Raw genomic sequence first — 48,726 nt, 5'->3', positions numbered from 1 at the left:
AGATTTATCGAGAAAATGCGGCGGAAAATATCGCGATATTGAGGCGAATTGCCTTGAATATGCTGAAAACAGAAGGCAGCAAATTAAGTATAAGAAAGAAACGAATGCGAGCCTGGATGAAAACGCAATTTCTGGAACAAGTCGTACAAGCAGGATTTTCTAATCTGAATAATATTTAAGCATTCATGCGGTTGCCCTGATGAGATATGGCCCTTTTAACCCTGGCGGCAATAATATTGAGCAAATACGTAATCACACTGAAACAGTAATGAGTCCTGGCAGCGACCCTCGTTACGCATATACATCAAACACAGGGGGAGGACAAGGACATAATCACCCGGCAACAGCATCATCCCCGGCACATAATCATAGTATTGATATCATTCCACCTTACTATTTATTAGCCCTTATTATGAAACTTTAATTTCATTGCACTAAAAATATTTAAATTATCTATCACTTCCTAATCACAAAGGATATATAACAATGAATATATCTAGTTACTTCTTCCTGAATGAAAAAAACATTAAGTTCAACAATCAATGTTTAAATGCATACATGGGTTATCCCCAACCCATCAATAAAGATTGGCCCAACCTGCCTTCTGGGTTTCAAAGATATATTGACGATACTATTAATTTAAATGGTTTTCTATATTTTTTTAAAGGTTCACTGTATCTTAAATTCGATATCGTGAAAGCACAAGTCTTTGATGGACCAAACTTCATTATAGATGGCTGGCCTGGATTAAAAGGAACAGAACTGGAAAATGGAATAGATGCTGCCATAGAATTGACTACCAACACCGTTTGTTTCTTTAAAGGCAGGCATTGTATAGATTACACCATTGATTCACACACAATTGAGATGAATACTATTTCAGACCGATGGGGAATGACCGGGAAATATGCAGCATTTAGTAGCAATCTGGGTGCTGTTATTTCATGGCCAGATATCGATGGAAATTTTATTTATTTTTTCAAAGGTGATTCTTTTATTCGGTTCGACCCAAATTTGAATGCACTTGATGCCGGGCCAATCGTCATCTCCAGCGATAATGAGGGTTGGAGAGGGTTAACCTTCAAAAATATTCAATCGGCAGTATCAGTCGATACTGATTTATTAGGCAGTCACCGAGACAATAGTGGAGGCAATAGTAAAGTCTGTAATGGAACATGTGGTACTAATGATACGGGTAAATATTGTTTCCAGTTACCTCACAGTATTCGATTCGGCTTGATAGCCTACGTTAATACAAATATTTCGCAAACTGTAAAAGTATATATTGACGATCTTCTGGTAGATACAGTAACCGGTAAAGGGCAAAATAATCTAATGGCGACTAAAGCTTACACATCAGGTACAGGCAAAATCTGTATTGAGATTGAGGGGGATGGCAAACCATGCAAGCTGCGTTATTTCGATAATATATTTGATGGCAAACCGGGAACAGCTATTATCGGTGCTGAAAACGGTACCAATAATAATTACAATGATAGTGTGGTATTTTTAAATTGGCCTTTGACATAAACTAAAAATACTTGGTTTCGAATAATTATTGCGCCATTCTTGGCGCTTTTTCTTTATTAAAGCATTTATCTATCTAACTCTCTTGCCTGCAAACTCCCACCACTTACCTGCTCTAATGATTTAAGTAAATGTTTAGCATTAGCTGATGAGCGTAACTAATAAACGGTTTCGTCAAGACTTGCATATTCCGAACTTGAAGTAATAACGCAATCGTCACCATGCTGTCGGGTAATCAATGTTGGTGTACAGCCTTGAACCGCTTGATCATAATATACCCGTCATCTTTCAAATTGCCTCTTTATTGGTTGCACTCGCTCCCCCCGGTCACAGAGTTACCTATGCTCCCGGGGATTCGCTCCTTTGCCGCTCCGATGCATCTTGAAATCCATAGGGTATAACTACAATATTATATTACTGACTCACAACTTGATCTTTAGGGTTAAATGTAAATACAGCATCTGTTGCCTGTTTTACATTTGTACCTTTAGGTAATTCGATTTTAACAATAGGTAAAAATTTACCTGTTGCATCTTTATAATCACGTTGATCTTTTTGTGCATTAATTAAACCTGCACCGTTTGAATAAAAAATGGCTTCAATAGGTAATGTTTGTGGCTTATTCTCATCCCAAGGTTGAACGACTATCTCATTATAATTTAAACCATTACCATGATAAGGCATTGCAAGTAATGTTTGATAAAAAGCATCTGCTGGATCTTTAGCCGTCGGTCTAACATCAAATGCACAGACTCCCCATGCAGATTTTCTTACAATAGCCTTATTTAATTGATGAGCGGTGAAAACACCAAAATCTTGGCATGATTTTCCATCTGAGGGTTTAGGCGGTGCGCCACAATAATTTCCCTGACGCCCCCAAGTATTCGCATCAATAACATAGGAGCATAATACAGGAACTTTAATCTTATCCTCAGGGGCCATCTGTTCAGGAAAAAGAATAAAACCATTTACGCTAGCAAATGTATTGCCAAATTTAGCATCTTTTCTTAAATATGAAAAAGAAACTCCATTATTTTTTATAGAAGATGGATTTAACTTCCAAAATTTAAATCCAGGCCGAGTCCCTCTCATCAAAACTCCAGAGCAAAGAAAAGCGGGTGATTGAGCATCACCACAATCTTTGACGGTATTATTATATTGTTGAGTTAATATATTAGCAATATCACTTTGTACATCGGTTTCATTTCCCGTTTGCGTGAAGGCAAAAGTATTTGCTGAAAAAAAGACAATACTAAGGAGCAAACCTATGGCAGGCTTTTTCATAAAATCCTCACTTAATTTAAAGTGCGTTAATTGAAATTAAATTGTTCTCCGTTCACTTCCTAATGAAGTTTTTCACTGTTTTTCTTATATCACAACTATCAAAATTGATAGCAAAACAAGGCTTCATAATTCTATTTGACCATTTTCAATGGCTTTTATTATGGCTGCACCTCTAGAGTTAACATTAAATTTTTCTCTAATTTTTTTAAAATGAAAATTAATATTTGCTTCTGAGCAATTAAGTATGCGTGATATCTCCCATGTTGTTTTTCCAATTAAATACCAAGAGCAAACTTCTTTTTCTCTTTTACTTAATTTAATGTTGTTTTTTTTGTTTTTTAAAATAATTAAATAGTGTAGTATTATGTCTCTTAATGCTATTAATTGATTGAAATTTTTATTTATTGTCCTTATATAATCATCTTCTTTGCAATAAAAAGATAAAGTTAAAATTCCAAACTCATGATTAATACCATGCATAGGAAAAGATATGCCATGATTTATTCCATAATCTTTAATTTCATGGGAAAAAAGTGATTTTTTTTCTAGTTTATTGCAATCCCATATGAAAGGGATAGTGTTTTTTATGCAATATTCAAAAATTGGATTGTTATTGATATATTTATCTTTTTGATAGTTTAAGGCTAATTGATCATTATTGGTGATGAAATTTGATTCTTTAATATTACTTTTAGTTGAAGAGTAAAAGAGAGAATACCATTCTATATCAGTAATAGATTGAATGGTTTTAATAACAAAATGGAGATCATTAAACTCCTCAACAACACAATCCGAATAAAATTCATATAAGTCAATCATAATTTAACCTGGGTATTGTTAAATATTTCAAAACGTTAATACTAAGATTAGTCCAATAATTGACTAGAACAACTATCAAATCTGATAGTTGTGATATAAGCAAAACAGTGAAAAACTCTACTAGGAAGTAAATGGGGAACAATTTAATTTCAATTAACGCACTTTAAATTAAGTGAGGATTTTATGAAAAAGCCTGCCATAGGTTTGCTCCTTAGTATTGTCTTTTTTTCAGAAAATACTTTTGCTTTCACGCAAACAGAAAATAAAATCGATGTACAAAATGATATTGCTAATATATTGACCCAACAATATAATAATACCGTTAAAGATTGTGGTGATGCTCAATCACCTGCTTTTCTTTGCTCTGGAGTTATATTGCGTGGCACTAAACATTCAAATGATTATAGATTTTGGCAACCTAGCCCATCATCTATAAAAAGTGGTGGTGTTTCTTTTTCATATTTAAGGAAAGACGCTAAGTTTAAACGTTTAGCTTATGGATATAGAAATGGATTTATTATTTTCCCTGAACATATAGCGCCTAAAGATAGAGTCGATTTTTCTGTATTGTGTGCATTTCCTATTGATGGCTATACAAATGAGAGAGCGAATCAAGGTTGTGGTGAAAATATCACTAAGGCGAAAGGTAAAGGTAAATCTTGCCAAGAACAAAATGTGATGAATTCCGATGATTGGATAAAAAATTATAGGAAAGTAAACTCTCAAGATATTTTTCAATGTGGATTTAATGTTACTCAAGATGTGAATAATCCAGCTATAGCTTTCTATCAAATGTTAGAAAGTATCAAAAAAACTTCCACGTACTCCTAATACTCCACCAAAACAGAATGAAATCAGAATTTCAATCTGGGAAGAAAATGAGCCTAATAAATTACCTATTGAAGCCCTTTTTTATTCAGAAAATTCAGGTTTAGCTGATGCACAAAAAGATCAGCGTGATTATAAAAACGCAACAGGTAAGTTTTTGCCTATTGTTAAAATGCTACTACCAAGAACTTTAAACGAGGATGCATTATTCAAATTTAATATTGAAGATCAAGTTATTAAGCCATAAACGATTATTGGATTACTGTAAGTTCTATTTTTCATACTGAGATTACTGTAGTGGAGATAATCATCATCGGCTTTATTCTCTGTTCTCGGTATTTTGTTTAGCGACAATTATCAGACCATAAATAAAGCCTTTTTTCTATCTAAAATAACAGGTTGCAGCTAAAGATCTTGTTTATGATTCTTTGGTGACTGTCTTTCTTGTAAATTTCCATTACTCACCTGCTCTAATGATTTGAGCAAATGTTTAGCGTTAGCCGGTGAACGTAGCAGATAGGCAGTCTCTTCAAGGCTTGCATATTCCGCACTCGAAATAATGACACAATCTCCACCATTTTGTCTGGTAATCAATGTTGGTGTGCAATCCTTAACAGCTTGATCCATAATCGAAGCAAGATTTCCCTTTGCAACACTATATGTGGTCTTCCGCATAATATGACCTTTTCAATATAGTATAAATCACACCCAAACATTGGGTACAACATCAAGCCAAATAACTATTTGCGCCATCCGTGGCGCACTCTCTTTATTTTTATGACTATTGCAAGTCATCCATTTAATTAAGCAGTAGCATCTGAAATTAATTGAGTTGCCGGGACATCCTGTCCAAATCCTCGCAGCCCAACCACATGCACATGTTCGTGGTTTTTAAACACTTTACGCACCAGTTTATAAGTGGTCCCTTTTTCAGGGCTGATATTTTCCGGGGCGGCGATAATCAACTGCATTTGCAGGCGCTCACATAATTCAAACAAAGTAGCGATAGATTTAGCATCCAGACGCGCCGCCTCATCAAGGAATAACAACCGGCAAGGGGAAATATCTTTACCACGCAAACGGCGGGACTCTTCTTCCCAACTCTGCACCACCATCACCAGAATAGACATGCCGGTACCGATCGCTTCACCGGTAGACAGCGCCCCACTCTCTGCTTTCAGCCAGCCATCCGATCCACGGTTAACTTCAACATCCAGTTCCAGATAGTTGCGATAATCCAACAACTCTTCACCTATGGTTTGCGGCAAGCGCTGCCCCATATCCACTTGCGGATTCAAGCGCTGATAAAGTTTTGCCATTGCCTCCGAGAAGGTCAATCGCTGGCTGTTAAATAGATCCTGATGTTGTTCCTGCTGTTCAGACAACACATCCAGCAATATCGCGTGGCTTTCACGCACGTTTACATTCAACCGCACACCACGGACTTGTCCGAAGGAGACCGCTTGTAATCCCTGATTTAGCATGCGGATGCGGTTCTGCTCACGTTGAATGGTTTTGCGGATAATATTCGCCACACTCTTCGAGCTAATCGCTAATTTCTGCTCACGGGCAGTCAGCTCTTCCGTCAAACGAGCCAGCTCGATTTCCATCTGTTCAATGGCATCAACCGGATCGTCAGTGCGAATAATATCTTGGCGAATACGTTCACGCAGGTGCTGATAAACGGCAATAAAGAACTGAATTTTACGTTCAGGGCGTTTCGGATCTTCGGATAAACGCAGCGCATCACGTAGATGTTCGTTATCCGCCACCGCTAAGCGCAACGCCCCCAATGCCTTATCCGACATGGAACGTAACGCGCCGCCCTCCATATACGCCAGTTCACGACGATGCAAGCGACGCTCAACGCCGTTATCTTTCACCATGCGCATTACCGCACACCAACCCGCTTTAGCCGAAACCACCTGTTCACGAATTTGATGGTAATCGCGTTCCAGTTTCCGCAGTTTTTTCTGCAAGCTTTCCATCTCCGCTTCACAAAAAGCGATCTGCTTCTCAAGCTGGTTAACTCTGGAACGGTTAGTACTGAGCGCTTCATGGAGTCGATCACGGCGCTCGCGAGCACGCATTTCAGCATTCGCATCCGCCTGAACACCGATCTCTTTCATCTCCTGATGCAGCTCTTTCAGCATATCCTGTTTGGTTTCGTAAGAGCTTTTTAGCGATGCCAGCACCTGATTAAACTGGGAATATTGCGCTTGCTGTTGACGTAGTTGTTCGCGAGCACGGCGGCGGTCCGATTCTGCATGTTCCAGACGCTGACGCAGTTTGTCATTCAGATCCGCATTTTCGTTGAGCATACCGGCAGAATCACTGTAGCTAAAATGCGCACGGCGCTGCACCACTTCCACCAGCGCGAAAGCCCGTTGTTTAGCCTGATGCTGGCTCTGTTTAGCGGTTTCATAGTCCTGTTGCAACTGCTCATGCTGCTGTGGATCGCTTTGCAGAACCGCAACCATCGGTTCTAACTTCACCAGTGCCGAACCGTGTTGTTGCAGGAACCGAGCCGCTTCCTGCGCTTCGTCCAGCTCTTCGCGCATTTCTTCTACGCGATCGATCAAGGTTTCATCCAGCAATAACGTGACTTGAGGAATCAGGCGATTTAATGCCGTCAGGCTCTCCTTCGCCTGAGTATATTGCTGGCGCTGCTGTTGAGTCTGCTCTTCAAATCGGGATAATTCACGCTCCAGTTCCGTGTGACTCTGCCTCAATTCGCGGATTTCCGCTTCCGGATCGGCATCAAACGCCACAGAGAGGTGTTTTCCCACAAACTGACTGAATGACTGATGCGCACGCTGGATTTTCTGCACATCAAAAGAGAGCGTGGCGTAACGTTCCGCCAAAGTGTCGCGCTCCAGATTCAAGGCTTCTAAACGATTTTCTCTAGCGGCGCGACCAAACAACGGCAATTCAGGATAACGAGAATAACGCCATTGACGGTCAGAAGATTTGACCAGTACCGCATTAGTCTGCTCTTCGGCATTAAATACGCTGTCATCAAAGGATTGCGGATCACCTTCAATTAAATAGAGATCTTCCGGGCAATCTTCCAGCGTTTCAAGATGTGGACGCACCAAGGAAAGATCGGGCACCACAATGCCGTGGCGTGCGGGTCCATACAGGGCGGAGAAGTACGGCGCATCATCAATGGTGATATCGTCATAAATCTCTGACAGCAAAACCCCGCCGAAACGTTCCGCCAGCGCAATCATCCGGCTATCTTCCGCACCGCTTGGTTGGCTGAGACGTTCAATCTGCTGTTCCAGATCACGTTTTTGCGCCGCAACTTCATCACGTTCCACCGTCGCTTCACGCTCGCGTTCAAGCAACCGCTGCATATACTCCGTCACGTCATTGCTGCTTGCCAGTGCTTCACCGCTCTGTTCACATAGCTGATGCAGGGTATCCTGCGCAGCCAGCCAGACCGGAGCGCGGGCAGTCAGTGACTGAATTTTCTGTTTCAGTTGTTCAAGCGCCTGACGCATCTCCATACGGCGCTCACCACTTTCATTAACGCTTAGGCTCAGTGCTTCCTGACGGGCTTCAAGTTCATCCTGTAACCCTTCCAGATCTTCGGCCTGATATTGCCGCCCCTGACGTTTGCAAAATTCGTTTAGTAAACGCTCTGCATTTTGTTGGTTGTTTAGGCGCTGTTCCAGTTCAGACAATCGCATTCGCAGTGGCTGCACCTGATCCGCCAGATGTTGCTGTGACGGCCAATCACGCAGTAATTCACGAGCACTCTGCCACGCTTCATTGCGGCTGATTTCGCCAACCATACTTTTGACTAATTGATACGCCTGTTCGAACTGATTATGAGCCGCATCTGCAACACTTAATTTCTGTTCCAACACCAACAGGGCTTCTGTCGCCTGCTGCTCTTTAGCCTGAAAAGTTTCCAGCCATTTTTCTGCATTATCGGCGGAAAGATCCGGTAACCGGCAAAGTTCACGAGCACGTTCCAGCGCTTGTAGCGCTTGTTGATACTGAATTGCGCGGGTTTGCTGAACATCCAGCGCCTGCTGGTAATCCGCCAACTGGCTTTTCAGCTCATCGACTTCTTGTTCTGCCGCTTCTGCTCTGGCTTCATATTCAGCCTGTAGCTCTCCCGCTTCTTCAACAACCTCTGTCTGTTCTTCCAAACGGTAGGAAAGTTCTTCCAGATCCCCCTGATAACGATCAATTTTTTCCTGCTGACGCATGGCGGTTTGCACCAGATTCAGGTGGTCACTAGCGGCCTGATAATCCGTTTCTAAATCGTCAGAAGCGCCATTCTGCTCAGTCAGCTCTCGCGCTATCTCTACATGACGATACTGCTCGGTTGCCAGTTGCCTATAGCTGCCAAACAGTTCTCCACGCAATGCCAATGCTTGATCCAGATAGGTACGCCGCTCATTGGCATGGCGCATATAATCAGCGGAAACGTAAGAAGTTGCTTCGGTGATCAAGTGCTTGAACAGATCGCGATCAGATTGAGTTACCCGGATAGCTTCCAGTGTTATACGGTTTTCACGCAGCGCCGCTTCCATATCCTGAAATGCCTTGCGAACACCGCTATTTTCCGGCAGCAAATAATCGCGCAGGGAACGGGTAATGGCGCTGGAGATACCTCCGTACAGAGAAGCTTCGATCAGACGATAGAATTTACTGCGATCACTCGCTGAACGCAGGCGTTTAGGTATCACACCCAAATCAAACATCAGCGCATGATAATCGGTAATGGAGTTAAATTGTTTGAACTGCACGCCTTCCATCTCATCAAGACGATCTTTCAGTTCATTGAGCGGCAATACACGCGCTTGTCTTTCACCGACATTTTCAGTCAGTAATTGAGTCGGCTGGATCGCGGTTGGCAAGCCTTGGATCATAAAAGGTTTGATATCAACTTTACGGTCACGCCCCGCAACCTGTTGCAACCTCACCCCAACGATGACTCGCTGATGCCGAGAGTTAATCACATCCAGTGTTGAGTAACAGACCCCCGCACGCAACTTGCCGTGCAAACCTTTATCGCGAGAACCGGAAGTGGCGCCGGCTTCGGTGGTGTTACGGAAATGCAACAAGGTTAAATCAGGGATCAGCGCGGTGACAAAAGCCGCCATCGTGGTGGATTTACCCGCCCCATTCCCCCCTGACAAGGTGGTTACTAATTCATCAAGATCAAATGTTCTGGCAAAAAAACCATTCCAGTTAACCAGCGTCAGTGAACGAAATTTACCGCGTTCAATCATGGTTGTTCATCTCCCGCATCTTCTGCTGAGTTATCCGGTGTTTCATCATTTTCACTATCATCAAGCGACAAGCCGCCTTCAACCGGCATTGCTTCACCGTCACGGATCATCCTCAGTTGGACTTCACGAGGATCGTCGCCACTGCGTACATCCGCACCAAAACGGAATACCGTCTCAGTGATGGTAAATTTATTACTGTCATTTGGTAGGATATAGACCATACCCAGACGACGCAGACGGTTTAGTGTCGTGCGCACTTTTTCCTGCAATTTCTGTTTATCTAAATCGGAACCGGAAGAACGCTGGTTGACAAACTTCATCAACTTGCCCTCATCGGCCAATGAGATCAGCTCTTCGTACAACTCTTGAACCGTAAAAATCCCCTGATTAGCCAAGCGTTCCGGGCTGAGATAGAGATAACAGAGAATTTTTCCCACCATCATATCCAGCTCTGATAATACCGAGCGCGGGATCAAGGTCGTTGAACGGGGACGCAGATAGAAGAAGCCTTCCGGCGCACGGATCAACTCCACATTATAGCGGGCGTAAAATTCCTCCAATTGCTCCTGAAAGTCCATCAGATAAGCATGGTTATCAAGATCATCTATCCCGATATGACGACCTGCACGAAGTTGGCTATCCAGTTCCGGGAAAAGTGAATTGGCTAACGCCTGTGCCAGTTTAACTGGCATAAATTGTTCAATATGTGTCGATGACATGTGCCTGTACCTTGGCTCCGTAATCATTAATCGCTAACCATTCCGCTGGCAACCCAGAGAAATCCGCTTCTGCCACACCCAATCGTACAGCCTGATCCACCAAAATACGCGCCACATCAAAGTGACGAGAGAGCGGATGCTGAGCAAGGTAATCCCTTAACACTGCACCTAAATCCAGTGGGCGCTGTTCCTGTCGATATATCAACAGCGCTTTTTCAATCATTTCTGCCAGCTGTTCGTTTATTTCACTGAATTCTTCATATTCCAGTTCTAATGGCAGTTCACCCGTCACCTCTTCATTGCGTAACGTCAATTCTTCGTCCCGCATATCGAACAAACGTTCGGCGTTAGCAATGGTGAGGGTCCACGGATTATCAAAATAGTGTTGAACTGATTGACGTAAGCGCTGAGAGAAAATCCGGTTTTTATCCATATCAATCGCAGTACGGATAAATTTGTGAACGTGACGATCATAGCCAATCCATAAATCAATCGCCTGCTGACCCCAACTGATAATACGGTCCAATTTGCTTTGCAGATCAAATACCAGTTTATCAACCAGTTCTGATCCGCCGCTGTCCATGTTGGCTTCCTGAATACGCAGCAAATTAGCCTGTAATTTATCTCCGGCCGCTTCTAGTGTGTCCTGGAGTTCCCGCAACGTTCCTGATGTTTCGGATAACAGTTGCTCACAGTTGGCAATCGCTGCCTGCCAATCTTGATTCAGCAACGCCGCAATATCTTCTTTAACCGAGCTTTGCTGCTCGTCCATTACGCGCTGAGACATGTCGATGCTGTCGAAGATTTCTGCAACAGAATATTTCAGCGGCGCAAAAACATTACGGTGCCAGTGAAATTCATCTCCCCCTTCTTCTGCCGCTTCCGCAGCCCGGTGCAACTCACTCGCCACCACCGAAAGTTGCATCGAAAGACGTAAGGTAGAAAATTCCCGCTGACGAATATAGTAGTCACTGATACCCATCCCAAGCGGGGTTAAGCGATAAATTGCATTGCTCTCGGCCAATTCACTGGTAAAACGGTTAAGAATTTTCTGACGCACCATATCATTGATGGCATTGTTGGCCCGCACAGCGACAGATTCTGTGGTTTGCTCAAATCCTTTGCAAACTTCACGAAAGGCATCAACCAGCTCCCCTTCGCTCATCTCGCCATCCAGACGCTCACTGTTCAACACCGCGATGGCCATCAGAAAAGCCAACCTTTCTGCGGGCAGGGAGATGGAAAAATCGTTTTTCCTAGCCCAAGACACCAGTTCCGGGACAGTCTGGGAATATTCACTCATAATTTGTCCTCTAAACTGTTAAAGCTGGCTTGCGTGCCATGACATGAATGTAGCGCCCCAGGCTGATATAAGGCTCCTGTCGGCAATAACGCTGTTCCAATTCCAGCAACGCCGGAAAGTTTTCGCTCTGTAATTGGCGATTTTGCAAATAATCGTGAAAAACACGCACACCGGTTTTACCGGTAATCGTCATATTTAATTCATCAAGCCATTGATATACCTGTTCAGGCGCCAATGGATTCTGAGGCGATAATGAACGTTTTCTGCGACGTTGTATATTGGGCGTCGCCAAATGAAAATTACCTAAAATAGCATTACGCATCACCAAACCATTGGCATTGTAAAACATTAAAGATAGAGCGCCACCCGGATTAATGATATTCATTAGCACTTCTATTACATATTTCTGATCGGTAATCCATTCCAGCACTGCATGAAATAATACCAAATCTACTGGCTGCTCTATATATTGGCTAATTTCCTGTACCGGGCTTTGTATAAATTGCATATTTTGGCTGACCCCTTTCTCTTCCGCGGCCAGCCTTGCCCGCTGGATCATCTCTTCTGATAAATCACACAATATCACTTGATGACCCAATGCAGCTAATTGACATGCCATATTTCCCTCACCACCACCCGCATCTAAAATACGCAGTGAACGCTGAGGTAATTGAACCAGTAATTCGCTGATATCCTGCCAGACAACGGCTTGCCTGATTTTACCTTTGGTTGTGCCGTAAATATTACGAGAGAATTTGTCTGCAATATCATCGAAATTGCGATCCCGCATGAAAAACTGCCTCACTAATGGAATAGATTTGATTTATCTGTTGAGATTTCATTACGCTAACTGCTATTTTCGCACAGCATTCGTTGATATAACCACTTTTGACGACAAACTGTGAACCACATGGCTATAATTCAACCAAATTAAGGCAAATAAATGCAATTTCTATTTAAAAAGTACTTGGGTGCAATGGTAATGCCTCTGCCATTAATATTGCTAATTTCACTTGCTGCTTTATTACTGCTGTGGTTTACCCGTTGGCAAAAAACAGGAAAAACAGTTCTGACATTCAGTTGGCTCACGCTACTTCTTCTAAGTTTACAACCTGTTGCCGATAAGCTGCTGTTACCACTGGAATCGGTTTATGCTAAAAGTGCCACATCTGATCCCAGTCATATCAGTCCACCGGTTGATTATATCGTCGTTCTTGGTGGCGGCTTCACTTATAACCCAAATTGGGCGCCCAGTTCAAACTTACTTAACAACAGCTTGCCGCGAGTAACAGAAGGCATTCGCTTATATCGCCTGAACCCCGGCTCTAAAATGGTCTTTACCGGTGGTAAAGGAACGACTACTAAAAGCAGCGCGGAAGTCGCCGCTATCGTAGCACAATCGCTCGGCGTGCCCGCAGAAGATACGATCGCACTGACAAAACCAATGGATACTGAGCAAGAAGCCAATGAGGTTGAGAAACTGATTGGTAAACAACCCTTTATTTTAGTGACTTCCGCCAATCATATGCAGCGAGCGATAACTTTCTTTCAACAGCATGGGTTAAACCCCATTCCCGGCCCGGCTAACCAATTAGCGATCACTTCACCATTACGCCCTTGGGAAAAATATCTGCCCTCGGCTTACTTTCTATCCCATTCAGAGCGGGTATGGTATGAAACTTTAGGCACCCTCTGGCAACGCATTAAACCTTCGAAAGATTTGGAACAGCCACAAAAATCAAAACATTCTCAACCGGAATAATCCTAGAGCTACTTCTTGAAGTCAAAATGATGGAGAAACGAAAGCGCAATAGAAACAATATAGAAATAAACAACATAGAAATAAACAGCAATAAAATGACGCGCTTTCGTTAATCCAAAAATAAATTCAAACTACTAATCAGTCTCAATAAACATTTTTCTGACTGCGATCAGATCTTCCGGGGTATCAACACCCACTGCCGGCGCTTTTGATGCAATTCCCACGTGAATTTTCTCGCCGTACCAAAGTACCCGCAGTTGTTCCAGCATTTCAATTTGCTCCAACGGGCTTGGCTCCCATTGTACATAGCGACGGATAAAACCCGCGCGATAGGCATAAATACCAATATGACGCAGGAAATTATCTCCAATCGTTTCCCGTGATTGCATAAAGCGGTCACGCTCCCAAGGAATAGTTGCCCTAGAGAAATAGAGCGCATAACCCTGCTTATCCATAACGACTTTCACTGCATTAGGGTTAAAAGCTTCCTCTGCATCATGAATCTGCACGGCCAACGTTGCCATTCCCGCTTTACAGCCCGCCAAATTTTCTGCAACCTGTTTAATAATCTCTTCGGGAATCAGTGGTTCATCACCCTGAACATTAACGATAATTTCATCATCGGCAAATTGATATTTATCGATAACCTCAGCTAACCGTTCAGTACCAGAATGGTGATTTTCGTTGGTCAAGCAAACCTCACCACCGGCAGCCACAACTGCATCAACAACATCATGATTATCTGTTGCTACAATGACGCGTTTAGCACCTGAACGCTTTGCCCGCTCCATGACGCGAATAATCATCGGCTTACCATGAATATCCGCTAAAGGTTTACCGGGTAAACGGGTTGAAGCAAAGCGGGCTGGAATAATAACGGTGAACATGCCTTATTTTTCCTCATCCAGAGGTAATTCACGAGCTTCGTGATCTAACAGGACGGGAATACCATCACGTACAGGAAACGCAAGTCGATCCAACTTACAGATGAGTTCACAATTCTCTTTATCGTAGCTGAGTTTTCCGTTACATACAGGACAGGCAATAATTTCAAGTAAACGGTGATCCATACATCCTCCAATTATGGAGCTTTAATTTAGTGCAACTTAGTGCGACCCAGAATAACATAAGCTTGGTATCATCGTTAGCTCTTGTTATTTAATCTTTCGATCCCTTTCCCAACATTATCTACTGAAAAATTAAGCAAGCTGATGAAAGCCCAAAACCATCTTGGTAGCCGTTATTGGCACAATCCCTAATTGCTAATAAATCATCAATATAGACAACAAATAAAAAACCGGAGAGTAAGCGTCGTCGTCAAAAATGACTCACTTCGTTACTCTCCGGGTTTTACCAAAGGTCCGTTTAAATAAACGATTACCTTTGTTTGCATATGGTTCAATGCTTCCTCTTTACCACTTAAAGAATGGCAATAAAATAGCTTGATTTTGATAGGGTTTCAGAATGCTATCACATCTGCTGCGGTTAAATCATAACCTTTACGAATAATTGAAAATTCTACATCCTGCCCTTCTGTGAGTGACTTGTTTTTTGTATTCGCAATCGCTTTTCTATTGACGAATATGTCTTGTCCCCCATCCTGTGGAGAAATAAAACCATATCCTTTATGCTCATCAAACCATTTCACTCTACCCATCTTTAATTGTAATGTCATAATAACTCCCCCATTTGTCCATCTCACAATAATTTAATATATTGTTTTTGATGTCTTTTTACCCTTTATTCAATTTTCGAATAGAACCTCATCTCAGTTTCAATACCTTGACCTTGAAATACATTTTATTCGAGTAGTGCATCGTTTAAGTAACAGATACGAGCGGATATCCTACCAGAATCGTACATGTCTGAACCAAGAATACACAATAGTCGTTTATCCTTAATGGATAGTTTTAATATCAGTTAACAATGGCGAAAAATCAAATAAATCTGAAAAATTACTGATTGTACGAATTGTTGGCAAGGTGGGAACCGTTTTGGTAGGGAGCGGAAGGGCAATCTCCCTGTTGATTATCATCGGTTTACTACCGGCTCACAAAGGCCGCTTTGATTAAAACATAAAATTTACTTAATATTTTTATTCATCTCCAATAACGAACAGATCTTGTTCAACATTGTCTCTCCCTTTTCCTGAGGGAACCGAGCATCTACCGGTAAATACCACCAATTTGGTTGAGCAAAACTAAAACACTTAACCGCATCTTTTTCTGTCATCAGTAAATTCTGGTTGGTATCAGCCAGATGACACAATTGATCTTGTGTGTACTGTTGATGGTCGGCAAATGCATACTCTTTTTGCAGGTCAGCGCCTAACTGTTGCAAGGTCGCGAAAAACCGTGGTGGATGCCCGATTCCAGCCATAGCAACAGCGTGAGGTATCAAATTCACTGCGCGTTTTTCACCGCTAACCATATTCACAGCTAATTCGCCAGCTAATGTCATCGATAATTCGCCTGGCTGAGGCGTACCACCGTTGGTAATAATGGCATTGACCCGATTCAATCGCCCAGATAATTCACGCATTGGACCAGCAGGAAGCCACCAACCATTACCAAAACGGCGCACACCATCAATAACCGCAATTTCAAAATCTCGCTGCAAAGCATAGTGCTGTAAACCATCATCAGTGACGATTATATCCAATGGCGTATCTGCCAGTAATGCTTTCACTGCTTCAACCCGTCTTGGGGCAACTGCCACAGGTGCGCCAGTACGACGATGAATTAATACCGGCTCATCACCGGCCTGAGCCGTGGTGATATTTTCAGTCACCAACAGAGGATAATTTTCTGTTTTCCCCCCATAACCACGGGAAACAACACCAACCCGGCAACCTTTTTGCTGCAACTGCTCCACCAGCCAGATAACCACCGGCGTTTTACCATTACCACCGGCAGTTAGATTACCCACGACCACAACAGGTACAGGCGCTTTCCAGGATTGCCTCAACCCTGCTTTATAACTCAACCACCGTAAGCCACTTATCAACCCATAAAGGGCTGAAAAAGGTAATAACAGTAAATAAAGCCATGAGCGGCCTGACCATATGCGCTCAATCATTGCCCAAATTGCATCCGATGTAGTTGTGAGTAAACACCATTTTGTTGCTCCAGCAAAGAGAGGTGATTACCTCGTTCAACAATATGCCCATCTTCAATCACCAGAATTTCATCCGCTTTTTCAATGGTTGAAAGACGATGTGCAATAACCAGCGAGGTTCTGTTTTTCTGCAATTCATCCAATGCCGCCTGAATTGCCCGTTCAGATTCCGTATCCAACGCCGAAGTTGCCTCATCAAGAATCAGCACCGGAGAATCACGCAATAAGGCACGCGCGATAGCAATACGCTGACGCTGACCACCGGAAAGCAATACGCCATTTTCACCGATCATGGTATCCAGGCCATTATCCAGCTTCCTGATAAAATCCATTGCGTAAGCCATCTCAGCCGCCCTCTCAATCTCTTCACGGCTATATTGGTTTTCACTGGCATAAGCAATATTATTCGCTACCGTGTCATTAAATAAATGCACATTCTGCGATACCAGAGCAACCTGTCCACGCAAAGAAGAGAGCGTATATTCCCGTAAATCATGGTCATCAAGCAGAATACTACCTTCATTGACATCATAAAAACGGGTCAGCAAATTCGCTATTGTAGATTTACCCGAGCCAGAACGCCCAACTAAAGCGACAATTTTCCCCGCCGGGATATGCATAGAAATGTTTTGTAGCGCCGGCAGTTCCTTGGTCGGGTAGCAAAAAGTCACATTACGGAACTCAATATCGCCTTTCGCTTTTTTAAGCTCCAATTTGCCATCATCTTTTTCCTGTTCCATATCCAGAATAGCAAACAGAGTCTGACAGGCCGCCATGCCCCGCTGGAATTGCGCATTAACATTCGTCAAAGATTTTAACGGACGCATCAGCGCAATCATTGATGAGAATACCACGGTAATTTTACCCGCAGTCAGTGTGTCCATAATCTCCGGAAAACTTGCCGCATAGAGAACAAAAGCCAAAGCAAATGAAGCAATAAGCTGAATAATTGGATCAGAAATTGAGGAAGCAGAAACCATCTTCATGCCTTGTTGACGCATATGGTTACTGACTTTATTAAAGCGCTCAGTCTCTACTTTCTGCCCGCCGAAAATGAGCACTTCTTTATGCCCTTTCAACATCTGCTCAGCACTGGCAGTGACTTGCCCCATGCTGTTCTGCATATTTTTACTAATATCACGAAATCGTTTCGATACCACGCGAATCACTAATGACACGATCGGCGCAATCACAATCAGGATCAGAGATAATTGCCAGCTATAGTAAAACATCAAAACAAACAGGCCGATAATGGATGCCCCTTCCCTGACCACGGTAATCAGTGCACTGGAAGAGGAGGAGGCCACCTGTTCAGAATCATAAGTGATACGGGAAAGCAGAGTCCCTGTAGATTGCTGATCAAAAAATGATACCGGCATCCCCATCATATGGCTGAACAGATGGCGACGCATCTGCATCACTACTTTACCGGAGACCCAAGAGATACAATAACTTGATACAAACCCGGATAGCCCTCGCATAATCATTAAAGCAATCACAATCAGCGGCATCCATTTCAGTACATCACTGCTTGCTTTGCCGAAACCTTCATCAAGTAAAGGCTTAAGCAATGAAAGCATTAACGTATCACCGGCAGCATTAAGGATCAGTGCAACCGCAGCAACTACTAGCCCAATCCTAAACGGAGAGATAATTGGCCATAGTCGGCGAAACGTCTGCCAGGTAGAAAGGTCTTTATCATTCATTATTGAGTTACCAACACAAAAGAAATAGCGGGTTATTCTACTCATGATCACCACGAATACCAAACCACTGATGATACCAACGTGACATAATTTGTTGCCTATAGCTCATCATTTCAACATGATCGCCATAAAAATAACCCGTTATCTGCCCGGATACTGCGGTACTACGCCATTCTGCCCCGGTTTTACGATAACGTCGCTGCACCTTAACCGAAGGGAGTCGCCACGGGCTATAACGTGCAACAGAGGCCAGTGCATATTGTGGTGAGACGGTATGAATAAAAGCGGCTGTAGATGAGGTATTACTACCATGATGTGGAACTTGCAATATGGTCGATTTTAAATTCTCTTTTTCCATTCCCAATAGCTTATATTCCCCTTGTTTTTCCAGATCTCCGGTCAAAAGTAAGCTATGTTTGCCATCATCTACCCGAATGACACAGGATTCGTCATTACCTGCGTGTAATGATCTTACCGGCGGCCATAATACATGGAAGCTCAACCCTTGCCAGCGCCACTGTTCACCGCGTATACATGGAAGATGTCGCTGATTGATTAAAGAACTTCTCACAGCAATACCAGGATATTTTTGTTGTAAGAATTCTAACCCACCCGTATGGTCAAGATGATCATGACTGATAATAATCTGCTCTGGCGTTAATCGATGCCAACGCAAATAAGGGACAATCACTCTTTCAGCCATACTGCCGGTTTCCCAACGATTACCGGTATCAAAAATCAGCGCCTTGCCATCTTTTTCAATGATAACCGCAAGACCATGCCCAACGTCCAGCATAGAAAATCGCCACAGATATTCTTCATTGCGCCTCAAATAGCAGAGCATTATCCCCAAAGAAATAACAATCAGTAACTTATATGATTGCCACCAAGCAAATCGCCAAATAATGACAAAAAACCAACCAATAAACGTTATTAAAAAGGGAAAACGGCCAGTTTCACTCCATGACTGTTGCAAAACTGGCAAAGGAATTAAAGAGAAGGTTACAGAGTAATCGACTAATTGCCATAATAAAGCGTGAATAAAGGAACAAAAATTGCTTATTAATGCCAGCATAATCAACGGAACAGTAATAAAAGAGATGATTGGCACGGCCCAAAAGTTAGCCAATAAAGCAGAAAAATTGACGCCATGAAATAATAATAGCTGGAGAGGAATAAGCATCAGCATCATACCCATTTGCATATATAACCCACGCAGCCATATCCATTTCCAACCATAACGAAATGGCTCAATCAACGGCGCCCAAAAGAACCAGAACATTAGCGCCATCACAGCAAAGAAAGAGAGCCAGAAGCTATCAGAAAGCACAGTCAAGGGATCAAATAAGAGAATCATTGCGGCTGTCCATAATGCCCACTGCCAAGGGAAACAGAGAATATTTTTGTAACGTAAATATAGCCAGAGCGTTAAACCCAGTAATGCACGAATAGCCGGAATGCCCCAACCCGATAACCAGACATAATTTATTGCCACTATCCAACCAGTAATCAATGGAAATCTGTGCCCTATCCAATGCACGGGAAAAAAGAGTTGTAATAATCTTGCCATCCACCAACCAAACATACTGGCAACAGTAATATGCAACCCGGAAATAGCCATAAGGTGAGCCGTACCTGTTTGTTGCAATAATAAATTATCCTCCCTACTTAACCACCGACGCTCTCCGAATGCTAATGCCATCGCAATACCACTATGCCTCAATTCACGAATATCCGGTGCAATATGACTGACTAATCGCTGACGTAAGTTACATTCCCCATCAATTAATTCAGCATGAATGACTTTCCCTGTTAAAGGTCGGCGGATAGCTAATGCCCTACGCTGGCTATCATATCCACCTTGATTTAGCTGACTATGAACCGGTCGCAATTTCATTTTCAACAGCCATTCTTGACCAGCACACAGAGATTCAGGCGAAATATCCCAAGAAGCGGAAACATACAGTGGCGGAAAAACAACTCTATTTTCATTCTCAATAATACGCAGGATAACCCTGCCTTTCTCTTCATTATCTAATGATAAGCTTTCAATAATAACTCTAGATAAATGCACTTTCTCACTAAAATAGATTATCTGTTCGAGCAGATGATTTCCCTGCCAGCACCCAATAAGAAATGCCAGTAATGAAATTGAAACTATCCGGCAAAGACAAAATGGCAAGAATAAGCAGAATAGCGCCAGTAATAACAATGGAATAATCTGCCATTTACGTGGTAACTCAGACAGAAAAAGCAGGGGTACAATACCGATAATAATAGCTATTGCAGCCTGATTCACGCTAATGATTGGTATAGGTTGTTTCCAATTTGTCGTTATCTTGTTTATCAAAACTGAAAACCACATCCTTATTCATCCTTACCCTTTTATTTTCCCAGCAAAGTATTCCTTATTTTTTACAATGCAGCCAGAAGCACAAGAAAAATTATCAAACACCTTCGCAGATTAATTCCAGGCTAACAATCTTTTCAAAAATATATGCGAACAGCTTCGCAAATACAGAAACTGCCACCTGCTAATTACCCACCAAATGTTATATTGATAGCAAATGCAACATTGCGATACTGATATCAAATAAAATATTTCGTGAGGTTTCGTCTGCATTCCCATTACAGACATAAATAAACATTCTAAGCCATTAGAAACTCACGATAAGTTACATTATTCACTTATTATTATAATTAAATATTAAATTCATTTTTGAAATTATTAACAAAACCTATGAATTAATAGAACAATCAACCTAACCATATGTAAAACAATAGAAATTATTATTATCAGACATTACCTTAGTTATTGATCACTAAATTAGTGAAACTACTTAAATGACTGTCCACTTTTTGTTTTGTGATTACGATCGCATTGATTAAGTTTAAATAACATTAAATTAATGTTTCCATTCTATTTTTATATGGAAAATAATCAAAAAATCATGTTAAATACAATAAGGTGGTTTTTATGAAAAACAAAATAATTGTATCTGACTCTCTGCAAGAACATCATCTTACTAAACTATTTAATGATGAAGTGTTAGCAATCCATATAAAGAAATATGTTGATAACCCTCTTGCAGACAAGCTCTCTGATTTTTTCCTCTCCCACGAAAATCTAGAATGTCATCCTCATGATTTGAAAAAAGGAGATGAAGTTGTTTTAGTTGATTATGGTGTTGATAGAATCGGTCCATCTTACAATACAACTTTTGGCAAATCCAAAGATAGCGATAGCTATAAAAAATACTTTGAAAATGCACTACCTGCCATCAGAAACGTCAGAAATTTCTGTGCTCCAGTATTAGCCCCTTTCGATAAATTTCGTTTAGAACTGGATGAAATATGGTCCGCCGGGGCCAGTATTGCCAACTTTGAAGGTAAAAAGATGCACGCGGGTATTGCCAGAGTGATGAACAGGCCAGAACGCTCTTTCATGGTTGAAAAGCAACCTCATTTTGATGGCCTTCAACAACAATCGGTCAATTTGTTGGGGCAATTCTCAGTGAATATCTATATAAGCATGCCTGCAACTGGAGGAGAGTTAGAGCTGTGGGATGTTCCTGAAATCCCTATTACTGAGTTAATCGAAGATAATGCAGAAAATGATTGGCGAGGCACGCTTCCGCCATCCGTCCTTATTAAACCAGAACAAGGAGATTTGATCATAATAAACACCAGGAAACCCCATGCTATTCGTAGTTTTCCCGAGGGGTGCAGAATATCATTACAAAGTTTCATTGGATTATCACTAAATAAACATCTCATGTTATGGAATTAATTATATGGTTGATGTAATCAGTACATTAGGAACATTTTTTCTTTTAGGATTGGGAGCTGCGGCTCCCGTTGGCCCTATAAATATCGAAATTATGCGTAGACACTTGAATATCAGTTGTCTTCACGCAGTAGTTTTTGGTTTAGGCGCCTGTTTTGCCGATATAATTTATTTGTTACTCTTAGGTTTTGGTATATTGCAATTGTTTTCCAATACTATTTTCATGCCTATTTTGGGTTTTTTAGGGGCATTAATGGTCATTTGGTTTGGTATTACCAGCTTCATAAATAAGAAAAATGAGGAAAATATCAATATCATCTCCAAACCCTATCATAGGCAATTTTTTGATGGTGTATTGTTAACACTATTAAATCCATATAATGTTATTTTCTGGCTGTCTGTCAGTGCACAACTGAACAATATTGCATCAGGTAAATATAGTTTAGCTATTGGTGCAACAGGGACAATTATTGGCGTTATTGTTTGGGTTGCCTTTATTAATACTGTGATATTCTTCTCCAGAAAAATGCTCAGTCACCGTGTTATCAAGTTTATTAATTACACCAGCGGTGTAATTCTCATTATGCTTGGAATTTATTTCTTTTCATATTCAATAACATTATTTAATCTGAAATTTTCTTAAGTCAGGAAATGCTATGCCTGAGGGTCGAATAACGTTTTTAATCAAACGAAATTTCGTGGAGATCCTTAGGCATAATTAAAATAACCACTCTGGTTTCATTACTTATTGTTAATTAAACGAGAAGGATTATATCAAGCGGTGGAACATCTTATCCGTACTGAACAGAGGGTACCGGAACGGTAAAGATTTTCGATACGCGCATTAAATTCAAGAACTACGGCAAGGATATTCTCAATTCTCTGCTCCCATTCCATTGTGTTATCCAATAAGGCGTTTACGTCATTAAAAAAATAATCAAACAAATTTAGTTGAAGTTGCTGTGACTTTGGCATATATTTTATGCAAAGGTTTTTTAAATTAATTCCCTTGTAGGGAGAACTTCAAGATGAATGCACCTGATATCAAAAAAGCACAACATGTAGCCTACGCTCAGCGTGTAAAAGAGCAGATGAATGGTCGTACAGTTCCACAACGTGTTATACAAAGACCTTCTTTAAGTGTGCCATCAGGTAGCTCCGTTGCCAGTATGGCTCCGAACTTCTGATTCTTTCTCCTGTACCGAACATGATATAACCAGCCAAGTGTTTATAATATTTAGCTCTTTTTTATGACTGTTGAACACATACCGCCTTCTGAGCAAATTTATTTGCTCAATCAAGAGTTAATCCAAAACGCTGATAGCTTAGCAGGGCCAGCAATCACTATTGGTGGTCAAGCTGTGCGCTACTGGGTAAATACATACCTTCATAAATACTCAAAAAATAATCTACCTAATGAAGTGTTCATAACTTCCGTTGATGTTGATTATGTAACAAAACGAAACAATGTTGAAAACATCGCCAGAGCATTCAACGTTGAACCTCATTATAACAACCCGCTTGATCTCCCATCTATTGCAATATGTCTTCTAACCGATAAGGACACAAAGACGATCAAAGAGCATGAAGGCCGGTTGTTCTCTAACCCTGATAATAATGATGAATGTAACCTTGTTGATATCATTGACCGGCCAGCAGGTTTTGAACACGACGATTTATCTGGTGACAAACTATACTTGAATACAGAACGTTTTATGATTAATGCAGAGCCAGGTTCTCATGAGCTCGTCCGTGTTTTGAATCCTATCGCTTGCATTCGATCTCGCCTTGCCAACATTGTGAATAAAGTCAAAGACAATATTGAGATCGAGAAAGAGCGCATCAGAAGCCTGATGATCCCTGTTTATTACTTCCTGTTGGAAAAACTTGAGCATGAAGATTTTCGAACAGCCAGAAAATATGTTGAAGACTTTGGTTATCTGCTACAAGGACGAGCCCGGCGTCACTGTCTTGTGAAGTATGGGATTGAACTCCATAAAGTTCTTGAATCACTCCAAGTTAATCTCTCTGAACACAGGGATGATTACGAGTTGCCGGATATGTTTCTTGATGAAGAGTTAAGGCGAATAGCTGATCATCATAAGAACCAATATTTTAGGCTAAGAGCTCACTTACAGTTAGCCTAATACACCTTACAAGAACGAACTCTCTATTGGTGGGCGGTTTCAGACCGCTATTTTTTAAAGCCCGGTTTACCATTTCTGGCTCGCCATTCTTTGATTTGTTTCACTATTTCTTCAGGAGAATCATCCTGACCAGGCGATGGATAAAAGAGTATATCAGTACCATCAGGATGTTCTGATAAGCGGATAAAATCTTGAACTGCAACACTAGCTTCGTCCTCAGTTGCATAATCTGCATTGCACACTTTTCTAGCAAATTCTAAAAACTCAGATTCTGTATAATCTTCTAACTTTTCTTTCAGTTTCATTTTATTCCTCCTCTATTTGAATGAATTTCAATATGTCTTTTTTGTGTTATTACACGAAGATTATCGAGATCGTAGACTTCATCTCCGTCTTTAATAAATTTAACATGATGGATTTCATATTTTTCTCGATTTCAAACGTGTTCTTGTTGTGGTGAATATGGAGAATAACTCTTTTTTAAAACGCTTTATTGTGTGAATCAAATTGCTTAGACAATTCCGGATCATTACCAACCACTTTCCAAAACGCCCTTCTGAAATCATCGAAGTTATTAAATGTCCTTCCTCGCAACTTATCCGCTATCTGACTGGGAATCAGTGCGCCCATATCTTGTCCTGCAAGACTTAACCAGTTACCCTCAACTTTTTGCCCTCGACCAGTGACCACTCCCGGTTGATTTCGAGGGGTATTAAACATCACATAGATCGGTTTAATGCCTAAATTGGCTGGAAATACCAGAATGTAATCGCGAAAATCCTTCTCTTCCTGTATGGGCAACGATTCAATATCGCTACCCACTTTATCCGGAATCGGTAATACCGTTATCTGAGACGAAATAAACGGCTGTTACTCATTCCCGGTATGCGGTGGAACCTTGAATTCCTGTTCGTTTGGTGTCCATAGAATCGTTGGCCGATTTTCTCCCGGTTCCCAAAACTCGTAATTACCGGTGGCCGGATTCAGTTTCATCATACGAACCGGCACTTTATCCAGGCCACTTTCCGGACTGGCATGATACCCCTGAACAGTTATCCCGCCGCTTCTTTCATCTCTTATCCAGCGAAAACGAACACGGGTCGGCGCTTTACCAAACTGTTCTGCAATTTCACTAAGATGATGCTGGTTTAAGTAATCTTCTTCGCCTTCATTTAACCCGGATGAATAAAACGGCCCCATTAGTCCGACTGTCAACGGATTTGGTACCGCCAGCCAACGCCCGGCGCTGGTGATACCGCCACCGATGTAACGCATCACCAACGCTTCACTATCCGCTATAGCGCCACGGGTAGTTGCAGCCACAGCGATAGCAGCAGCTTCCGCTTTATCTTTACTGCCGCTAAGCCACCGTTTATACCACGGTAATTTTTTATCCTGCGGTTTATCCGGTTTGGGCGGATGTTTGTTATCCTGCGGGGGCTGTTCAGATTTTGATACCGTTACCGGAACAGGAAATAACGGAACCTGATATATCGCCATCCTACCAACGTTATTTACCGGTTCAGTCTTGGTTTCGCATGCAAGTGATTTCTGAGGACACAGGACAGGGGACACAACGTCAGATTGACAGGATTATGGGGAAGGTTTTCTCAGTATAAAAGTTAGCTCTTTTTATATGAATCTTGATTAGATAAAAGTGCCGACCAAAAGGCCAGCACTTTATTATTGATCTAAAACAGCATCGAAACGCTGTTTAGAATAAGCAATAACTTGTTATCTTCAAACTTAATCGTAGATATTCACGCGATCACGCAACTCTTTGCCAGGTTTAAAATGGGGAACGTATTTACCTTCCAGCTCCACTTTATCACCGGTTTTAGGGTTACGACCTACGCGCGGAGCACGGTAGTGAAGAGAAAAACTGCCGAATCCGCGCACCTCTATACGTTCACCATCTGCCAATGTTATTGCCATATGGTCGAGTATTTCTTTCACTGCATCTTCAACGGTTTTGGCCGAAATATGAGATTGCTGGCCAGCAAGTCTTTCAATTAATTCAGACTTGGTCATGAGTACCTCCCTAAACTACCGCACTTGGATAACACTTACGTGTTATCCACCGTTATTCACTTGAATTATTCGCCTTTCGCTGCTTTGAAAGCTTCAGCCATTGCATTGTTTGCAAAATTTGCGTCTTCTTGTTTGTTCACAGAAGCGATAGCGTCTTTTTCGTCAGCTTCGTCTTTAGCGCGAACAGACAAGTTGATAACGCGGTTTTTGCGATCAACACCAGTATATTTAGCTTCAACTGCATCACCCACGTTCAGAACCAGCGTTGCATCTTCAACACGGTCACGAGAAGCTTCTGATGCACGCAGGTAACCTTCAACGCCGTCAGCCAGTTCTACTGTCGCACCTTTAGCATCAACTGCGGTAACTTTACCAGTAACAATAGCGCCTTTCTTGTTCACAGACAGGTAGTTATTGAATGGATCTTCTGCCAGTTGTTTAATGCCCAGAGAGATACGCTCACGCTCTGCATCTACTTGCAGAACAACAGCCGCGATTTCATCGCCTTTTTTGTATTCACGAACTGCTTCTTCTCCAGCAACGTTCCAGGAGATGTCAGACAGGTGAACTAGGCCATCAATGCCGCCATCCAGACCAATGAAGATACCGAAGTCAGTAATAGACTTGATCTTACCTTCAACACGGTCATTTTTGTTGTGAGTTTCAGCAAACAGCTGCCACGGGTTAGCTTTACACTGTTTCAGACCCAGGGAGATACGACGACGTTCTTCGTCGATATCCAGAACCATAACTTCCACAACGTCACCAACGTTAACCACTTTGGATGGGTGAATGTTTTTGTTGGTCCAGTCCATTTCTGAAACGTGTACCAGACCTTCAACGCCTTCTTCGATTTCTACGAAGCAGCCGTAATCAGTCAGGTTAGTTACGCGACCAGTCAGTTTAGTGCCTTCTGGATAACGCTTAGCGATTGCTACCCAAGGATCTTCGCCCAGTTGTTTCAGGCCCAGAGATACGCGGGTACGCTCACGGTCAAATTTCAGTACTTTAACTGCGATTTCGTCGCCCACATTGACGATTTCACTTGGATGCTTAACGCGTTTCCAAGCCATATCAGTAATGTGCAGCAAGCCATCAACGCCGCCCAAATCAACAAATGCGCCGTAGTCAGTGAGGTTTTTAACGATACCTTTAACTTCCATACCTTCTTGCAGGTTTTCCAGCAGTTGGTCACGTTCTGCGCTGTTTTCAGATTCGATAACAGCACGACGAGAAACCACGACATTGTTGCGTTTCTGATCCAGTTTGATGACTTTAAACTCAAGCTCTTTACCTTCCAGGTGAGTTGTATCACGAACTGGACGAACATCAACCAGAGAACCAGGCAGGAATGCACGGATACCGTTCAGTTCAACAGTAAAGCCGCCTTTCACTTTGCCGTTGATGATGCCGGTAACAGTTTCTGCATCTTCGTAAGCTTTTTCCAGCATCAGCCACGCTTCATGGCGTTTTGCTTTCTCACGAGACAGAACAGTTTCACCGAAACCATCTTCAACAGCGTCTAGAGCAACATCAATTTCATCACCAACCTGGATTTCCAGCTCACCCTGAACATTTTTAAACTGTTCTACAGGAATAGCGGATTCTGATTTCAGACCTGCATCAACTAATACAACGTCTTTATCAATAGCAACAACGATGCCGCGAACGATAGCACCTGGACGAGTTTCAATAGATAGCAGGGATTCTTCAAAGAGTTGAGCAAAAGATTCTGTCATGTTAATGATCTTCAAGATTTTAATTTAACGTCCATTTAGCTTCCCGCCGAATGGGGTTGTTTTACATGCCCCGCTACGATTCCTGTAACAGGGTTGTTTAGTTTGCGGAAAATTCTCTACCCGCGTCGCGTACCCAATTTTTAGTACATCGTCATCAATTATAAGCTAAAAACTTAAAATCGTTCAGGTAATTGAAAGAATTTTTTTCGCATAATTTAGCGCCCGGTCGATAACTTCCTCGATAGACATACTGGTTGAATCCAATATTAATGCATCTTCAGCCGGCGCTAATGGTGCAACTGTCCGGTTACGGTCACGGTAATCACGCTCCTGTATCTCGGACAAAAGACATTCAAAGTTAACACTAAAGCCTTTTTCCTGCAACTGTAGCATACGTCTGCGTGCGCGTTCTTCTGCGCTGGCATCAAGGAATATTTTCACCGGGGCATCAGAAAACACTACGGTTCCCATATCACGGCCATCGGCAATCAAGCCCGGTGCGACCCGAAAAGCACGTTGACGCCGTAACAAGGCTTCACGAACTCGTGGGAAAGCAGCCGCCTGCGAGGCAGTATTACCGACCGTTTCGGTGCGGATCTCATTACTGACATCCTCGCCCTCAAGCATTACACTGAGCTTCCCTTTGCCAGGGACAAAACGTACATCAAGATTAGCAGCCAGAGGAACTAACGCATCTTCAGACTGGATATCCACCTGATGATGAATCGCGGCCAGTGCCAACACTCGATAAATAGCGCCTGAATCAAGCAGTTGCCAGCCTAAAGCCTCTGCCAATGCCTGGCATAACGTTCCTTTACCTGCACCGCTTGGCCCATCAACAGTTATTACTGGGGCTATCGCCACCATTATTGTTCTCCTTTAGCATGGCAAGTTCACACTTCACCAGATGCTGAATATTTACTCAATAAAATAATCAATATCTGCCGTTTATTATATGCACTCATAGAGTGAACGAAATAAGCGCATGCCATGTAGATAGATTTTGCTCAAAGAAATACGCTTTATTGAATCATAATAATCGATAATTATGACTTTCGCTGGCTTAATCTCTCCAATTGATCGAAATAATCGGGAAAAGTCTTTGCTGTACAACCTGGATCGAGAATGGTAACCGACGTATCGGACAGCGCCACCAACGAGAAACACATCGCCATTCGGTGATCATTATAAGTGCCAATTTCAGCAGGTAATAATCTTGATGGCGGTGTGATGCGAATGTAATCAACCCCCTCTTCCACCTCTGCGCCGACTTTACGTAATTCAGTCGCCATCGCATGGAGCCGATCCGTCTCTTTTACCCGCCAGTTGTATATATTGCGAATGACGGTCTCCCCTGCCGCAAACAACGCCGTGGTTGCAATGGTCATAGCAGCATCAGGGATCTCATTCATATCCATATCAATGCCAGTAAGGGTGCCACGTTCACATTCAACAAAGTCATTACCCCAACGAATTTTCGCCCCCATTTTTTCCAGTACATTGGCAAATTTGGTATCCCCTTGCAGGCTATGTTTACCAATTCCGGTCACCCGTACAGTGCCGCCTTTAATTGCTGCGGCCGCCAGAAAATAGGAAGCAGAAGAAGCATCACCTTCAACCAAATAGTGACCAGGAGAAACGTATTGCTGTCGGCCTTTAATATGGAAAATCTGATATTGGTCGTGATTTACGCTAATACCAAAACTTTTCATTAATGCCAGAGTGATATCAATATAAGGTTTGGAAACTAATTCCCCTTGAATATGAATCTCAGAATCATTTTCTGCCAATGGCGCAGCCATCAGCAATGCGGTCAGAAATTGGCTGGAAACACGGCCATCTACCATTACTTTGCCGCCGATAAAGCCGCTTTTGATGTGTAGCGGCGGATAATTTTCCTGCTCCAGATAATCAATTTCCGCCCCCCCTTGACGCAAAGCATCCACCAGGTGACCAATCGGACGCTCTTTCATTCGGGGTTCACCAGTAAGAACAACGTCATTTTTGCTCAGGCACAACGCGGCGGTTAGGGGACGCATTGCCGTGCCGGCGTTACCCAAAAACAGTTCTACCGGCCCTTTATGGGTAATTAACCCACCAATACCATCAACTTCACAACAAGTACGATCATCAGATAAACGATAACTGACACCCAACGCAGCCAAAGCATTGAGCATATGGCGAATATCATCACTGTCTAACAAGTTAGTTAAGCAGGTAGTGCCTTTGGCGAAAGCCGCCAGTAATAGCGCACGGTTAGAAACACTTTTCGACCCTGGCAGGTTAATAGTTCCACTAATGGAGGAAATAGGTTGTAACATCAGGGATTGCATAAATAACAGGCTCTCCGATTCTCGATTATATTTAATTATAAGTGAGTCATTTTTACGTTCGAGGAAATATTTTTTTACCTTGAATAGACCGGGAACCATTGTTCCCGGTAATGGTTGGCAAATTAGCCGTTACGACGCTCAAAATCAGCCATAAAATCAACCAAAGCCTGAACCCCTTCTATCGGCATCGCATTATAAATAGAAGCACGCATACCGCCGGCAATCCGATGTCCTTTCAGTGCCTGCAACCCTTGTGCATCAGCCTCTGCCAGAAATTGGCTATCCAGTGAAGCATCAGCCATTTGGAACGGCACATTCATCAGGGAACGATTTTCAGGAGCAACCTGGTTGCGATAAAAATCACTGTTATCAATCGCGCTATAAAGCAGTTCAGCCTTAGCCTGATTACGTTTCGCCATCTCTTGTACCCCGCCTTGCTCTTTCAGCCATTTGAAGACCAATCCCGAGAGATACCAAGCAAACGTCGGCGGTGTGTTGAACATAGAGTCATTCTCCGCCAGAACAGCATAGTCAAAAATAGACGGGGTTTCTTTGCGGGCTTTGCCTAATAAATCTTCACGCACAATAACCAATGTGAGGCCCGCAGGACCAATATTCTTCTGCGCTCCCGCATAAATCATACCGTAACGGCTAACATCCAACGGCCCGGAAAGAATAGAAGAAGAGTAGTCGGCAATAATCACTTTATTATCATCAAAATCTGGCTGTTCATGAATGGCGATACCATCAATAGTTTCATTCGGGCAATAATGAACATAAGCCGCATCATCGCTCAATGACCATTCACGCATTGGTTTAACGCTTTTCAAGCCATTAATTTCGGTTTTGATATTAATCACATTCGGCGCACAATATTTTTGGGCTTCTTTAACTGCACATGCAGCCCAATAACCGCCATCAATATAATCGGCTTTAACATTATCACCCAGCAAGTTCATCGGAATAGCGGCAAATTGACCGCGGGCGCCGCCATGACAGAACAATACTTTATAGTTTTCAGGCACTGATAATAGATCTCGCAAATCATTTTCAGCCTCCTTTGCTACCGCGATAAACTCCTTACCGCGGTGACTGATCTCCATAATTGAAGTCCCAATACCATTCCAGTTGCATAGCTCCTGTTCAGCTCTACGCAATACTTCAATCGGTAACATAGCGGGACCTGAACTGAAATTATATACCTGATTCATTTACCTCACCTTATTCTGACGAAATAACAATGATTGATAGCAATAAATAATCTGATATATCGGTTGTACCATTCCCATTTCATTGCTGCAATGGTTATTCAAACGTTGAACAAAACTATCGCAAAAATAGCCAATAAACTAGTGCATTCAGCGCTATTACAGGTGAACTGCTTATTCTTTCTCTTTTTTATCCACAGCTGTGATGAGGAAGGAATAATGTAAATGGCGAATCGGGTAAAGCAATAAGGCCATGATTTTGGTAAAAATGCACTGCATTATCATCTTTTACGTCAACAATAAGAAAGATATTTTCGGAGGAAGAAATATTAGGACGCATTCCGCGCCCTATTGTTATCTCTGAATCACGAATCAATATTTCACAAACATCTGGTGAATTTTCACCGGATCATGCGTTTCAGTCAGCGCCAATTGTAAAAGTACTCTGGCCTTTTGCGGATTCAGACGTTCAGAAGCGACAAAGCCGTACTTACTATCATCCACTTCCGCATCCTGAGTAACATATCCTACCGGTACACGGCTTGATCTGACGACCACAACCCCATCTTTAGCCGCTTGGGCCAAGGTATCGAAAATCGCCTTGTACATATTACCGTTGCCCACACCAGCGCTGACAATGCCTTGGTAACCATCTTTCAGCAGAGCTTTCGCCGGCAGATCAGACGCATTGGCGTAGTTATAAACAATGCCTACTTTCGGCAATTTATCGAGTTTACTGACATCAAAAATAGCCTGATTGGCTCTCGGTTTAGCGTCAGCATAATAATTGACTTTGCCATTATGAACAAAGCCCTCAGCACCGGCATTAATTGGCTGGAATGCCTGAACTTCGGTGGTGCTCATTTTCACCACAGTGCGCCCACTGATAACCGCATCATTCATTGCCATTAATACACCACGCTTGGCTGATGCTTGATCACCGGCAACCACCACAGCGTTATACAGATTTAACGGGCCATCGGCGCCAAGCGCCGTAGATGGGCGCATCGCGCCAACCATGACTATCGGCTTCTGGCAGTGGGTAGTTAGATCGAGGAAGTAAGCGGTTTCTTCCATCGTGTCAGTACCGTGGGTGATAACAAAACCATCGGTTTTGTCACAATCAGCGTTGATTCTTTTCGCTAGCGTCAACCACACCTGATCATTCATATCCTGCGAACCAATACTAACTACCTGCTCACCTTTTAGGTTGGCGATATTTTTGATCTCAGGAACAGCATTGACTAATTCATCAATAGCAACCCTTCCAGCAACATAATTGGATTGGATTGCAGACTTCCCGCCACCCGCAATAGTCCCCCCCGTCGCCAAAAGTGTAATATTTGGTAAAGCAAAAGCAGAACCACTAATTAATGCCAATAAACTGGCTAAAGCTGTGTGTTTCATCTTTTTCATGCTTCTTCCTTAATAAAAAATATCCTGTTAGATTATGGATGATGATAACAATAAATCTGTGATACATACCAGACTTTAGCTACTGAAAAAAAACTCGTATGATGAGCGCCCCATAACGAGCACTCATAAGTGAATACCATGACGCAAACCTTTATTCCCGGCAAAGACGCCGCACTGGAAGACTCAATCAACTGTTTTCAGCAAAAACTGCAACACCTTGGTTTTAATATCGAAGAAGCTTCATGGCTGAATCCGGTTCCCAATGTCTGGTCAGTTCATATCCGCGACCGCGATTGTCCTCTCTGTTTTACCAATGGCAAAGGTGCCAGCAAGAAAGCCGCTTTAGCTTCTGCTTTAGGGGAGTATTTTGAACGCCTGTCAACCAACTATTTTTTTGCTGACTTCTATTTAGGAGAAGCTATCGCTAGCGGTGATTTTGTCCATTATCCCAATGAAAAATGGTTTGCTTTACCGGACGATGATTCCTTACCAGAAGGCATTCTGGATGACCGGTTACGTAAATTTTATGATCCTGAGAATGACTTATGCGCAAGTCAGTTAGTTGATTTGCAATCAGATAATGAAGAGCGTGGTATCTGCTCACTACCGTTTACTCGTCAATCTGATCATCATACCGTCTATATTCCGATGAATATTATTGGCAATCTTTATGTTTCCAATGGTATGTCAGCCGGTAATACTATGAATGAAGCCAGAGTTCAGGGACTATCTGAAGTTTTTGAACGTTATGTGAAGAATCGTATTATCGCCGAAGGCATCAGCCTGCCAGAAATTCCCCAGGAAGTGATGAATCGTTATCCTGGTGTTGTTGCCGCGGTTAACAAATTACAGGATGAAGGTTTCCCACTCTATTGTTATGACGCCTCCCTCGGTGGGCAATTCCCGGTTATTTGTGTAGTGCTGTTTAATCCTAATAACGGAACCTGTTTCGCCTCTTTTGGCGCGCATCCTGAATTTGGTGTGGCACTGGAACGTACTGTTACCGAATTATTACAGGGCCGCAGTTTGAAAGATCTGGATGTGTTTAATGCACCCACTTTCGATAATGAAGAAGTGGCAGAACATACCAATCTGGAGACTCACTTTATTGATTCAAGCGGTTTAATCAGTTGGGATTTGTTTAAACAAGATGCTGATTATGCGTTCACTGACTGGAATTTCAGCGGCACGACCGAAGAAGAGTTCGCCACTTTGATGGCAATCTTCAAACAATTGGATGCCGAAGTTTATATCGCTGACTATGAGCACCTCGGTGTTTATGCCTGCCGTATTCTGGTTCCGGGGATGTCTGATATTTATCCTGTGGAAGATTTACATCTTGCTAATAACACGATGGGAATCCATCTGCGAGAAACTTTATTAGCATTACCGGATAGCCAATGGCAAGCCAAAGAATATCTGGCACTAATTGAGCAATTAGATGAAGAAGGTTTAGATGATTTTACCCGTATCCGTGAATTGCTTGGTATTGCGGTGGGTAAAAATAATGGCTGGAGCAATTTACGTATTGGTGAATTGAAATCCATGTTAGCACTGGCTGGCGGTGATTTAGAACAGGCTTTAATTTGGGTAGAATGGACCCAAGATTTTAATGCCTCAGTCTTTACCACCGAACGCGCTAATTATTATCGCTGTTTGCAAACACTGCTTTTACTTGCTCTGGAAGCGGATAAAGCGCCTGCACAATATTATCAAGCATTCGTAAAAATGTACGGGCAAGATGCTGTTGAAGCAGCATCAGCAGCTATTTCTGGTGAACAATGTTTTTATGGCCTGTGGCCAGTCGATTCAGATTTAAAATCACTGCCCGCTCATCAGGCTTTATTAGCCGCTTATGAGAAGCTGCAAAAAGCAAAACGCAATTTCTGGAACGAAAAATAAAATTGTAGAAAAGATAATTCATAATTAAAAGTAAAATTCAGGTTAAATTAAATTTATTTTCAACAACAAATAAACAACTATTTAGCCTGTAATTTTACTTATCAAACGCCTTACCAATAGGTTAAATAAAAAAAATATCATAATTTTTAAAATTTTTTTATTTCATCAAAATCAATCAATTAATTGGAATTTCAACCATTTTCATTCCCCAAAACCGAGTCTACTGTCAGGGGATTATGATCTATATCAATTTTCCTTCTTCAAGCCTTTGTTACTATCGTTACGTACCGTAACTTATTAATGATAAAGAGAATGTTGGTATGAAAGCTGACAACCCCTTTAACCTATTACCACCTGCGGTAATGACACAAATCGCCAATGACATTGGTGTTTATAAAACGACTAAACCTGTCGCCATTACTTATCTGTCAGCAATAACTGCCGGGGTTTTTATTTCCATTGCATTTGTCTTTTATATTACCGCGACTACAGGAACCACATCTGTCCCTTATGGATTAGCTAAATTAGTTGGCGGTATCTGTTTCTCTCTTGGATTAATGTTAGTTGTCGTGTGTGGCGCAGACTTATTTACTTCCACTGTGCTAACGATTATTTCCAAAGCGACCGGGCGTATAACCTGGCATCAAATGATTAAAAACTGGGTTGACGTTTATCTCGGTAATTTAATTGGCGCGTTATTTTTTGTCGCCATTATCTGGTTTGCCGGTCAATATCGTATTGCCGACGGATTATGGGGCTTGAATGCCTTGCAAACAGCAAATCATAAAATGCATCATTCTTTTATTGAAGCGCTATTTTTAGGTATTCTTGCCAATTTAATGGTTTGTCTCGCTGTTTGGATGAGTTATGCCGGACGTAGTTTAATTGACAAAATATTTGCCATGATTTTGCCAGTAAGCATGTTTGTTGCCAGCGGCTTTGAGCACAGTATTGCGAATATGTTTTTAATCCCGCTTGGTATTATTATTAAGCATTTCGCACCAACTGAATTCTGGATTAATGTGGGTGCGACACCTGAACAATTTTCTCAACTCACCATTTCACACTTTATTACTGACAATTTAATTCCGGTCACTATTGGTAACATTATCGGCGGCGCCGTTTTGATGGGTTTAACTTACTGGTCAATTTATTTGCGTAATGGGCAAAAACATTAATTCGCTCCCTTATTTAGTTTCTCAAAAGTTCGATTATTATAAAGGTAGAAGTATCATGATTGAATTAAATAAAAAATTCTCTGTCGCATGGCAAGGTTTTAATCAGGGAAATTGGCAGAATGAAGTCAACGTTCGTGACTTCATCCAAAAAAACTATATTCCATACGAGGGTGATGAATCTTTCCTAGCAGGTTCGACAAAGGCGACCGATACCTTATGGGAAAAAGTCATGGAAGGTATCAAAATCGAAAACCGCACTCACGCACCGGTTGATTTTGATACTGATGTTGCTGCTACTATTACCTCCCACGATGCAGGTTACATCGAAAAAGATCTGGAAACTATTGTTGGCCTGCAAACGGAAGCCCCATTAAAACGTGCGTTGATCCCATTTGGCGGCATCAAAATGGTGGAAGGCTCATGTAAAGTTTATGGTCGTGAACTCGATCCTAAATTGAAACAGATTTTCACCGAATACCGCAAAACGCATAATCAGGGTGTTTTCGACGTTTACACGCCAGATATTCTGAAATGCCGAAAATCCGGGGTTCTGACCGGTCTACCTGATGCCTATGGCCGCGGTCGCATTATTGGGGATTACCGTCGCGTTGCAGTATACGGCATCGATTTCTTGCGTGAAGATAAATTAGCTCAGTTCAATTCATTGCAGGAAAAACTGGAAAACGGTGAAGATCTGGCAATGGCTATTCAATTGCGTGAAGAGATCGCTGAACAGCACCGTGCTCTGGGCCAGATTAAAGAGATGGCGGCTAAATATGGCTATGATATTTCTGGCCCCGCCACTGACGCTAAGGAAGCGATACAGTGGACCTATTTCGCTTACCTGGCGGCGGTTAAATCTCAAAATGGCGCCGCGATGTCTTTTGGTCGCGTATCCAGTTTCCTGGATATTTACATTGAACGGGATCTGCAAGCAGGTAAGTTGACAGAAATTGAAGCACAGGAATTGATCGACCATCTGGTGATGAAACTACGTATGGTGCGTTTCCTGCGTACCCCTGAATATGACGAACTATTCTCCGGCGACCCAATCTGGGCAACAGAATCGCTGGCAGGTATGGGATTGGATGGCCGCACACTGGTGACTAAAAACAGCTTCCGTTTCCTGAATACCCTATACACGATGGGCCCATCACCAGAACCTAACATGACCATCCTGTGGTCCGAAAAACTGCCGATAAATTTCAAAAAATTCGCGGCAAAAGTGTCTATCGATACCTCATCTTTACAATATGAAAACGATGATCTGATGCGCCCCGACTTCAACAACGATGATTACGCTATCGCTTGTTGTGTCAGCCCGATGATTGTGGGTAAACAGATGCAGTTCTTCGGCGCCCGCGCGAATCTGGCAAAAACTATGCTGTACGCTATTAACGGCGGTGTGGATGAAAAACTGAAAATGCAGGTTGGCCCGAAAGAAGAACCTATGAAAGATGCGGTGCTGGATTACGATAAAGTGATGGCCCGCATGGACCACTTTATGGATTGGCTGGCAAAACAGTATGTTACCGCATTAAACATCATTCACTATATGCATGATAAATATAGCTATGAATCTGCACTGATGGCGCTGCACGACCGTGATGTTTACCGTACTATGGCCTGTGGCATTGCCGGTCTGTCTGTCGCCTCTGACTCGTTGTCTGCCATCAAATATGCCAAAGTGACACCAATCCGCGATGAAAATGGTTTAGCCGTTGACTTCAAGATTGAAGGTGAATATCCACAATTTGGCAACAACGATTCACGCGTCGATGATATTGCTTGTGATCTGGTTGAACGTTTCATGAAAAAAATCCAGAAACTGAATACTTATCGCAACGCGGTACCGACACAATCCGTTCTGACCATCACTTCTAACGTGGTCTATGGCAAGAAAACCGGCAACACCCCTGACGGGCGTCGTGCCGGCGCGCCATTTGGGCCCGGTGCCAATCCAATGCATGGTCGCGATCAAAAAGGCGCCGTCGCCTCTTTAACCTCTGTGGCCAAACTGCCCTTCGCCTATGCGAAAGACGGTATCTCTTACACTTTCTCTATCGTACCGAACGCGTTAGGAAAAGATGATGAAACACGCAAAACTAATTTAGCAGGTTTACTGGATGGTTATTTCCACCATGAAGCTGAAATTGAAGGTGGTCAACATCTGAACGTCAATGTGATGAACCGTGACATGCTGCTCGATGCGATGGAAGATCCTGAAAAATATCCTCAACTCACCATCCGGGTATCGGGTTATGCCGTGCGCTTCAACTCATTGACTAAAGAGCAACAACAGGATGTGATCACCCGTACCTTCACCCAATCTATGTAATAATTTGTTAACAAAGGCCCTGAATTCTGGGGCCTCTATTCGTTTTTCCTGCCAGTTTTGGAGCAAACCTGTTATGTCGGTACTTGGTCGTATCCACTCTTTCGAATCCTGTGGCACTGTTGATGGCCCCGGTATTCGGTTTATTGTTTTCTTTCAGGGCTGCCTGATGCGCTGCCTCTATTGCCATAACCGCGACACATGGGATACCCACGGCGGCAAAGACGTGACTGTTGAAGAGTTGATAAAAGAAGCGACAACCTATCGTCACTTTATGAACGCTTCCGGTGGAGGGGTTACTGCATCGGGTGGAGAAGCCATTCTTCAAGCTGAATTTGTACGTGACTGGTTCCAAGCCTGTCGTGCCGAAGGTATTCATACTTGTCTTGATACTAATGGATTTGTCCGCCGCTATGGTCCGGTTATTGATGAATTGATGGATGCAACCGATCTCGTGATGCTCGATTTGAAGCAACTTAATGATGAGATCCATCAGAAATTAGTTGGTGTTTCAAATCATCGCACCTTGGAGTTTGCCCGTTATCTAGCTAAACGTAACCAGAAAACCTGGATCCGCTACGTTGTGGTTCCAGGTTGGTCTGATGATAATGAATCAGTTCATAAGCTAGGTGAATTTACCAAGGATATGAAAAATATTGAAAAAATCGAGCTTCTGCCTTATCACGAACTCGGTAAACATAAATGGATTACTATGGGCGAGAAATATCAATTAGAAGGAGTGAAACCACCTGCAAAAGAGACAATGGAGAGAGTTAAAAATATTTTAAAAAGTTATGGTCATAAGGTTGTGTATTAACTAAATTATTTAATTTCCATCTATAAAATGACGTTTAAAAACAGAAGGAAAAACCGTCTTAAATATCGAACCCTAGCTTGCCAAGATCAAACCGCATGCACAAGTGGATATGGTATTTGGGATGAAAGGGTTTATTAAAAATGGACTTCAAATTAAGCAAAGATCGTAATAGAAGCAGTGAATATTATTCAACAATGAGTGGTCTTGCAGCTAGGTTGGTAAATGAGTCAGCATTATCTTCAGCAAAATTTATTAAAGATAATATTTTAAGAATGAAATTTCAGAATGAAGTCAAATCATTCACTCATCACCAAATTGAAATTATTAATAGCTCATCATCCGACTCATTAAAACAGCAAAAGGTCGCCTCAGAAGATAAAGCTAATCACCCCGCTCTTTCATTCCAGAAGTGACATTTTAAAGTTGCAATAACACCTTCATAATATCAATGGTTTTTAATCATTGCATTATGTGACAAATTCCCCGATATCAGAGTTTGTAAATTTTGATACCTTACAACAAATTGAGGTTTTGACGAAACAGAACGAGTCCGGTTTCAGCTTCGCTGGACAAACGTAAAGGTCCCTTATATAGCCATCATCCTGAATAAGAACAAAAATGCCGATCTTGAATATCGGCATTTTGCTGTGAAAGAAAAGATTAATTTAATGCTTTAACGCTTCAATTTTATCCCGGCTCAGCCCGGTACTGGTGACAATAATGTCCAAACTCACGCCATGCCGTAATAAGGCACAAGCCGTTTCCAGTTTACCTTCCTCCCTACCTTCCTCCCTACCTTCAACTCGGCCTTCAACTCGACCTTCAGCTCTGCCCTCAACTCGGCCCTCAGCTCGACCTTCCTTTCTACCTTCTGTTCGACCTTCCATTCGACCTTCCATTCGGCCTTGCTCGCGCCCTTTTTGTTCAAGCTGTTCTGCAATAGTCATCAACATCGTTTCATGCTCCGGAGATTGTTGTTCCAGTCTGGCCTGTTTCAGCTTCACCGAGCAAACGTAAAAGTCCTCTGTATAGCCATCATCCTGAATAAGAACAAAAATGCCGATCTTGAATATCGGCATTTTGCTGCGAAAGAGAAGATTAGTTTAATGCTTTAACGCTTCAATTTTATCCCGGCTCAGCCCGGTACTGGTGACAATAATGTCCAAACTCACGCCATGCCGTAATAAGGCACAAGCCGTTTCCAGTTTACCTTCCTCCCTACCTTCAACTCGGCCTTCAACTCGACCTTCAACTCGACCTTCAGCTCTGCCCTCAACTCGGCCCTCAGCTCGACCTTCCTTTCTACCTTCAGCTCGGCCTTCTGTTCGACCTTCTGTTCGACCCTGCTCGCGCCCTTTTTGTTCAAGCTGTTCTGCAATAGTCATCAACATCGTTTCATGCTCCGGAGATTGTTCAATCAGTTGATAGACAAATTGGGAGAGATCCAGCGTATGTCCATTCAGTAAAATATAGCGTAATACCACATTGCGCTGCTCAGTTGTATTATACCCTCCATTCAGGAGTTCCACCAATTGGGGGACCCATTCCAGCATGTCCCGGCAGCGGATGTGTTTTTGCACCAGCTCCATCAGGGCAACCCCTTTATGCGTCAGGATCTCTTCATCGCTGAGCGCACTGACGTCCACCAACGGAAACGCCTGACGGTATAAGCGGGCAGCCTGTTCAGGGAGCGTAAAACAATCAAAACATTAATTTATAGACAAATAATTACATCACACTTTTCTTAAATAAGAAAAATACATCCGGAAAATAAATAAAGAGATTAGTATCTGCATTGAAGAAAATTTATAATGAATTTTTCTAATAATCCTATGTCCTAAAACACGCTAAAAAAGTATCCTTACAAGTAAAAATAAACCTTGACTTATAATTTCAACTGTATACTTTTAGTACATAACGCTATGTTAAACTAAATTTCAAAGAAACAGGTTACTCATTATGGATGCTTTAGATGAATTTTACGAAAGAAATCCTTCGGCTAGAGGATACTTGGATAACAGTACCAATGAAGAAAGAAAACTCCTAAAAATTCAAATGGATAAACAAAATGAGTTGATGATGCTTATGAACCGAGTTGCCGATAAATATGTAAAATGGAGTCTGGCCAAAGACCATTTTATCGGTGAAGTCATGGCTTATTGCCAAGAAAACACATCAAAGATAAATACCGGGGAGATCTCAATCTCTGAAGCAATAGCTTTATTAGACGAAGAAATCCGATCATTAGAAGAGCAAGATTCAATGCTTTCTCAAAAGAATGTAAGGCAAGCCATTGTTGTAAAGAAAAAGATAAACAGTGAAAATGCTAAAAGTAGGAATAATGAGACAGTTAATTTGATTGTCTCATGGGTTGGATTTGTATCTGGCAGTATACAACTCATTGGTGGATTTCTTGCTATTGATAGCGGTGTTGGAGCAGCACTTGGAGCACCATTGATGGCTCATGGCTTCAATAATATTGTTGAAAGTGGTTATTATATCCTTTATCGCGAAAGCTATACTGGGCCAGTTAAATTCATCTATGAAGGGGTTGGAGAAAAAGCTTTTGGAATGGATAAACGCGATGCTGATGTGGTATATACATCGGTTGATGTTGGTATGTCTATTAATGGTTTTTTTGGTTATAAGCTTGAACCAGACAATCAAAGATTATATCGGTATATAAATGCTGATCTGCTTATTGGCTTAAAACGACGAGGTATAGAAACGATGAATTACAAAGAGATAGCTTTAGAGATTTTCGGTGACGCAAATACCATTTTTGGGCAATATAGATCATATTGAAGGAAGATATAGAATGATAGACTATTTATATATTATTTTTTCTTTACTTGCACTCTATCCATTATATTGTGCTTTTAAGAAATTTTTAATTCCCTATGATGTTTACATTAACCTTTTAGCTATATTACTTATGATGGCGTCTAATATTTTTCATCTAAATGTTGCCTATACTGGTCAAATTCCATTTCTTAGTGTATCCACATCAGATAATGATTTTATGCTATACACTTCTTTTATACTATCTTTCTTGTGTACCATTACATTTATGATCGCATGCGGCAAACATTATAGGAAAAACAAATGGTAATTTTGCAAATAGAATAAACTCACCCTAAATTAATGATTTATTCATCAGATATATTAAGGATGTAAATAATAATTCATTTTTATGCTTTATTTGATAATGGTGATTTAAACACTATATAAATAAGATTTCAAAATAGTGCTACATCTTATACCACTCATAATTCTATGTATAACAATGGGTTGAAGAAGGCTATGTGTAGCATAATTACGAAACGTTATTTATGGTCAGGCGAGGAGTTATTGATGAATTTGGTTTATGTTTCATTATCCTTAATTCTTCTATTCCCTGTTTATTTCTGCATAAAAAGACTATTGATGTCATCTAATTTTTATCCCCATTTTTACGCAATAATATTACCATTGGTCTTTTCAGCATTTCATCTTTATGTTTTTAATTTCGATTCAATACCTTTTTTTTAATGTGGATATCACTGACAATGACTTTTTACATTGTTACTCTTTAGCTTTAGGTTATTTAAGCTTCGTTCCTTATATAATAGTGATACGAGTTGTTATCAAACTTTATCCTCTATATTTTACTTTTAAAAAGCTGTTAATGTCTTATGATGTCTATGTTAACTTTTCAGCAGCACTGCTTTTGATAGCATTTATTGCGTTTCATTTATATGCCTTTCATTTCGACTATATTCTGTTTTTTTTATGTATCTACTTTAGATGATGACTTTGTGTTTTATAGTTCTATTATACTGGCTATATTGTGTAGTATTACATGTATGATTGCACATGATAGAAGTAGAAAGAAGTTGTAATTGTTGAAAGTTAAATATAATCTTTAAGCTTATGGTGATGCAGATACTATTTAAATCATATTGAAGGAAGATATAGAATGGTAGGCTATTTATATGTTATTTTTTCATTACTTGCACTCTATCCACTATATTGTGCTTTTAAGAAACTTTTAACTCCCTATGATGTTTACATTAATTTTTCATCCGTATTGCTTATGATAGCATCCAATCTTTTCCATATACATGTTTTCTATACCAATCAAATTCCATTTCTGGGTGTGTCAATATCAAATAATGACTTTATGATTTATACTTCTTTTACACTATCTTGGTTATGTACTATTATATTTATGATCGCACACAGCAGGCACTATAGGAAAAACAAATGGTAATTTTGCCGGTAAAATAACACTATTTTACCGGCAAATAAATTAATAAACGCGATCATCCCAAATACTATAAGCACTTGTCCCTGCTATATGATGAGTCCATGTGATACTCTTATAACGTAAAGATATCGTTTCCTGCGGCTGTGCGCCAGCATGTGTTATCGAATGGGGGTGATAAACAGCTAAATCAACTATCGTCGCCTCAATTACCTTTATAGTGTAATATAACTCCTGAATCCCGAATTGACTCGCTCTGTAAATATCAAAGATACCGTCCAATACTTCATTTTCTGACATCGCTATTCCCAAAAGCGGTGACGATTTATCAATAGGTTTTTTAAATGTTATGGGATGGTGCTTGGCATGCTGATCCCAAGTTAAAGAATGATTAAGATTATATATGAATATCTGGTCTGTATGATCTAATTGGCCTTTATTTCCTATTGAATCTATCGATGAACAACCTGCCGATATCAATCCCTGCTTACGGCCCTTTAAGGTTAAATAGATTAAGTCTGACATATGTATTCCTTCTTAGCGTTAAAATGCCAACTACTAACTATTAGTAGGGATTTCCATTCTACAGAAAAAAACACCCAATGGAATTAAAATTATTCCGATCATATGGGTTAGAAGTTAATTAAATTCAGCCATCAGTTAACATTGAAACACTTTATTACAATTATTATCAATTTGATACAATTAAAAACAATTAGCAACAATTTGTAGGAAATTATTTATATTTTCTGGTCGTCACTTATATTTAATACTTGTTGAATAATGGAATTAATATAATATGTTTACCTAATCTCTCAATCTGACTGCATCTTCCGAGATGCCGCCAAAAAAGCGATTTAAAATATTATGAATCAACAAACTTAATTGGAAAATTATATGGACAACCAAAATCTAAACTCAAACTCCAACGTTATACCTGACGACAGTCAGGAAATATTTATTCCTGATGGTCAGTCCCTCAGTAGCACAGAAGGTGTGAAGTGGATTGGTCAAGCATGGCAACTCACCAAGGATAAATGGGGCATGTGGATACTACTCTATATTATCTATTCTATATGTATAGCTGGTTTCGTACTTATTCCTTTTATTGGAATATTTGCCGGGCTTTTGAACCCAGTATTTATTGGCGGTATAATTGCTGTGTGCGAAAAACAGAGAACTACCGGAGAATTCGAACTGGGGCTGTTATTCAACGGATTCCAGAAAAACTTTGCGTCACTGCTCGGCGTTGGCGCTTTAACGTTTGGTATCATACTCCTCGGTGTTATCGCACTGTTTATGGGCGGTGGTAGTGCCGTGCTTCATATCCTACTAGCCGTTCAACATGGTGAAATCTCAGCCGAAGTGCTTAAAAATGGCCTATCCTCATTACTTCTTAGTCTCTTTATTCTGATGGTTTTCTTAATTGTGAATGCCGCATTGACTTGGTTTGCGCCAGCACTAATTGTCATCCACAATCTGAAATTTGATGCTGCCATATCAATGAGTTTAGCCGCAGTGAGAAAGAATCTATTACCCGGTTTATTATTCTTTATCACCTCCGCGATCATCTTCATAATCTCGATAATGACTTTTGGTTTAGGTTTTCTCATCTCTATACCAATACTTTTAGTTAGTTATTATTCCTCTTATCGCAGCATTTTTATCGGTAAGGAGAAATCATCAACATTTTAATCGGCTAAAAGATATTTAGGTTGGCAAGCCTCGCTATTTAAAACGAGGTTTGTTTTTTTATGATGGGAAAACTCCTGCCATTTTTCCCTCTTAACCCCGTTTGATTGCCATTATAGGTTGAATTTTTACCGCAAAGCATAAACCATTTAAGGATTATTTAAAACGAGTAAAAAAATCCGAAGTTATACTGATATTGGAAGAAAAAACGTCAAGAAAAATGAAGTCTAAATTGATTAACAACGTGGGAAAATGACAAATCACCGCATTAAGTAAACTTGCCGAAACAAAAGATTTTACATAGCCGTAATACGTTTTCAAAAAATCAGATAAATCATTAAAAGAAGCCGAAAAATCCTTAGATTAACTAGACTAACATCAAAACATAAAAAAATTTAAAAAGATTAAAAGCCATTAAAGAAATAAGCATTGATTTTAATACCATTAATGCCAGATTTTAAAAAAGTACAGGCGCTAAAAACAGCTTATTCCCCGTCGTGTTTAATGCATTTATCGACGATTTTATCCTCCCGATCATTTTACATTTATTTAAACTGCCATAACCATTTAAAAGCACGAACACAGAGAGATTAAGGTTTTTATGTGGCAGGAATATTTAACTATAGTGCAATTTTTTATAAAAGCAATTAATTACACTTAATCGAAATCTATTAACCATTAATAGAGAACTGAAAAGAAATCAGCATGTAAAGGAATATTACCCAAATAGATTGATATTAAGGTGTTTTCTCGCCATTATTTTATGCAGCAAACCATAAAAATAACCTAATAAAAAATGGATAAAACGGTTAATGTGTCGGGATTTAAGCCCTGAAAAAGAAAAGGATTATTCGAGAAAACATAAAGGTATATCTTTATATCATCGTGCTATTTACTGGTTGATTTATCAAGATAAGATAAAGGTAAAACAGAGCCAGTAAAGATAAAAAAAGTATGATTAATGTTGATTAAACGTAAAATACGATATTTCATAATGATTAAACTTAATGAAAAGCAGATGTTAAAAGTGGTAAAAAATGGTTAAAACCTTATGCCAATTAAAACCTAAAGTTAAAACAATAGTTTTTAATAACAGTATAAAACCTTCTTTTGGTAAAGTTTATCAGTGAAAACAACAACTTTTTTATTAATACTTATATAACCAATAAGATAATGATATGAATAGGTTAATCAAACAATCTGTTTTCCCAAAGGGGATGATTTTAATAGCGTTTTCAACTACAAGAGTAAATTTTTTCATAACCAATTAAATAATCGATGATGAAAAATCGGCATTGAAATATTAATTAAGCTCTATGAAAGAAGATACAATATATTACAAAGGTGGCTTAGTTATTTAAGTAATGGTAAAACCATTAGTTCAAGTTAAAAAATAAACAAATAGAGAATTACTGCTTATAAATCTACCACTTTATTGGCTAATTACTCCTATTTAGTACTTGTTGGTTAATAAAATTAATATAATATACTTACCAGCTTTTTACGTCCGACCGTGACTTTCAAAGTACAGACAGAAAAAGCAATTTAATAAATTACAAATCGATAATTAAATTGGAAAATACATGGATAATAAGAATCTAGATTTTAATTCCAACACTATATCCAACAATCAGGAGGTATTTATTCCTGGCGGTCAGTACCTCAATAGCGGCGAAGGCATAAAATGGATTGGTCAATCATGGTGGCTCGTCAGAAATAAGTTAAGTATGTGGATACTACTCGGTATTATTTATTGCATCATTACAATAGCTATCCAATTTATTCCTTTCCTTGGGATACTTTATGGAATTTTTAGTTCAGTATTTCTTGGCGGTATTATTACCATGTGTGAAAAACAAAGAACGACTGGACAATTCAAACTAGGATTGTTATTCAGCGGATTTCAGAAAAACTTTGCATCACTGCTTGGCGTTGGTGCTTTATCGTTTGGCATTATGTTCCTTGGCATTATCACAATGCTTATTATCAGCGGCAGTACAATGGATCAGATATTGTTAGATAGCCAAGATGGTGAAATTCCTGTTGATATATTCGAAAATGATCTCTCTTCATTATACCTTGGTGCTTTTGTTCTGATTATTTTTAACATTTTTGGTACTGCTTTAACCTGGTTTGCACCAGCATTAATCGTTATTCATAATTTGAAATTTGGTGCTGCCGTGTCAATGAGCCTGGAAGCTGTGGAAAAAAACCTACTGCCCGGTTTGTTATTCTTCATCACCTTGACAGTCATTTTCATAATCTCGGTAATGACTTTGGGTTTAGGTTTTCTAATCTCTATACCGGTATTTATTGTTAGCTATTATTCCTCCTACCTCAGCATTTTTATCAATACGAATGAATCATCCACATTTTAATTATCTAAAAAACACATCTACTATTTGCTGAAAGTAATCACTTTATTTTCAGCAAATCATAACGAAGACAAAAAAGCGCTATTTAACCTTGAAATCATTGAGAAACCCTACTATTTCAAACAAAGTTTGTTTTTTTATGATGAGAAAACTCCTGCCATTTTCCCGATTAAACCTGATTTATTTACACTTTCACCCCAGAACATAAAGCAAATGCTTTTTAGCACTCTTTTCACAAAAAACAGGTAAAAGCGTTAACCATGAAAGGTAAAAAACAGTGATTAAGGATTTTTTAAAATGGATAAAAAATCCGATACTATATTGATATCAAAAGAGAAAGCATCAGGAAAACGGGATTTAAACTGGTTAACAAAGTGGTAAAACGTCAGGTAACTACATTAAGAAAACTTGTTTAAACAAAATATTTTGCACGGTTATAAGAATTTTTTAAAAACCATAACCTTAATGCATTTATCAGCGATTTTTACATTTAACTAACCTACCATGATCATTTAAAAGCACAAACATAAAGGGGTTAAAACTCTTATATAAAAAGCTGATTTAATTAAATACACGAATCCTGTTACTCACAGCATTATTATGTAATATTTATTATGCAAAACCGCCATATCTTAAATACTCAACATTAAACTTAATACAAGGCAGGTATCAAGCGTGGTAAAAACAACCGTTAAAACCTTATACCGATTAAAATCAGGAGTTAAAACAATGGTTTCTAATAACAGGTTTAAAATCAGTCTATAATAAAGCTATCGGTGAAAAATGAAAAACAAAAATTGAATTTATTAATGCTTATATCCCATGAAGAAGGATCATCAGGATGTAAATAGGTTAATCATTCCCAAAACAACCGAATTTAATGATGTTTTCAACCACAAGAGCAAATTTTTTTATAAACCAGTTAAATAATCTATGATGGAAAATCGGCATTAAAATATAAATATTAATGGCGGATTCGACTAATAAGCGCAATTTTTCAGAAAGGCGGTCAGTTGCTATAGTAGGCATCTTTCCCGCCACAGGAGAATGCGCTATGGCCTATACACAACTGACCGAGACAGAAAGATATCAGATTTCCAGTTTAAAAACAGCGGGTTTTTCACAGCTTTTCATTGCTGAGTCACTTAAGCGAAGTCCGTCGACCATCAGCAGAGAATTGAAGAGAAATCAAGAAGTTCAAAC

General features: G+C 40.7%; 40 protein-coding genes and 4 pseudogenes. 18 read left to right on the top strand and 26 right to left on the bottom strand.

From position 1 onward, the window contains the following. The 3 genes and pseudogenes from C6H66_RS05200 to C6H66_RS05190 form a co-directional block, all read left to right on the top strand. Positions 1-179: pseudogene (locus C6H66_RS05200) on the top strand (ISAs1 family transposase); the annotation flags it as partial. Positions 180-199: 20 nt separating this feature from the next. Beyond that, positions 200-424, top strand: a complete 225-nt coding sequence (locus tag C6H66_RS25825) for a hypothetical protein (RefSeq protein ID WP_105394984.1) — start codon at positions 200-202, stop codon at positions 422-424. Between the two features lie 62 nt (positions 425-486). Beyond that, complete coding sequence (locus C6H66_RS05190; protein WP_105394983.1) at positions 487-1,530, top strand: fucose-binding lectin II; 1,044 nt, start codon at positions 487-489, stop codon at positions 1,528-1,530. Positions 1,531-1,941: 411 nt separating this feature from the next. Here C6H66_RS05190 and C6H66_RS05180 read toward each other — a convergent pair whose 3' ends face one another. Together C6H66_RS05180 and C6H66_RS05175 are read right to left on the bottom strand one after the other, a co-directional pair. Further along, the gene (locus tag C6H66_RS05180; RefSeq protein WP_105394982.1) at positions 1,942-2,811 is read right to left on the bottom strand and encodes a hypothetical protein; all 870 of its coding nucleotides are present in this window, start codon (positions 2,809-2,811) and stop codon (positions 1,942-1,944) included. Positions 2,812-2,934: 123 nt separating this feature from the next. Beyond that, entirely contained in the window at positions 2,935-3,630 is a 696-nt protein-coding gene (locus C6H66_RS05175; protein WP_036806824.1) for a helix-turn-helix transcriptional regulator, read from the bottom strand. Between the two features lie 183 nt (positions 3,631-3,813). On the opposite strand from C6H66_RS05175, the gene C6H66_RS05170 reads away from it, so the two are divergent. Further along, positions 3,814-4,461, top strand: coding sequence for a hypothetical protein (locus C6H66_RS05170; RefSeq protein ID WP_105394981.1), 648 nt, complete (start codon positions 3,814-3,816; stop codon positions 4,459-4,461). Between the two features lie 402 nt (positions 4,462-4,863). Here the strand turns inward: C6H66_RS05170 and C6H66_RS05165 are convergent, their stop codons facing one another. The 5 genes from C6H66_RS05165 to cmoM all read right to left on the bottom strand — a co-directional run bounded on the left by C6H66_RS05165 (position 4,864) and on the right by cmoM (position 12,522). After that, positions 4,864-5,133, bottom strand: a complete 270-nt coding sequence (locus C6H66_RS05165) for a type II toxin-antitoxin system prevent-host-death family antitoxin (RefSeq protein ID WP_036806818.1) — start codon at positions 5,131-5,133, stop codon at positions 4,864-4,866. 128 nt (positions 5,134-5,261) lie between these two features. Continuing rightward, a complete protein-coding gene (gene mukB / locus C6H66_RS05160) occupies positions 5,262-9,710 on the bottom strand; it encodes a chromosome partition protein MukB (RefSeq protein ID WP_105394980.1) in 4,449 nt (1,482 codons plus the stop codon). Next, positions 9,707-10,429: a chromosome partition protein MukE gene (gene mukE, locus C6H66_RS05155; protein WP_105394979.1), complete on the bottom strand. Its 723-nt coding sequence runs from the start codon at positions 10,427-10,429 to the stop codon at positions 9,707-9,709. The genes mukB and mukE overlap by 4 nt, the downstream gene beginning before the upstream one ends. After that, positions 10,410-11,732 carry a chromosome partition protein MukF gene (mukF, locus tag C6H66_RS05150; RefSeq protein ID WP_065390852.1) on the bottom strand — a complete coding sequence of 441 codons (1,323 nt, stop codon included), beginning with the start codon at positions 11,730-11,732 and terminating at the stop codon, positions 10,410-10,412. The genes mukE and mukF overlap by 20 nt, the downstream gene beginning before the upstream one ends. Before the next feature lie 10 nt (positions 11,733-11,742). Then, positions 11,743-12,522 carry a tRNA uridine 5-oxyacetic acid(34) methyltransferase CmoM gene (gene cmoM, locus C6H66_RS05145; protein ID WP_036806807.1) on the bottom strand — a complete coding sequence of 260 codons (780 nt, stop codon included), beginning with the start codon at positions 12,520-12,522 and terminating at the stop codon, positions 11,743-11,745. A 153-nt stretch (positions 12,523-12,675) separates the two neighbouring features. On the opposite strand from cmoM, the gene elyC reads away from it, so the two are divergent. Continuing rightward, complete coding sequence (elyC, locus tag C6H66_RS05140; protein WP_105394978.1) at positions 12,676-13,494, top strand: envelope biogenesis factor ElyC; 819 nt, start codon at positions 12,676-12,678, stop codon at positions 13,492-13,494. A 134-nt stretch (positions 13,495-13,628) separates the two neighbouring features. Here elyC and kdsB read toward each other — a convergent pair whose 3' ends face one another. The 6 genes from kdsB to C6H66_RS05110 form a co-directional block, all read right to left on the bottom strand. Next, the gene (gene kdsB / locus C6H66_RS05135; protein WP_105394977.1) at positions 13,629-14,381 is read right to left on the bottom strand and encodes a 3-deoxy-manno-octulosonate cytidylyltransferase; all 753 of its coding nucleotides are present in this window, start codon (positions 14,379-14,381) and stop codon (positions 13,629-13,631) included. 3 nt (positions 14,382-14,384) lie between these two features. Next, entirely contained in the window at positions 14,385-14,564 is a 180-nt protein-coding gene (locus C6H66_RS05130; RefSeq protein ID WP_046396097.1) for a Trm112 family protein, read from the bottom strand. 389 nt (positions 14,565-14,953) lie between these two features. After that, positions 14,954-15,169: a cold-shock protein gene (locus C6H66_RS05125; RefSeq protein WP_036781154.1), complete on the bottom strand. Its 216-nt coding sequence runs from the start codon at positions 15,167-15,169 to the stop codon at positions 14,954-14,956. A 407-nt stretch (positions 15,170-15,576) separates the two neighbouring features. Further along, positions 15,577-16,572 (bottom strand): tetraacyldisaccharide 4'-kinase, encoded by a 996-nt coding sequence (gene lpxK / locus C6H66_RS05120; RefSeq protein ID WP_105394976.1) that lies wholly within the window; start codon positions 16,570-16,572, stop codon positions 15,577-15,579. After that, complete coding sequence (msbA, locus tag C6H66_RS05115; protein WP_105394985.1) at positions 16,569-18,320, bottom strand: lipid A ABC transporter ATP-binding protein/permease MsbA; 1,752 nt, start codon at positions 18,318-18,320, stop codon at positions 16,569-16,571. Before msbA ends, lpxK begins: the two co-directional genes overlap by 4 nt. Positions 18,321-18,354: 34 nt before the next feature. Beyond that, complete coding sequence (locus C6H66_RS05110; protein ID WP_105394975.1) at positions 18,355-20,682, bottom strand: ComEC family protein; 2,328 nt, start codon at positions 20,680-20,682, stop codon at positions 18,355-18,357. 612 nt (positions 20,683-21,294) lie between these two features. Between C6H66_RS05110 and C6H66_RS05105 the strand changes: the two genes are divergently transcribed. Continuing rightward, positions 21,295-22,107 carry a 2OG-Fe(II) oxygenase gene (locus C6H66_RS05105; RefSeq protein ID WP_105394974.1) on the top strand — a complete coding sequence of 271 codons (813 nt, stop codon included), beginning with the start codon at positions 21,295-21,297 and terminating at the stop codon, positions 22,105-22,107. A gap of 4 nt (positions 22,108-22,111) precedes the next feature. Further along, positions 22,112-22,747: a LysE family translocator gene (locus C6H66_RS05100; RefSeq protein WP_036806793.1), complete on the top strand. Its 636-nt coding sequence runs from the start codon at positions 22,112-22,114 to the stop codon at positions 22,745-22,747. A gap of 131 nt (positions 22,748-22,878) precedes the next feature. Here the strand turns inward: C6H66_RS05100 and C6H66_RS25570 are convergent, their stop codons facing one another. Beyond that, complete coding sequence (locus C6H66_RS25570) at positions 22,879-23,079, bottom strand: hypothetical protein (protein ID WP_046396719.1); 201 nt, start codon at positions 23,077-23,079, stop codon at positions 22,879-22,881. Positions 23,080-23,132: 53 nt separating this feature from the next. Between C6H66_RS25570 and C6H66_RS25820 the strand changes: the two genes are divergently transcribed. Then, the gene (locus C6H66_RS25820) at positions 23,133-23,291 is read left to right on the top strand and encodes a hypothetical protein (protein WP_160297025.1); all 159 of its coding nucleotides are present in this window, start codon (positions 23,133-23,135) and stop codon (positions 23,289-23,291) included. Between the two features lie 63 nt (positions 23,292-23,354). Beyond that, complete coding sequence (locus tag C6H66_RS05095; protein WP_105394973.1) at positions 23,355-24,251, top strand: hypothetical protein; 897 nt, start codon at positions 23,355-23,357, stop codon at positions 24,249-24,251. Between the two features lie 47 nt (positions 24,252-24,298). On the opposite strand, the gene C6H66_RS05090 is transcribed toward C6H66_RS05095, so the two are convergent. From C6H66_RS05090 to ansB, 8 genes and pseudogenes are all read right to left on the bottom strand, one after another. Beyond that, positions 24,299-24,556, bottom strand: a complete 258-nt coding sequence (locus C6H66_RS05090; protein ID WP_105394972.1) for a bacteriocin immunity protein — start codon at positions 24,554-24,556, stop codon at positions 24,299-24,301. Next, positions 24,553-25,784 (bottom strand): annotated as a pseudogene (locus C6H66_RS27400) (S-type pyocin domain-containing protein); the annotation flags it as partial. The gene C6H66_RS05090 and the pseudogene C6H66_RS27400, both read right to left, overlap by 4 nt. Positions 25,785-25,997: 213 nt before the next feature. Continuing rightward, the gene (gene ihfB / locus C6H66_RS05075) at positions 25,998-26,282 is read right to left on the bottom strand and encodes an integration host factor subunit beta (protein WP_011145915.1); all 285 of its coding nucleotides are present in this window, start codon (positions 26,280-26,282) and stop codon (positions 25,998-26,000) included. Between the two features lie 65 nt (positions 26,283-26,347). Next, positions 26,348-28,021: a 30S ribosomal protein S1 gene (rpsA, locus tag C6H66_RS05070; protein WP_011145914.1), complete on the bottom strand. Its 1,674-nt coding sequence runs from the start codon at positions 28,019-28,021 to the stop codon at positions 26,348-26,350. A gap of 183 nt (positions 28,022-28,204) precedes the next feature. After that, positions 28,205-28,888, bottom strand: coding sequence for a (d)CMP kinase (gene cmk / locus C6H66_RS05065; RefSeq protein WP_046396721.1), 684 nt, complete (start codon positions 28,886-28,888; stop codon positions 28,205-28,207). A 179-nt stretch (positions 28,889-29,067) separates the two neighbouring features. Then, entirely contained in the window at positions 29,068-30,354 is a 1,287-nt protein-coding gene (gene aroA / locus C6H66_RS05060) for a 3-phosphoshikimate 1-carboxyvinyltransferase (protein WP_105394971.1), read from the bottom strand. A gap of 122 nt (positions 30,355-30,476) precedes the next feature. Further along, positions 30,477-31,565: a 3-phosphoserine/phosphohydroxythreonine transaminase gene (gene serC, locus C6H66_RS05055; protein ID WP_036781176.1), complete on the bottom strand. Its 1,089-nt coding sequence runs from the start codon at positions 31,563-31,565 to the stop codon at positions 30,477-30,479. A gap of 369 nt (positions 31,566-31,934) precedes the next feature. After that, positions 31,935-32,978, bottom strand: a complete 1,044-nt coding sequence (gene ansB, locus C6H66_RS05045) for an L-asparaginase 2 (RefSeq protein WP_105394970.1) — start codon at positions 32,976-32,978, stop codon at positions 31,935-31,937. A 138-nt stretch (positions 32,979-33,116) separates the two neighbouring features. On the opposite strand from ansB, the gene ycaO reads away from it, so the two are divergent. The 5 genes from ycaO to C6H66_RS05020 all read left to right on the top strand — a co-directional run bounded on the left by ycaO (position 33,117) and on the right by C6H66_RS05020 (position 39,623). Then, entirely contained in the window at positions 33,117-34,880 is a 1,764-nt protein-coding gene (gene ycaO / locus C6H66_RS05040; protein ID WP_105394969.1) for a 30S ribosomal protein S12 methylthiotransferase accessory factor YcaO, read from the top strand. 320 nt (positions 34,881-35,200) lie between these two features. Next, the gene (gene focA, locus C6H66_RS05035; RefSeq protein WP_105394968.1) at positions 35,201-36,058 is read left to right on the top strand and encodes a formate transporter FocA; all 858 of its coding nucleotides are present in this window, start codon (positions 35,201-35,203) and stop codon (positions 36,056-36,058) included. Positions 36,059-36,113: 55 nt separating this feature from the next. Beyond that, positions 36,114-38,396: a formate C-acetyltransferase gene (gene pflB / locus C6H66_RS05030; RefSeq protein WP_105394967.1), complete on the top strand. Its 2,283-nt coding sequence runs from the start codon at positions 36,114-36,116 to the stop codon at positions 38,394-38,396. Between the two features lie 73 nt (positions 38,397-38,469). After that, positions 38,470-39,210 carry a pyruvate formate lyase 1-activating protein gene (gene pflA / locus C6H66_RS05025; RefSeq protein ID WP_046396726.1) on the top strand — a complete coding sequence of 247 codons (741 nt, stop codon included), beginning with the start codon at positions 38,470-38,472 and terminating at the stop codon, positions 39,208-39,210. Positions 39,211-39,350: 140 nt separating this feature from the next. Next, positions 39,351-39,623 carry a hypothetical protein gene (locus tag C6H66_RS05020; RefSeq protein WP_046396727.1) on the top strand — a complete coding sequence of 91 codons (273 nt, stop codon included), beginning with the start codon at positions 39,351-39,353 and terminating at the stop codon, positions 39,621-39,623. Between the two features lie 252 nt (positions 39,624-39,875). Here C6H66_RS05020 and C6H66_RS25805 read toward each other — a convergent pair. Together C6H66_RS25805 and C6H66_RS05010 are read right to left on the bottom strand one after the other, a co-directional pair. Then, a pseudogene (locus tag C6H66_RS25805) lies at positions 39,876-40,196 on the bottom strand (ISNCY family transposase); the annotation flags it as partial. 117 nt (positions 40,197-40,313) lie between these two features. Next, positions 40,314-40,913, bottom strand: a pseudogene (locus C6H66_RS05010) (Rpn family recombination-promoting nuclease/putative transposase); the annotation flags it as partial. A 256-nt stretch (positions 40,914-41,169) separates the two neighbouring features. Between C6H66_RS05010 and C6H66_RS05005 the strand changes: the two are divergent. After that, positions 41,170-42,015, top strand: coding sequence for a DUF4225 domain-containing protein (locus tag C6H66_RS05005; protein WP_105394966.1), 846 nt, complete (start codon positions 41,170-41,172; stop codon positions 42,013-42,015). A 1,486-nt stretch (positions 42,016-43,501) separates the two neighbouring features. Here the strand turns inward: C6H66_RS05005 and C6H66_RS04995 are convergent. Continuing rightward, positions 43,502-43,981 (bottom strand): Hcp family type VI secretion system effector, encoded by a 480-nt coding sequence (locus C6H66_RS04995; RefSeq protein ID WP_105394964.1) that lies wholly within the window; start codon positions 43,979-43,981, stop codon positions 43,502-43,504. Between the two features lie 372 nt (positions 43,982-44,353). Between C6H66_RS04995 and C6H66_RS04990 the strand changes: the two genes are divergently transcribed. Together C6H66_RS04990 and C6H66_RS04985 are read left to right on the top strand one after the other, a co-directional pair. Beyond that, on the top strand, positions 44,354-45,151 hold the full coding sequence (locus tag C6H66_RS04990) for a BPSS1780 family membrane protein (protein WP_248000609.1): 798 nt from the start codon (positions 44,354-44,356) through the stop codon (positions 45,149-45,151). A 1,580-nt stretch (positions 45,152-46,731) separates the two neighbouring features. Next, positions 46,732-47,526, top strand: a complete 795-nt coding sequence (locus C6H66_RS04985; RefSeq protein ID WP_105394962.1) for a BPSS1780 family membrane protein — start codon at positions 46,732-46,734, stop codon at positions 47,524-47,526. An 849-nt stretch (positions 47,527-48,375) separates the two neighbouring features. On the opposite strand, the gene C6H66_RS25800 is transcribed toward C6H66_RS04985, so the two are convergent. Further along, positions 48,376-48,552, bottom strand: a complete 177-nt coding sequence (locus tag C6H66_RS25800) for a hypothetical protein (RefSeq protein ID WP_181150147.1) — start codon at positions 48,550-48,552, stop codon at positions 48,376-48,378. Positions 48,553-48,577: 25 nt separating this feature from the next. Between C6H66_RS25800 and C6H66_RS04980 the strand changes: the two genes are divergently transcribed. Then, the coding region (locus tag C6H66_RS04980) for a helix-turn-helix domain-containing protein (protein ID WP_146111022.1) at positions 48,578-48,726 on the top strand (149 nt) is incomplete at its 3' end.

Source organism: Photorhabdus hindustanensis, assembly GCF_002968995.1.
Taxonomy (GTDB): domain Bacteria; phylum Pseudomonadota; class Gammaproteobacteria; order Enterobacterales; family Enterobacteriaceae; genus Photorhabdus; species Photorhabdus akhurstii.
This window is presented reverse-complemented; position numbering and strand designations above follow the sequence as displayed.

What these genes read in the sequence shown, in the direction of transcription:
- C6H66_RS05090 (WP_105394972.1), bottom strand. Translation starts at nt 24,556, where the DNA reads ATGAAACTGAAAGAAAAGTTAGAAGATTATACAGAATCTGAGTTTTTA.
- kdsB (WP_105394977.1), bottom strand. Translation starts at nt 14,381, where the DNA reads ATGTTCACCGTTATTATTCCAGCCCGCTTTGCTTCAACCCGTTTACCC.
- ycaO (WP_105394969.1), top strand. Translation starts at nt 33,117, where the DNA reads ATGACGCAAACCTTTATTCCCGGCAAAGACGCCGCACTGGAAGACTCA.
- C6H66_RS25820 (WP_160297025.1), top strand. Translation starts at nt 23,133, where the DNA reads ATGAATGCACCTGATATCAAAAAAGCACAACATGTAGCCTACGCTCAG.
- C6H66_RS05100 (WP_036806793.1), top strand. Translation starts at nt 22,112, where the DNA reads ATGGTTGATGTAATCAGTACATTAGGAACATTTTTTCTTTTAGGATTG.
- mukE (WP_105394979.1), bottom strand. Translation starts at nt 10,429, where the DNA reads ATGTCATCGACACATATTGAACAATTTATGCCAGTTAAACTGGCACAG.
- focA (WP_105394968.1), top strand. Translation starts at nt 35,201, where the DNA reads ATGAAAGCTGACAACCCCTTTAACCTATTACCACCTGCGGTAATGACA.
- serC (WP_036781176.1), bottom strand. Translation starts at nt 31,565, where the DNA reads ATGAATCAGGTATATAATTTCAGTTCAGGTCCCGCTATGTTACCGATT.
- C6H66_RS05110 (WP_105394975.1), bottom strand. Translation starts at nt 20,682, where the DNA reads ATGTGGTTTTCAGTTTTGATAAACAAGATAACGACAAATTGGAAACAA.
- pflA (WP_046396726.1), top strand. Translation starts at nt 38,470, where the DNA reads ATGTCGGTACTTGGTCGTATCCACTCTTTCGAATCCTGTGGCACTGTT.
- C6H66_RS05180 (WP_105394982.1), bottom strand. Translation starts at nt 2,811, where the DNA reads ATGAAAAAGCCTGCCATAGGTTTGCTCCTTAGTATTGTCTTTTTTTCA.
- aroA (WP_105394971.1), bottom strand. Translation starts at nt 30,354, where the DNA reads ATGCAATCCCTGATGTTACAACCTATTTCCTCCATTAGTGGAACTATT.
- C6H66_RS04985 (WP_105394962.1), top strand. Translation starts at nt 46,732, where the DNA reads ATGGATAATAAGAATCTAGATTTTAATTCCAACACTATATCCAACAAT.
- C6H66_RS04995 (WP_105394964.1), bottom strand. Translation starts at nt 43,981, where the DNA reads ATGTCAGACTTAATCTATTTAACCTTAAAGGGCCGTAAGCAGGGATTG.
- elyC (WP_105394978.1), top strand. Translation starts at nt 12,676, where the DNA reads ATGCAATTTCTATTTAAAAAGTACTTGGGTGCAATGGTAATGCCTCTG.
- C6H66_RS05170 (WP_105394981.1), top strand. Translation starts at nt 3,814, where the DNA reads ATGAAAAAGCCTGCCATAGGTTTGCTCCTTAGTATTGTCTTTTTTTCA.
- C6H66_RS05020 (WP_046396727.1), top strand. Translation starts at nt 39,351, where the DNA reads ATGGACTTCAAATTAAGCAAAGATCGTAATAGAAGCAGTGAATATTAT.
- C6H66_RS05130 (WP_046396097.1), bottom strand. Translation starts at nt 14,564, where the DNA reads ATGGATCACCGTTTACTTGAAATTATTGCCTGTCCTGTATGTAACGGA.
- ihfB (WP_011145915.1), bottom strand. Translation starts at nt 26,282, where the DNA reads ATGACCAAGTCTGAATTAATTGAAAGACTTGCTGGCCAGCAATCTCAT.
- mukB (WP_105394980.1), bottom strand. Translation starts at nt 9,710, where the DNA reads ATGATTGAACGCGGTAAATTTCGTTCACTGACGCTGGTTAACTGGAAT.
- C6H66_RS25570 (WP_046396719.1), bottom strand. Translation starts at nt 23,079, where the DNA reads ATGCCAAAGTCACAGCAACTTCAACTAAATTTGTTTGATTATTTTTTT.
- C6H66_RS05175 (WP_036806824.1), bottom strand. Translation starts at nt 3,630, where the DNA reads ATGATTGACTTATATGAATTTTATTCGGATTGTGTTGTTGAGGAGTTT.
- ansB (WP_105394970.1), bottom strand. Translation starts at nt 32,978, where the DNA reads ATGAAAAAGATGAAACACACAGCTTTAGCCAGTTTATTGGCATTAATT.
- mukF (WP_065390852.1), bottom strand. Translation starts at nt 11,732, where the DNA reads ATGAGTGAATATTCCCAGACTGTCCCGGAACTGGTGTCTTGGGCTAGG.
- C6H66_RS05105 (WP_105394974.1), top strand. Translation starts at nt 21,295, where the DNA reads ATGAAAAACAAAATAATTGTATCTGACTCTCTGCAAGAACATCATCTT.
- C6H66_RS04990 (WP_248000609.1), top strand. Translation starts at nt 44,354, where the DNA reads ATGGACAACCAAAATCTAAACTCAAACTCCAACGTTATACCTGACGAC.
- C6H66_RS05165 (WP_036806818.1), bottom strand. Translation starts at nt 5,133, where the DNA reads ATGCGGAAGACCACATATAGTGTTGCAAAGGGAAATCTTGCTTCGATT.
- C6H66_RS05005 (WP_105394966.1), top strand. Translation starts at nt 41,170, where the DNA reads ATGGATGCTTTAGATGAATTTTACGAAAGAAATCCTTCGGCTAGAGGA.
- lpxK (WP_105394976.1), bottom strand. Translation starts at nt 16,572, where the DNA reads ATGATTGAGCGCATATGGTCAGGCCGCTCATGGCTTTATTTACTGTTA.
- cmk (WP_046396721.1), bottom strand. Translation starts at nt 28,888, where the DNA reads ATGGTGGCGATAGCCCCAGTAATAACTGTTGATGGGCCAAGCGGTGCA.
- C6H66_RS25825 (WP_105394984.1), top strand. Translation starts at nt 200, where the DNA reads ATGAGATATGGCCCTTTTAACCCTGGCGGCAATAATATTGAGCAAATA.
- C6H66_RS05095 (WP_105394973.1), top strand. Translation starts at nt 23,355, where the DNA reads ATGACTGTTGAACACATACCGCCTTCTGAGCAAATTTATTTGCTCAAT.
- C6H66_RS05190 (WP_105394983.1), top strand. Translation starts at nt 487, where the DNA reads ATGAATATATCTAGTTACTTCTTCCTGAATGAAAAAAACATTAAGTTC.
- rpsA (WP_011145914.1), bottom strand. Translation starts at nt 28,021, where the DNA reads ATGACAGAATCTTTTGCTCAACTCTTTGAAGAATCCCTGCTATCTATT.
- pflB (WP_105394967.1), top strand. Translation starts at nt 36,114, where the DNA reads ATGATTGAATTAAATAAAAAATTCTCTGTCGCATGGCAAGGTTTTAAT.
- C6H66_RS25800 (WP_181150147.1), bottom strand. Translation starts at nt 48,552, where the DNA reads ATGCCTACTATAGCAACTGACCGCCTTTCTGAAAAATTGCGCTTATTA.
- cmoM (WP_036806807.1), bottom strand. Translation starts at nt 12,522, where the DNA reads ATGCGGGATCGCAATTTCGATGATATTGCAGACAAATTCTCTCGTAAT.
- C6H66_RS05125 (WP_036781154.1), bottom strand. Translation starts at nt 15,169, where the DNA reads ATGACATTACAATTAAAGATGGGTAGAGTGAAATGGTTTGATGAGCAT.